Source organism: Stenotrophomonas sp. YAU14A_MKIMI4_1 (assembly GCF_003086855.1).
Taxonomy (GTDB): domain Bacteria; phylum Pseudomonadota; class Gammaproteobacteria; order Xanthomonadales; family Xanthomonadaceae; genus Stenotrophomonas.
The window spans coordinates 270,532-326,653 of the sequence record NZ_CP025998.1 but is presented as its reverse complement, the minus strand read 5'-3'; the positions used below and the strand labels follow the sequence as shown (position 1 = coordinate 326,653).

Sequence of the window (56,122 nt, the reverse complement as noted above, 5' to 3'; positions counted from 1 at the left end):
GGTTGCGCGGGCCGTCCAGGTTGCCCAGGTCGCGCACGTCCACGCCACGCGCAGCCAGCGCCTCGGGCAGGCCGGCCACGCGCAGGGCTTCCGGCCCCAGCCGCGCCCCGCGATGGCCCGCGCCCACGTCGGTCGGCACGCCAATCAGGGTGACGGAAATGGGATGGGCCATGGGTGCCTCCTGCGAACGAAAAAGAAGCACAGTCTAGCCAGAGGCGTGTGACACCACTCGCGGCGGTGCAGCAGCGGTCAGCGGTGGCGTACCGGGGTGAGGCTCTGCACCTGGCCGTTGTTGCGCAGCATGCACAGGAAGCGGCCATCGGCATAATCGATGATCAGTTCCTGGTAATCGCTGCCCACCGGCACCTGGGTGACCAGCGTGCCCTGGTCGCCCTTGCGCGCATTGCACGATCCCAGCGCGGTATCACCGGCGGGTGCGGCGCGGGGTGCGCTGGACGTGTTGCGGAACACCGCCCGGCAGCCGGCGTTCACCCATACCGAATGCCGCGACAGGCCCCAGTTCACGCCCTGCTCGCAGCGGGTGCGGCTGAGCTGACGGCTCACTTCCACGGCGCCACGGGTGTTCATGTCGCAGGACACCTGGCGCTGGTCGGTGGATTCGCAGGTGACCTCGTTGGGCAACGCGGCATCGCCGTCGTTGTCATGCCGGTGCGCGGGCGACGGCGGCGCTGCCGCGCTGTCGCTGACCTGGCAGATGCCGTTGGCCCCATTGCGGCCGGTGTAGCTGACCTGCGGCGTGCCATCGTCGCCGGTGCTGATGGACACCGTCAGCCCGCTCTGCGCATCGCGCGCTTCGGCGTAGCGGTCATTCACGTGCTTCAGGGTGGTCTGCCGCCCCTGCACATAGACCGGCCCGCCCGCGTCGGCGTGCACGTCGATGCCACCGGGGCAGCGGGCATTGAGGAAGGGCACGGCGGCCAGCGCCGGCGTCGTGAGCGCAACACCCAGCACAGCGACAACAACAGACAACGTCTTCAGGCGCATGGTCGGTTCCCGAGCGGGCCCGGAACGGGCAGATGGCCGGAGTATGCGGTGCAGGTGTCGGTGCGGATGTGAGGGCCCGCGTTTCGGCCTTCGGCGTCGGTCGCCGGATTCGACGTGTCGCGTCTGTTGGCGGGTCCAGCGTTCGTCATCGCTGCGGTGTAGGGGAAAGCTGATTCTTGTAGAGGAGAAGCGGCATTGTGCGACCCAATTCTCGTACATGTCGACTTTTCCTCTTACCGGCCTTGCACCGTCGCGTGATCGTCCCGCTCACGGCAGCTACGACCCACGCGAAAGGTGTCCGAGATGCCGTCATTTCTCCAGAGAAGGAAGACGCATCATGAAGAATTCGCTATTGCATCTACTGCTCGCAGGCGCGATGACAGCCTGTGGATTTTCCGCGCAGGCTACTGAGGCTTTTCACTGCGACGACTGCGACCTTGGAAAGCGCCAGACGATTTCAAGGGAGCGCGGCGAGGGTGACTACTACTTCTGGGATTTCAGGAATCGCCGCCTGTACCACATGAACGTCAAAGGCCAGGGCGGCGGACCACTCTCTGCAGCGGGCCTGCCCGTCGTCAAGGAAGTCATGTTGACGGCCGAGGAACACGCGATGTTCAACGCCGGCCTGCAGTTGTACGACGTCAATGGTGGCTCGCCAGTAGTAACCCACACCCTGCCTGTAATTGACATCCCGGTTCAGCTCGGGCGGGCAGGCAACTCGACACTGGCCGAGCCCGCAGCAGCCCCGGCCGATGACGGCCCAACAGTTCCGATGAATGCCATGGATGCGGTGACTACCCCACAACTCCGTCAGGAGGCGATCCAGAGAACATTCAGCTACTCGAATCTCGGTCCATTCTGGTACACCCTCGAATCTACGCGAGCATTCATCTCTGCGTTCTCGCAGGCCATTCAATCCACTCTTCTGCCCACGCCGATATCGATCATCAATCGTGTCCCGTTTCCCGACGGGTCGTACATCCTGGTGAACTACAACTGGAACGTTCGGGACTACAGCTACATCCCGGGCTCTGCACGGGATGCGGTGGGCAACATCATTCCTGACTCGCAAAAAGACGTTGCAAACCAGGACCAAGCCACACAGAACTACGAGTTCCCGAACTCCCCGGCAGGTTACGGGTCGGGCGAAGAGATGGTCAGACACCTTGATCGTTTGGGCGTGGGCTGGGATGGGCCAAACTCGCCGCCGATTCATCGGGGCTACCGGATCGGCTGTACCTACACGCCAACAGGCGTGCGGTGCCAGATCATTTCGTTGAATCCGTGAGAACTGCGGGCGACAGACCATGCACGGTAATCGGGTACTTCTAGCCACGCTACTGATCTTCGCGTGGTCCAGCGGCGTTTGGATGATGGCGGGGCTTCGCAGCCCCGTGCGATTGGAAGGCTGGGTGGCCGGTTCCTACCTGCTGCTGTCGCTGGCGTTCATCGCCGCCATTCTCTGCTACAGGTCACGGCTTCGCAGAGCACCGCCTTTCACCAACCAGTCCTATGCGACGCGGCTGCTCACGCTGTCCTGGATGGCCTGCGCGGTGGGCGGCGTGGCAGCCATCGTAGCCAAGTGACCCTGGCTTCTGAGAGCGGAGAAGAAGTCGGGTCGTCGATTACGGGCGCCCGCGCGTCCATCATTGGACGCGCGGGCCTGCATGTGGTGGGATGAAGACGCATCCACGCAGTTAAGTGGTCTTTACAGGGCGCATTGCTCGCGGCGCGCAATGCTCTGCAGACGGCACGCCATTCAACGCATTCCTGAGCAGCGCGCATTCTGTCGTTTTTGCCTTGAAATCAGTGCTTTGAGCCAAAAACGGCAATTCAACTTTCTGATCAGAAAGTGCGAATGCATCGCGAGAATCAATTGGCGCAGCCTCTTCCCGCGTGCCAATCATGAATCGCCACCGACAACGGGTGGCCGGGTTTCCAACCCCGAAGATCTTGATGTTGTTTACGCTTGCCAGCCGGCGTCGTCGTTCCGTGCGCGACGCCGGCTGGCAATCCGTCCGCGTCCATATGGCGGGCGGTGCGTGGGGGCCTCGTGCCCACCGGCTTCGTCAAGATCACCGGGATTGGAACCACGCATCGCCCGCCACCCGCAGCGGTGGCGCTCTGCCCCGCTTCGAGGATGCCCGCATGACCCGACCGCCGCACCCGTTCCTGACCGCCACCCTGGGCGACGCTGCCGCGCAGCTGCCGCCGGAACTGGCACGCCCGCTGGAAGCCGCCTTTGCCGCCGCCAACGAAGTGCTCGATCCGCTCACCCTGCCCGTCTGCCTGCAGCGGCTGCGCGCCGGTGAAGCGGCCGATGGCCAACCCTGGCGGCGGCCGGTCTGCTCGCCAGCACAGGGCCAGGCGCTGGCCCGCGCCGACCGCGCCAACGCCGGCCTGGGTACGCTGCTGGAACTGCTGCACGCCGCCGAACGCGTGCGCGTGGATGGGGCCGCCAAGGACGATATCGGCGACGCCACGCGCGAAGGCCTGCTGCTGGCCTGCCGCGGGCTGGCCGAATACGTGGGGCAGCAGCTGCAGGCCGCCTGAGCCGGATCACGCCGGCGGTGCGACCCCCTGCGGATCGTGCAGATTGCGCAGCTTCTTCTTGTTGATCTTGCCCACGCTGGTGCGTTCCAGCGCATCGACGAAGCGCACCCGCTGCGGAATGGCGTAGCGGGATATATCGCCGGTGCGGCTGCGTGCCGCCACCAGCTCGATGATCTCTGCTTCGCTCACTTCGCTGCCGGCCTGCCGCACCACCAGCGGCAGCGGCCGTTCGCCCCACTTGTCATCGGCAATGCCGATGACCGCCACCTCGCTCACCGCCGGGTGCAGCGCAATGATGTCTTCCAGTGCCAGCGACGAGATCCACTCGCCGCCGGTCTTGATCACATCCTTGATGCGGTCGGTCACCCGCAGGTAGCCGCCGCTGTCGATGTTGCCGATGTCGCCGGTATGCAGGTAGCCGCCTTCCCACAGCGCCGCCGATGCCTCGGGGTTGTGCAGGTAGCCCGGGGTCAGCCAGGGCGCGCGCACCACCACTTCGCCGGTGGCACTGCCGTCGTGGGCGACGTCCTGCATCTGCGCATCCACGATGCGCAGTTCGACCAGCGGCACCGGAATGCCGGCCTTGGTGCGCAGTGACAGTTCCTGTTCCGCATCGGCCACTGCGTCGGGGTCGATCTGCGCCAGGGTCAGCAGCGGGCAGGTTTCGGACATGCCATAGCCGCCGAAGACATCAATGCCGCGCGCCAGCGCCTGCTGGGCCAGCGCACGCGGCAGCGCCGCACCGCCGATGATCACCTTCCAGCCGCGCAGATCGGCCTGTGCGGCATCGGGGTGCTCCAGCAGCATGTGCAGGATGGTGGGCACGCAATGCGAGAACGTCACCTGTTCGCGGGCGATCAGCTGCAGCAGCCGTGCCGGCAGATAGCGCCCCGGGTAGACCTGCTTGATGCCCATCAAGGTGGCCACATAGGGCACGCCCCAGGCGTGCACATGGAACATGGGCGTGATCGGCATGTAGACATCGTCGCGATGCAGGCGCCCCTGGCTGGCAGCACTGCCCAGCGCGGCCATGGCCGCCAGCGAATGCAGCACCAGTTGCCGGTGGCTGAAGCACACCCCCTTGGGCAGGCCGGTGGTGCCGGTGGTGTAGAACACGGTGGCGCGCGTGTTCTCGTCGAAATCGGGGAAGCGGGTGACCGGCGTGGCCGCGCGCAGGCCGGCCTCGTATTCGCTGGCGAAGCCGGGCGGCAGCGGGCCGTCCTCATCGTCCAGCAGGATACGCGTCTGCAGGTCGGGCAGCTGCTCGTGCAGCGCGTCCAGCACCGGCAGGAAATCGCGGTTGGCCAGGATCACCCGAGCGCCGCTGTGGTTCAGCGTGTACGCAATCTGTTCCGGTGCCAGGCGGATGTTCACCATCATCAGCACCGCACCCAGCATCGGCACGGCGAAGTAGCTTTCCAGGTAGCGGTTGCTGTCCCAGTCCATCACCGCCACGGTATCGCCCTGCTTCACCCCCAGCGACGCCAGCAGGCCGGCCAGTTGGCCGATGCGTGCCTGCAGGGTGCGATAGTCGAAGCGCACGCGGTCGCCGTAGACGATTTCCTGCTGCGGCCGCGTCGCCAGCGGCGTATGCAGCAGCTGCTTGATCAGCAGCGGGTAGGCCGGCGCGGCGGCGTGTTCCGTTGGCATGGTGCGCTCCTTGTGGGCCGCATCGGGGCGGCCGGGTTCATCGGCCACACTAGCGATCCACGCAGGCCACGCCAGCGTACCTAGGTACCTGTGCCCGGCCGCAGCGGTTTTGCTAACCTCGCCAGAACATGCCCAGCCTGCTGATCGCCGACGACCACCCTTTGTTCCGCGCCGCCCTGCACCGCGCGGCCGAGGACGCCGTGGCCGACCTGCAGATCAGCGAGGCCGATTCGCTGGAAACCGTGCTGGAAGCGCTGGAAAGCCGGCCGATCGATCTGATGCTGCTGGACCTGCACATGCCTGGCAACCATGGCCTGGCCGGGCTGGCCACCATCCGTGCGCTGCAGCCGGGGCTGGCGATCATCATCGTGTCGGCCAACGAAGAGCCGCACGTGATCCGCCGCGCGATCGATCTGGGTGCGGCCGGCTACCTGCCCAAGAGTTCCGGCTTGAACGACCTGCAGCACGCGCTGCAGACCGTGCTGGAAGGCGAGCGCTGGATTCCGGCGTTGCTGCGCGAAGCGGTGGCGCGGGTCACGCCGTTCAACAAGGACGCCGACCTGGCCGCGCGCCTGTCCAGCCTGTCGGCGCACCAGTACAAGGTGCTGAGCCTGGTGGCCGAGGGCCTGTTGAACAAGCAGATTGCCGACCGCCTGGGCGTGCAGCTGCGCACGGTAAAAGCGCACATGACCCGCATCATGGAACGGCTTGGGGTGCGCAACCGCGCGCAGGCGATCCGCGTGCTGCACGAAATGGGCCTGACCGATCCCGCGCGACAGATTGAAGACACCCAGGACGCCTGAGGCCTCAGTCCGCCACGGTGGTGGGCGTGGCCAGCAGGTGGTTGATCGCCCAGCGCAGGGCCAACGGCTTGAAGGGTTTGTTGAGCAGTGACAGCCCCACCGCACGCACCGCCTCGCGCACCTCGCTGCCGGTATCGGCGCTGAGCACCACGGTCGGCCGCGGACCATGCGCGGCCACCAGCCGCTGCCACAGCGCCACCCCGGTATCGCCTGAGTCCAGGTGGTAGTCGAACAGCCACAGCGCGGCATCGGCCGCGGCGCTGCCCACGGCGCCCGCATCGGCAACGGCCACCACATCGCAGCCCCAGGCCAGCAGCATCTGCTGCATGGCGTGCAGGGCGTCCGGATCGTTGTCGACCACCAGCACACGGGTGCCCTTGATGGCACTGCTGCCGCCGCTGGTGGCCTGCGGGCGCTGGACCAGCGGCGGTGTGGCGCGCGCCACGCTGATGGAGAACGCCGAACCATGATCGAGCACGCTGTGCAACTGCAACGGTGCATGCAGCAGATGTGCGATTCGGTGGGCGATGGTCAGCCCCAGGCCCAGGCCCTGGCCGTTGCTGCGGTCGCCGCGGTGGAATTCCTCGAACACGATGGACTGCTGTTCCGGGGCGATGCCGGGGCCGCTGTCATGCACCCCGATCAGCAGCGCCGGGCCGCGACGGCGCACGCCCAGCAACACCCCGCCCTGGCGGGTGTAGCGGATCGCATTGGCCAGGAAGTTCTGCAGCACCCGCCGCAGCAGCAGCGGATCGCTGTGCACCCAGGCCGCCGTGCGCACGTAGCGGAACTGCAGGCCACGCGCGGCGGCCAGCACGGCGAATTCCTGCGCCAGCGGGTCCAGCACGGTGGCCAGCGCGAACGGGCGCGGGTCGGGTACCAGCCCACCGGCTTCCAGCCGCGAAATGTCCAGCAGGCCCGACAGCAGATCGTCGGTGGAATCGAGCGCCCCGCGGATCTGGCGCAGGAAGCTGCCGAGGAATTCCGAATCGATGTGCTGGGACATGGCGTCGGCCAGCAGCTGCGCCGCATGCAACGGTTGGATCAGGTCGTGGCCCACCGCGGTCAGGAAACGGGTCTTGGCCACGTTGGCCCGTTCGGCCTCGTGCACCGCCTGTTCCAGCCGCGCGGTGCGGTCCTGCACCCGCCGTTCCAGCGTTTCATTGCTGCGCTTGAGCGCATCCTCGGCGCGGCGGAAGGCGGTGACGTCGGTGAAGGTGGCCACGTAACCACCGCCGGGCATCGGGTTGCCACGGATTTCAACGATGGTGTTGTCCGGGAAGATGCGCTCGGACAGATGCGGGGTGCCGCGCCGCATGTGGGCCACGCGGCGCTGCAGCGCGTGGTCGGGGCTGTCGCCGGCCCGTTGGCCGATCTGCAGCTGGTCCAGCGCCCACGCGGTCAGGTCCACCACCGGCCGGCCCACCTGCAGCAGTTCCGGCGGGAAGCGGAACAGCGCGGCGTAGCGGCTGTTCCAGGCCACCAGCTGCAACTGTGCATCGACCACGCTGATGCCCTGGCTCATGTTTTCCAGCGCGGCTTCCAGCAGGCGCTGGTTGAAGCGCAGCGCCTGGGTCGCCTCGCCTACTGCACGGGTGACCGCATCCAGCGGCGCTGCGCCGCCATCGCGCGCTGCTTCCACCAGCAGGCGCGCCATGCCGGCCCCGACCACGGCGGTCAGTTCGCGCTCGATGGCGGTCACACGCTCGGCTTCCAGCATCTGCCCGGCATGCCCTTCCATCAGCTGCCGCGCGCGTTCCTGGCCCAGGAAACGCCCGGCGGTGCGGCGCATGGTGGCCGCAGCCACCGCATTGCGCTGGCGCGGCAGCGACGGGCGCACCGCCCGCGCCACCAGCACGATCGCCACCAGGTTCGCCGCCAGGCTGGCGCACATGCTGAAGGCGATATGCCCCGGTTGCAGCCGCACCGACAGCAGGGCCAGCCAGTGCAGGCCATCACCGCTGGCACCCGGCTGCGGCGCCGGCACCACCATCGGCAGCAGCACCAGCCACAGCCACACCAGCGAGCCCACCACGATGCCGGCCATGATGGCCGGCGCCGGCGTGCGCGGGCGGTACACCGCCAGCAGCACCGCCGGTGCCAGCTGCGAGAGCGCGGTGAAGGACATCAGGCCGAAATCGCTGAGCGCTTCGGTATCGCTCATCGCGCGGCTGTACAGCCAGGACATCAGGAACACCGCGACGATGCCGGCACGGCGCAGGGCCAGCACGCGCGGGCGCAGGTCGGCACCGGCGTCGCCGCCCTGCATGCCGCCCAGCAGGCGCGAGCCCACACCATGGTTGCCCAGCATGATCGACAGAGTCAGGCCGGACAGGATCATCATGCCGGTGGCCGCGCTCAGGCTGCCCAGGTAGGCCACCAGGGCCAGCAGATGGTGGCCACCGGCCAGTGGCAGGCCCAGCACGTACAGGTCTGGCGAGACCGACGGCGGCAACTGCGCCGCGCCATACAGCGCCATCGGCACCGACGGCAGGCCGATCAGCAGCAGATACAGCGGGAACAGCCAGCGCGCCGTCTTCAGGTCGGACGACTGGCGCAGCTCGACCACGCCTACGTGGAACTGGTGCGGCAGGGTGAACGCGGCCAGCGCGCCCAGCAGCACCATGGTCAGGAAATCGGGGATGACCGCTGGCGGTGGCAGGGTGACCATTTTCTGCAGCAGCGGCGTGCCGGACTGCTGCACCGACAGCGCGGCATACAGGCCGATGGCCAGCAGCGCCACCAGCTTCAACACCGATTCCAGCCCCAGCGCCACCACGATGCCGCGGTTGTGTTCGGTGGCCGAGGCCTTGCGCGCGCCGAACAGCAGGGTGAACGCGGCCATGGTCAGGGCGAACCAGAACGACATGTCCAGCCGCCAGCCATTGGCGGCGAAGTGATCGCCCAGCAAAGCGCCCAGGCCCTGGCTGACCGCTTTGAGCTGCAGCGCGATGTAGGGAATGATGCCGAACAGCGCCACCACGGTGATGGTGATGGCCAGCCCCTGGTCACTGCGCAGGCGCGCCACCACCAGGTCGGCCAGGGTGGCACTGTTGTGCTGCTTGGCCAACCGCCCCAGCCGCAGCAGGAACGGCAGGCCGAAGGCAAAGATCAGCGCCATGCCGATCAGCGTGGGCGGCACCGGGAAGCCCCACTGCACACCCTGCGATGCCGCGCCGTAATAGGTCCACGCGGTGCAGTGCACCGCCAGTGACAGGGCGTAGATGACCGGCCATGCACGCGCCAGGCGGTGCCCCTTGCGTTCGCCCCACAGCGCAACGCCGAACAGCAGCACGGTCCACGCGATGCAGGCCAACAGGACGATCGAGGGCGTCAACATCGCTCCAGTGTAGAGAGAACCCGTGGCGCCGTGCAGCGGCCCGCGCTAGGCGGCGACCACCACCAGCGACAGCTGTTCGGCCACCACGGCCACCTGCCCGCCCGGTACCACTTCCACGGTCTTGTGCTGGGTCAGCAGCCACTGCCCGGGCTGCCGCGGTTCCAGGCTGACCAGCTGCGAGCGCACCTGCACCTCGCTGGCGCTGGGCACCGGGGCCAGGAAGCGCACCTTGTTCAAGCCGTAGTTCAGCACGTGGGCGATGCCGGCAAAGCCGGCCAGCGCGGCCACGTCGTCTTCCACGGTCAGCGCCAGCAACAGGAAACCATGGGCGATGGTCTGCCCACCCGGCAGGTCGCTGCGGGCGCGCTGCGCATCGACGTGGATCCAGTTGTGGTCGCCGGTGGCATCGGCGAAGGCATCAATGCGGGCCTGGTCGATGCGCCTGCGTGGGCCCAGGCGCTCGCTGGCCGCCCAGCGCCAGAGATCCTGCAGGGCCACCGGCAAGGCCTCGGCATGGGCGGTGGTCACCGCACACGCTCCAGCAGGGCCAGGATCGCATCGCGCGCCTCGGGCTCGTTCAACATCGGTGCGTGGCCGACCGCCGGCACTTCCACCAGGCGGGCCTGGTCGGAAGTGGCCACCATCTGCCGCGCCACATCGGCCGGCAGGATGTCCGACAGCGCGCCGCGCACCACCAGCACCGGCACGCGCGATGTCAGCCCACGTACCGCCCGCCACAGCACCGGGCGCAGCAGCCACAGCAGCCACGGCCGGGTGGTACGGATCACCGCCGGGTCGTAGTCCAGTTCCAGCAGGCCGTCGTCACGCACGCGGAAGGTACGCTGCGCCATCGCCCGCCAATCGTCGCTGCCGTAGCGCGGGAACGCGGCCTTGCCGATCGATTCCACGTACGCGGTGGCCTGGGCCAGGTCCATCGCAGGCAGTGGCTTGCCGGCGTACTTGCCGATCCGCGCCAGCGCTTCGCGTGGCACCTTCGGGCCGGCATCGTTCAGTACCGCCGCTGCCACGCGCTCTGGTGCGCGCGAAGCCACGGTAAGGGTGACCAGCACGCCCAGCGAGGTGCCGATGAACACCGCCTTGTCGATGCCCTGCGTGCGCAGCAGCGCCACCATGTCGTCGGCGTAGGTGCGCGCGTTGTAGCTGGCCGGGTCGGCGGCGCGCTGCGAACCGGCGCGCCCGCGCAGGTCCACCGCCAGCACGCGCCAGCCGGCCGCCGACAACGAGGCGGCCAGCGCATCGAAGTCGGCCGCGTTGCGGGTCAGGCCTGGAATGCAGACCACGGTGCCGCGTGGCGCGGCTCCGGTTGCCGGTGCATGGTCGCGCGCGTGCAGGCGCAGGCCATCGTCACTGTTCCAGTACAGATCCTGGTAAGACGGCGTCATGCAGTTCACTCCTAGAAATCGTAACGGACGCTCAGACTGTACTGCCGCGGCGGGCCATAGAAGCCAATGAGCGTACCGACCGCCGGAATGTTGTAGCCGGTGGTGCGGTATTCCTTGTCGGTCAGGTTGGTGCCCTGCAGCGAGAACGTCCAGGCATCATCCAGCCGCCAGATGACACCGGCATTGACCAGCCCGTAGCCGTCCTGGCGGATCACCGGGCTCAGGTCGGTGGTCGGCCACACCTCGCTCTGGTAGCTGTAGGTCACCCGTGCGGACAGATTGCCGCCGTTGGCCAGATCGGTGCGGTATTCCACGTTCACCGCGCCGGAGAAATCCGGAGCGTTGGTGAACTTCATCTGGTCGGCGACGTTGACGCCGCGGTCCATGTATTCGTCGTACTTGGTGTCCAGCCAGGCCAGGTTGCCGGAAATCATCCAGTGCTGGGTGGGCAGGTACTGGTACTCGATCTCCAGGCCGTTCACCGTGCCCTTGCCGGCGTTGGTGAAGTCACCGAAGAAGCCATCAGCCACGCCATCGCCGTTGGTGTCGATGCCGGTGAATACCGAAAGCTGGATGTCCTTGTACTTGTTGTGGAACGCCGACAGGTTCAGGAACAGGCGCTGGTCGAAGAAGCCCATCTTGCTGCCGATCTCGAAGCTGTCCACGGTTTCATCGTCGAACGGCTCGGCCGAGCGCGGCACCGCCACCGCATTGGCGCGGATGTTGTAGCCGCCGGATTTGAAGCCACGCGTGGCCAGGCCATAGACCATCACGTCCGGGGTGATCTGGTAATCCAGCGAGACCTTGGGCGAGACGTTGCTGAAATTGGTCTTCTTGTCGAAGTCGGCGGTGACCGCCACCGGCCGGCTGAAGCCGGGGTCGGCATACAGGCGGTTGAGCACGATCGCGCGCTTGTCCTCGTCGGTGTAGCGCGCGCCCAGGTCAAGCTTCAGCTTGTTGGTCAGGTCGAAGGTCCAGTCGGCATACAGGGCGATGCTGTCGGTCAGCACCTTGCCCTGGTTGTCGGCGAACTGCGCACTGAAATAGTTGTTCTGGATCTGGCCACCAGCCTCGCCACTGAACTGGTACAGGCCGACCACGCCGCGCACGCGGCCGCCGGCATCGTAGTTCAACTGCAGTTCGTTGCTGATCTGGTCATCGTGGTAGGTACCGCTCACGTCGGCCAGCTTCACCGGCGTGGTATCGAAATCGACGTTGCCATCGCTGTCCGATTCGCGCTTGGCCACCACGTACTTCAGCGCAACGTCCTCGCTGGGCCGCCAGTTCACCGTGGCTGATGCACCCTTGCTTTCCACGTTGTTGAGGTTGCGCATGCCCGAGCGGATGTCGTAGCGGCTGTCCATCGGCTGGAACGCCGGCAGGAACGGGTTGGGCGCCAGCATCTTCGAACCGCGCATGCCGGATTTGTCGTCGATCCAGTCCAGCGCGAACTGCACATCGAAATCATCGCCGGCATAGGCACCCAGGTTGAAGCGCGCCGCGTTGATCTGCTTGTCGCTGACCGGCTGGCCGTTGAAGGTGTTTTCGCCGAAGCCATCCTGGTTCATGCTGGCCACCGCCACGCGCGCGCGCAGGCCGCTGTCGGCGCCGCCGATCGGGCCGCCGATGGCCGCCTTGGCGTCCAGCTGGCTGTAGTTGCCCACGGTGATCTGTGCGAAGCCTTCGGTCTGGGTGGGCAGGCCGCGCGAGATGTACTTGATCGCGCCGCCGATGGTGTTCTTGCCGTACAGCGTGCCCTGTGGGCCGCGCAGCACTTCGATGCGCGAAACGTCGAACACGTCCAGCAGCGCACCCTGCGGGCGCGCGATGTAGACATCGTCCAGGTAGATGCCCACGCCCGGGTCGGCGCCCCAGGTGGGATCGGACTGACCAACACCGCGGATGTAGGCAGTGACCGTGCTGCTGGCGCCGCGCGCCGCGTAGATGGTCAGGTTGGGCACCTGCGCGTCCAGATCGCTGATGTCCTGCACGTTCATCTTGTCCAGCGCTTCGGAAGTGAACGCGGTGACGGCCACCGGTACTTCCTGCAGGGTCTCTTCGCGCTTGCGCGCGGTGACCATGATGCTGTCCAGGTTGGTGGCCGTGGCCGCCTTGCCCGCGCTGGGCGCAGGCTCTGCCGCCTGCTGGGCCAGTACCGGCCCGGACACCACCAGCGCGCCGATCATCAGGCTCAAACAATTCCGTTTCATTCGCTCCTCCCCAGTGCCACGCGGGTGGCCCACGCCGCCCATCGTGCCAAGGCTAGCGGTGCGGCCGGGGCCCGGCGAGTGGACCTAGGTCCAGTCGGCAGCCCGGGCCGGATCGGGATACTGGGCGCGCCGTCACCGGCGGCCATCGCGCACGCACCAGGAGCTGGCATGAACGCTGTCATCGATTCGATCAGAGCGGCAGGGCGGGCGTTGTGCCTGTGCCTGGCCATGGGCGCAAGCGCTGCGGCGGCGGGCGCCGAAGGGCATTGGGATGCCGGTGTATACGGCAACCTGTTCGGCAGCCGCGAGTACCAGGTGTGGGTGCCAGCCGGCTACCAGGCCAGCCAGCCGCTGCCTTTGCTGCTGGTGCTGCACGGCTGCGTGACCGGGCCCAACCTGATGGGCGAGGCATCGGGCTTCAACGAGGTGGCCGACAGCGAGGGCTTCATCGTGGTGTACCCGCGGCAGAACGTGACCGCCAATGGCGGGCGCTGCTGGAACTGGCAGTTGCCGGTGAACCAGGCGCGCGGCAGCGGCGAGGCGTCGATCCTGGCCGGCATTGTGGGCGCGGTGAAATCAGCTTACAGCGTCGATCCGCGCCGGGTGTATGTGACCGGCATTTCCGCCGGCGGGGCGATGACCTCGATCATGCTGGCCTGCTATTCGGATGTGTTCGCCGCCGGTGCGGTGCATGCCGGTGGCATGTACAAGGGCGCGACCACGGTATCGGGCAGCGCCTATGCGCTGCTGGCCGGCAGCATCCATTCACCGGACAGCAACGGGCGGCTGGCGTGGCAGTGTTCGGGATCGCCGTCGCCGCGACCGCTGCCGGTGCTGGTATTCCATGGCAGCGCCGATACCACGGTGAACCCGGTGAACGGCCAGCAGGCGGTACGCCAGTTCCTGCAGACCAACGATCTGGCCGACGACGGCCTGGACAACGATTCGGTGGGCACCACGCCAACCAGCGTTTTCAACGGGCAGGTGCCGGGCGGGCATGCCTATACGGTCTACAGCTACCAATACGGCGGCCGCACCCTGGTGCAGCACTACGTGGTGCAGGGCATGGGGCATGCGTGGAGCGGCAGCACGTCGGGGCTGCCGTTCACCGATCCGCAGGGACCGGACGCGACGCTGATTACGTGGTTGTTCCTGAGGGATCAGCAGCGTTGATGAGGCTGGGTGTGGTGCCGCTTATCCGAATCGAACAGACCGCACACCCCACCAGAGCGGTGCGCATCAGCCGGACACACTGCTATCTTCAGGTTGACTGGGCGCGACGGTATCAATCAGTGATCGCCGCACAGGTACATGGATGGGCAGTACCGATTGATTGACTGGAGCGGGGGCGTCAGTCCCCGCTTTCATGCGGAGACGGAATGCACAGGATCGCAAGTTTGTTTCTCGGCATCTGCGCCATGGGTCTTGCAGGCTGCGCGACCACCACACTGCCCAAGGGCGTTGCGTCATCGGGTTACACCGAAGTTGTTTCGGTACCTATTGGTCCTCTTCGCTACTTCCACACAGCTTCCTTACTGCCTGGTCGAACCGACGTAGGCACCACCCATGTCCACCTCTGTGCAAACACTGAGCGGAGTATCAGCCTGCAGATCGCGGATGGGCTTGGGATCGCTGCGGAAGATGTCTGTTCACGGATCGATGCGGCGGCGGCCTTGGCCGAGTCATGGATACCGGCAGCCTCCAACAGCTATCGGGTCCTGCTCGTGCCAGAAGGCACTGCAGGGGCGATACGGACAAGATCGCTTGGCCGCTTTGCGACAGGCAGGACACTTGCACTTGCATCGCACGTCTACGGCGATCAACCACAAGCCTTCGCGAATCTGGTTGACCTGGTTGCGCATGAGAGCCTTCATGCATTGGGGCTCGCTACCAAGCATCCCCGAGCGCGCGACGAAAGAAGTGCCTATTACGCAGGGCTATGTGCCCAACTCAAGATCAACGGGCTCATCAAGGAAGAGAGCTTGCCCGGAGCCCCACTTGCTTCAGGTGATCGGGCAGTACGCATCTCGTCGCAGCAGGCCTATCGTTTGCGGCTTGAGACCTATCCGTTGCTGGTGAACGGTACCATCCGGATTGGAACGCCATCCGGCGAGACGATGCTGCAACGGTGTCAGCAGATTGGAAGCGAGCTGATTCGGCTGCAATAGGCCTGGACACGAAAAAGCCAGCGCACTGCGCTGGCTATTCCGGCTGCCCCCCCGTTTCCAGAGACGCATGGGCAATCCCAGATGGTGCCGCTTATCCGAATCGAACGGATGACCTACTGTTTACAAGACAGTTGCTCTACCAACTGAGCTAAAGCGGCATGGGGTGCTGGGTGCTGCGCCGGCGGCGCCTGGCGCGGCCGGGACCCGATTCTAGCGCAGTCGCGTGCAGTCCAGCGACCGTTGCTGTGCGGCGGCGCTGCGCTGCTGCACCTGGCCCGGCTCGCTGCCGTTGGCCAACTGCCCTTCCAGCCACCACTGCCCGGCTTCGCCGCTGGCGACCAGGCGCGGCTGGAAGCCGGCGGCCTGCACGGCGGCCATGCGCCGTTCGGCGCCTTCGCGGTTGCGGTACTGGCCCAGGGCAATGGCATTGGCCTCTTCGCCCTGGCCGATGATGTAGTAGTCGCTCAACCCGGCGGCAACGATGCGCTTGACCGTGGCCTGCGCGTCATCGCGGCTGGCCGCGGCAGGCAGCAGCACGCGGTAACGGGCACTGCCGCTGGCGGCCGGCTGTTCGCGCAGGCGGGCGGGCGTCAGCAGGGAGCCGGCGCGACCCTGCGCGGCCACGGCGGCGGCGCGATCGGCAAACGGCCCCAGCGCGATGCAGCGCGGCGGCGCGGCCGGCTTTTCAGGCGCAGGCTTTTCCGGCGCGGGGGTTTCAGCGACCGGCGGGGTCGGTGCGGCGGGGTTGGCCACGGCGGCCAGCGGCGCGGCGGCGGTGGGCTGCGGCTGCGGCGTGGCGGTGGGCGTGGGCGCAGCAGCCGGTGCGTCGGCAGGCGCCAGCGCAGCGCCCGGTGCGGCTTCGCGCGCTACCAGCGCTTCGGTCGGGGCGGCGGCAGTCTGTGCCACGGCCACGGCGTCGGTGCCGCCGGGCAGCCAGCGCAGTTCGGCCACGCCGCTGGGCGGCGTTGGCGCAGAAGCGCGCGTGGGTTCGGTTCGCAGCAGCCACCAGCTGGCGACCCCCAGGTTGAGGATGGCCAGTACGACAATCAGGGCACGGGTCAGCATGCGCCGATACTAGCCTGCTGCCGGGTGCACCGCCCAGCGGGCCAGGCCATCGAGCACCAGCGACGGGTGGTAATCAGCGCCCGGCAGCAACGGCATCAGTGCCGGTGCGCCGCCGCCATGCACCAGCAGCGCCGGCAGCGTGCCCAGCAGCGCCTGTGCCTGCTGCGCACTGCGTTCGATAAGCGCAACGGCTGCGCCATCGCAGCCCGACGCCAGCGCATCGGCGGTGTCGTTGGCGAATTCGCTGTAGTCGCCGCCCGCGGCCGGCAGCTGCACGGCCCGCGCATGCAGGGCTTCGCGCATGGTGGTGGGCGATGCGGAAATACGGCCACCGTGGTGCTGGCCGTTGCCATCCAGCAGGTCCAGGGTGAGCGCGGTACCTACGCCGACCACCAGCACCGGCCGTTGCGCGGTGGCCGCCGCCAGCAGGGCCAGGAAGCGGTCCACGCCGAACTTTTCCGGCTTCGCATAGGCGATGCGCACGCCCGCGCATTCGGCGCTGGTGCGCACCACGCGCACCTCATCGAAGCGGCGCTGCAACTGGTCCAGCATCGCAGCGGTGAGCGACGGTGCGGCCACGCTGGCAACGAAGGCGACGCGGCCGCTGGGCAGGCTGTGCTCGGGTTGCGCGGCCATGCCTTCGGCGCCGTGCGCCCAGGCCTGCACATCGCCGGCACGGTTGCCCTGCAGCGGCGCGAACTTGAAACGCGAATTGCCCAGATCGAACAACCAATCGCTCATGCCGCCCTCACGCTGACTTCGCCGGCGTGCAGCAGGCGCTCGCGGCCATCGATGCGCACGCGCAGGGCGCCATCGTCGGCCAGGCCCAGCGCGGTGCCGTGCTGCCATTGGCCATCCAGTTCCACACGCACCTCCTGGCCGGCCAGCATGTCCAGCGCGGCATAGCGCGGCAGGAACGGTGCCAGGCCATCACGGTCGAAGGTTTCCAGCGCCGGCAGCAGGCGCGCCAGTACGGCGGCCACCACCTGGTTGCGGTCCACCACGGTGCCGGCCAGCGTGTCCAGGTCCACCCACGGCTGGGTGATCTCCTCACCGAAGGCAGGCGGCATATGCACGTTGATGCCGATGCCGATGACCGCGCGCGCCGGGCCGGCGTACTCGCCACCGCCTTCGGCCAGCAGGCCGACCAGCTTGCGGCCGTCCACCAGCACGTCGTTGGGCCACTTCAGCTGCGCCTGGGTGAAGCCCAGATCGTGCAGCGCTTCAGCCACGGCCACGCCGGCCACCAGGCTCAATCCGGCCAGACGGCCCAGGCCGCCTTCGAACAGGCGCAGCACCGACAGGTAGACATGGGCGGCCAGCGGCGAAGCCCAACTGCGGCCACGACGGCCGCGGCCACCGGTCTGGCGCTCGGCCAGCAGCACGCTGACCCCGCGCAGTGGCGCGCTGCAGCGCAGCAATTCGGCGTTGGTGGAGTCCACCGTCCAGGCCACCTGCAGGTCGTGCAGCAGGGCCTGGGCGTCGGCAGGCAGGCGGCTGCGGATGGCCTGGGGGTCGAGCAGCTCCAGCGCCCGGGTCAGGCCGTAGCCCTCGCCCGCGCGCCCCTGGATATCCACACCAGCGGCCCTAAGTCCTTGAATCCGCTTCCAAATGGCGGCCCGGGTCTGGCCCAGCTCACGGGCCAGGGCATCGCCGGACAGGCGACCGGCAGCGAGTTTGGCCAGCAGTTGGCGATCGTCCACGGCAGTTTCCGTCAGGTCAGGCAGGAATTATGCGGGAAAGGCCGGGCAGGCGCCCGCCGGGGGGCTTCCACGGCGGGGCCGGGTTCGGGCTATGATCGGGAACTCACCTCCCCTTAACGTGGATGTCGTCAATGCGCCGTTATGCCCATTGCCTGATCCTGCTGACGATGCCGTTCGCGGCGTCTGCAACGGCAGCGCTCGATGACAGCCGGGGTGCCTGTGTGTATTCGGCGGGGGATGCCGCTTCGCAGCGCGCGCCCAGCGCCGCGCCCACCAGCGCGGCGGCCAAGCCGGCGCCGGTACGCCCTGCGGCCAGCACCACCACCGGCGGTGGCGGCGATGACGATGTGCTGCCGCGCATCCGCGCACCGAAGTGGCACAGCTACCTGCCGGGCATGTTCCGCTGATCAGGTCGTTGTTGCAGTGGCTGCGGCCGACGCCGCGGCCGATCGAAGATGCCCATTGGGATGATGCCTGCCAGCGCGCGGCATGGCTGCGCGGCCTGGATGATGCGCGGCGCGCGCGCCTGCGCGTACTGGCCACGCGCTTCCTGCACGAAAAGACCCTGACCCCGGTGGGCGGCCTGCAGCTGCAGGTGGCCGACGGCGTGCTGCTGGCGGCGCTGTGCTGCCTGCCGCTGCTGGAATTTGGCGACGTGGGGCTGCAGGGCTGGTCGCAGCTGATCATCTACCCCGATGCGTTCCGCGTGCACCGCAGCCACATGGATGCGGCCGGCGTGCTGCACGAATGGGATGACGAGCTGATTGGCGAAGCCTGGGACAGCGGTCCGCTGATCCTGTCGTGGGCCGATGTGCAGGCCGACCTGGCCGCGCCGCACGACGGCTTCTGCGTGGCCGTGCACGAGATGGTGCACAAGCTGGATGCGCTGGACGGGGCGATGGATGGCACCCCGCCACTGCCGCGCGACTGGCAACGCGAATGGGCAGCCACGTTCCAGCAGGCCTACGATGCCTTCTGCGCGCAGGTGGATGCGGGCGGGGAAACGTTGATCGACCCGTATGCGGCCGAGGCCCCGGAAGAGTTCTTCGCGGTGGCCAGTGAATACCATTTTTCCGCGCCGGATCTGTTGGCCGAGGCGTTGCCCGAGGTCGCCGCGCATCTGCGGCGGTTGTATGGCGCGCCGCCGGCGATGGTCGGGTGATTCATGTGTTCGCCGGGCAATGCCCGGCGGTGGGGATCACGGGCCCGGCGGCAGGCGTACTTCGAAGCGGGCGCCGCCCAGTTCGCTGGAACGGGCCACCAGCAGTTCGCCGCGGTAATCCTTGATCAGGTCCTGCACGATCGACAGACCGATGCCGTGGCCCTGCACGCGCTCGTCGCCGCGCACGCCACGCTGCAGCACCTTGCCGATGTCATCCGGGGCGATGCCCGGGCCATCGTCGTCCACCGCCAGCAGCAGGCCGGCGCGGCGCGCGTTCGGCGCCGGCAACGGCTGGGCGGTCAGCAGCACGCGGCGCTTTGCCCACTTGAAGGCGTTTTCCAGCAGATTGCCCAGCAGTTCCTGCAGGTCGCCCGGTTCGCCGTGGAAGCGCGCTGCCGGGTCGATGTCGAATTCGCACAGCACGCCCTTGGCGGCGTAGACCTTTTCCAGGCCACGCACGATTTCTTCGGCGTTGGGTTCGATCGGCAGCGGTGCAGAGAACAGCTTGTGGCCCGACGATGCCGCACGCGCAAGCTGGTAGGACACCAGGTTGTTCATGCGCTGCAGCTGTACGTCCAGTTCTTCGCGCAGCGCATTGTCGCCGGCACCACTGTCCATCTGCGTGCGCAGCACGGCAATGGGTGTCTTCAGGCTGTGCGCCAGGTCGGCCAGGGTATTGCGCTGGCGCTCCAGGTTCTCGCGCTCGCTTTCAATGAAGGCGTTGATGCTGTCGGTCAGCGGCTCCAGCTCGCGCGGGTGGCGCTCGCTCATGCGCTCGGTTTCGCCGCGCTGCACCTTGGTCAGCTCGGTGATCACCCGCCGCAGCGGGCGCAGGCTCCACTGCAGGATGACCGTCTGCAGCAGCAGCAGGATCAGGCCGATGCCGCCCAGGTAGAACCAGACGCGGCTGCGGAACACACGCAACTGCGCACCCAGCGCGCGCGAGTCTTCCATCACGTAGATGGTGTACGGGAATTCGGTGGCCGGGTCGGCGTCGGCGTCCCACACCAGGCCCAGGCCATAGCGGTACACCGAGCCCTGGCTGCCATCGATCTGGATCATCGGCAGCGGGCCTTCGAACACTTCCTGGCGCGGCGCCAGCAGGCCACCACCCACGGTGGGCAGCATGGGGCCTTCGGCGGACATGGAATTGCCCTTGCCGTCGGGCATCACCACCTGCAGGTACAGACCACTGCCGGGCACGTCGAAGCGCGGATCCGGCGGCTGTTCGCGGATGTACAGCGAACGGTCGCGGGTGAAGTCGATGCCGGCCGCATAGGCGGTGGCGTAGTTCTTCAGGCGCTCACGCAGGTTCGCCTTCGCCGTATCGGCGAAGGCGGCATCGAGCGCATAACCGGCCAGGGCCAGGAACGCGACCAGGCCCACGGACGCGGCAAACGTCTGGCGCGCCTGCAGTGAGCGCGGCCGCCAGCGTCGGAAGAACCACAGACGGCCGGACATCATGCTATCGCCAGGGTGAGCCGGCTCAGCCCTCGTTTCGCGGAATCGCGAAACGGTAGCCGCGGCCGCGCACGGTCTCGATCGGCTTCAGTTCGCCGTCCGGGTCCAGCTTCTTGCGCAGGCGGCCGATGAACACTTCCAGCACGTTGGAGTCGCGGTCGAAATCCTGCTGGTAGATGTGTTCGGTGAGGTCGGCCTTGGAGACCAGTTCACCGGCATGCATCATCAGGTATTCCAGCACCTTGTACTCGTAGCTGGTCAGGTCCACGTTGCTGCCGCTCACGCTGACCGTCTGTGCCGCCAGGTCCAGGGCCACCGGGCCACATTCCAGGGTGGGCTTGCTCCAGCCAGCGGCGCGGCGCAGCAGCGCGTTGACGCGGGCCAGCAGCTCTTCCACATGGAACGGCTTGACCAGGTAATCGTCGGCGCCCTGCTTCAGGCCTTCGACCTTGTCCTGCCAGCTGGAACGGGCGGTCAGGATCAGGACCGGGAACTTCTTGCCTTCATCGCGCAGGGCCTTGATCAGCTCCATGCCCGACATCTTGGGCAGGCCCAGGTCGATGATGCCGACGTCGAACGGCACTTCGCGGCCCATGTAGAGGCCTTCTTCGCCGTCCTGTGCTGCATCGACGGCAAAACCTTCGCGCTTGAGCCGGGCTGCCAGGGTCTCACGCAGCGGGGCTTCGTCTTCGACCAGAAGGATACGCATGAACTCTCCCTAGTGTGCTGGGTGTGGCCCGCAGGCCTGTGGGTACGGGGTGATGCGGCAACTATCCCTGTTCAGGGGTTATCGCCGCGTAGTGATGACATATCCGACCGCGGCGTGCGCGGCTGTGAACGTGCCGGGGCGGGGTCGTCCATGTAGCGGACCCGGCCCCGGTCGTCCATGTATTTCACCCGGTTGATGTCACGACCATCGAACGGAACCCGCTCGGCGCCCAGGATGTGGCCGCCGGTGGTGCGCTGCACCCGACGCACCGCGTCGGACAACGAGCGTTCGTCGCCACGGCCACCGCGGTCGCTGCGGTCCATCATCTCCGCCCGCCCCTGGTCGCCGCGCGGCGGCTGTTGTGCCAGCGCCGAAGACAGCGGCGCAGCAGCCAGCACCACGAAGGTGGCCAGGGCAAAACGGCGGTGGAAGGGAGCGGAAGACATCGAAGCGATCCTAGCCGAGCACGGCAATTTGTTCAAAAGTCGTAAATCCGGGGATCGGGCGCCAGGCCCGACCTTTACAAATCTTTTGCAAATTCTTGGTTTTGCGCAGTGAATCCGGTCTGAACTTTTCCGGGACCGCCTCCGCTTCGTTCATCTAAGTGAACATTCGGGACGAATCAACTGCGCTTGTCAAGTCAGGAATGTGACTGCAATCACGCTGCGGCGCGATCGGCCTCGCGCTCGGTCACCGCCAGCGCCTGCTCGACCAGCGCCCAGTCGGCGCCAGGGCGGTGGGCGCCCTCGCTCAGCACCTGGCGGAACGCGCGGCCACCGGGCTGGCCGTGGAACAGGCCCAGCAGGTGGCGGGTGATGTGCTTCAGCGCCAGGCCTTCATCCAGGCGTGCCTGCACGTAGGGGCGCAGCGCGCGCAGCAGTTCGCCGCGCGGGCGCAGCGGCGCGCCGGTGTGCAGCGCCTCCAGCTGATGCAGCAGGTAGGGGTCGTGGTAGGCCGCGCGGCCCAGCATCACGCCATCGACGTGTGCGGCCTGGGCCTGCACCGCGTCCACCGTTGCCAGGCCGCCGTTGATGACCACCGGCAGCGCCGGGCGCTCCTGCTTCAAGCGGTAGGCCCAGTCGTACTTCAGCGGCGGCACTTCGCGGTTTTCCTTCGGCGAAAGGCCCTTCAACCAGGCGTTGCGCGCATGTACCACCACCATGGCAGCACCGGCCTGCACCTGGCGATCGACGAACGCGGCGAACACCGCGTAATCGTTGTCCTCGTCCACGCCCAGCCGGCACTTCACCGTTACCGGAATGTCCACCGCCGCGACCATAGCCGCCACGCACTCGGCCACCAGCTCCGGTTCGCGCATCAGGCAGGCACCGAAACGGCCGGCCTGCACGCGGTCAGACGGGCAGCCGCAGTTGAGGTTCACTTCGTCGTAGCCCCAGTCGGCGGCGATGCGCGCGGCCTGCGCCAGCAGGGCCGGATCGCTGCCGCCCAACTGCAGGGCCAGCGGCTGTTCGCTGCCGTCGAAGCCGAGCAGGCGCTCGCGATCGCCGTGGATGACGGCGTTGGCGTGCACCATTTCCGTGTACAGCCGCGCGCCGGGCGCCAGCACGCGGTGGAACACGCGGCAATGGCGATCGGTCCAGTCCATCATGGGGGCGACGGACAGGCGCAGGGAATCGGCGTAACGGGCAGTAGCGGACGTCATCGGGGCATTGATCGTGGAGACTGGCATTGCCAGTGAGATCAATAGTTTACACCGGACGGCTGAATGGCGAGGGGCGGCCCGGGAGGTGCGTGGCGACCGTTGACGCATCTGCCAATTGAACCGTGTATCCTTCTGGATACGATCAGCCCATGGCATCCCTGCACGCAACAGCGGCACTACGCGACCATGAGCAAGCTCAAGACCCTCCCTTTCGATCCGGCTGACTACCTGCAGGACGATGTTGCGATTGCAGCCTACCTGACCGAAGCGCTGGCGGCCGGCGATGCCGGCCATTTCCAGGAAGCGCTTGGCACGGTTGCGCGGGCCCGGGGCATGGGCGGCATCGCGGAGACGTCGGGCCTGGGCCGCGAGAGCCTGTACAAGGCGCTGCGACCCAACGCACACCCTCGATTCGACACGGTGCAACGCGTGCTGCTGGCCCTGGGTGTCCATCTGACGGTACAAGCCGACGCGCGGTCTGCCGTACCGGATTGACTGCATGCGGCAGAGGCCGGCGCCGGCCGGCCGCCCCAGCATTCGCCGCGGGCCCTTCTGCCCTACTGCACGCGCCCCTTCACCTGCTCCTGCTGCTGGTCCTGTGCGCGCTGGTTGAACTGGCTGTCCAGTTCCGCGCTCTGCCGGGTGCTGGCTTCCAGCGACTGGGAAACGGCCTGCTGGCGGTCCACGAAGGCGCGCTGTGCAGCCGGGTCGCCCAATGCGCCCTGCACCGCGAACAGGCCGCTGCCATCGGGGCGCGCGACCACATGGTCGATCTGGCCCATGCCGGCCACCTTGCTCTCGTAGGCCAGCTGGCCGGCGGCACGTTCGGTTTCCTGTGCGCTGCCGAACAGCGGGCACAGTCCGGCCTGCGCGCGTTGCTGCTGCAGCGCCTGCAGCTTTTCCAGGGCCTGGCTGAAACGCGGGTTCTCGGCATGGCCAGCGTCGCGCATGCTGGGCGCGGCCGGCGCAGCGGCAGGTTCGGTACGTGCCGGTTCGTTGCGCGCCGGATCGGTGGCAGCATGCGCCCCCGCCTTCACCGCAGCCGGGTCGGCCAGGCGGGCCAGGGTCAGGCGCCCTGCTTTGCCGTCGTCGTCCAGGCCGTTGCTGGCCTGGAACTGCTTCACCGCCGCCAGGGTGTCCTTGCCGAAGATGCCATCCACGCCCAGTGCCGTGCCGTCGGCCGCGGTGTAACCCAGCGCCGCCAGCTTGCCCTGCAGCGCCTTGACCTCATCGCCGCGCTCGCCCTTCACCAGCATGCCGTCGGCCATCGGCGCCGGCGCTGCGCTGCGTGCGGCCTGCGCGGCGTCGGGGCCCTGCGCATGTACCTTGCCGCCCAACGTGATGCGGTCGTTGAGCATGTCGCCCAGGTAGCGGCGGAACTGCTCGGGTTCCACTTCGATGTGCGCGTGCACGGCCTTGGTGCCTGCGTTCGACTGCTTCACCAGCGGCGCGCCGTATTCGACGAAGTCGCCGTTCTTGTACGGCGAAGACCCCACCGCGCCGTGCAGCACTTGGCCAACCAGTTCGCGCCGCGGATCGCCGGCGGGGTGGCTGTAGATCGCGATGCCGTTGGTCGGGTCCTTCAGGAACTGCACGTAGCCGGCCACCGGGTTGGGGATCATCACGTCGCGGTTGGCCAGGCGGTCGGTCAGGATCAGGTCCTTGCGCACCAGCGGAATGCCGTTCCGGTCGCCGCTGGTGCGGATGTTCTCCATTTCGCCTTCCACCATGCCCGACTGGCGGTCGGCCTTGCTGGCATCGCCGGTACGCACGGCTTCGGCATTGGTGTTGGGATGGTGGATCTTCAGCAGGCGATAGGCCGCCTCCCCGCTCATGCCATGGTCCAGCGTGCGGTTGCTGGTGACGTTGCCGTACGGCTCGACCACCGTGATGCGGCCACCCCCAGGGGCAGCGGCGGCAGCTGGGGCCGGTGCCTGCGCGTGGCTGCGCTCGGCCGCCGGCGCACGCGTCTGCGTTCCCGCGCCAAGCGCGGCCAGCGTATCGCGGCCGGCCTTGCCATCTTCCTCAAGCCCGTGCGCCTTCTGGAACTGGCGCACCGCATGTTCGGTGTTGCCGCCGAAATCGCCATCGGGGTTCAGCGCCTTGCCGTCCTTGCCGGTGTAGCCGGCCTGCGCCAGCTTCTGCTGCAGGGCCTGCACTTCGGCACCGCGCTCACCCTGCACCAGCACGCCGTCGGCCATCGCGGCGCGTGCGGCATGGCCGCCGCGTGGGCGATGCAGTGGCTCGCCGAACGCCTGTTCGTAGGTCTTGCCCTGGTAGTCCTGCGGGTGGCGGTTGACCTGCTCGTACCGCGCCAGCCCGACCAGATCCGCCCTTTCATTGAGCGTGCGTTCGCGCAGCGCAGGCCATTGCGTGGGTGAGCTTTCAAAGTGCCTTTGCACGTTGTCGTGCTTGTAGTCCTGCACCGCGCGTACGATCTGTTCGTCGCTCAGCTCGGACAGCTTGTAATCGTCGCCGTAGGCCGCCTTCAGGCCGTTGACGAACACACCGCGGGTCATGTTGCGGTACTGCACCGAGGTGCTCCACAGCGCGTCCTGCACCGCCGGGCCACGCCCCTGCAGATCCACGCCCGCGTCCTTCAGGCGACCCAGCTGTTTGTCGTAGTACTGGTGCTGGATGAAGTCGTGCTGGTCATTGGCGAAGGCCCCCTTGTCGCGCTCGGCGACCTCTTTCCAGCGATCGTTGAAGGCCTGGGTGGCCGGCGTCAGGCCACGGAACTGGGCACCGTAGCGCGAGCCCGCCAGGTATTCGTCCACCCCGCCCACCGCGCTGGCGAACTGGTAGGTGCCATAGGACACGCCGCCGTGGTCGCCCCTGCCGGAGGAGATCCAGCCGGGCCCGCGATTGCTGGTTTCATAGCTGGCAGACGTCTGGCCGCGATGCCAGCCGTCCATCGCCTTCTTTGCGTCGGTCACCACGTCCATGCTGCAGGTCTCCTTACGGTAAGCGGTTCGATGGGATCAACTCAGGGCCGGTGGGTCTCAGCGTTCAGCTGGTCCACGCGGTTGGCCACGCGGTTGATGCGGCAGGACTGTGCATCCAGCATCTGGCCCTGGCCGTCGGTACGCGGGTCCCAGCTGCAGTGGCGATCGGTGTCGGACCACCAGGCAGCCTGCGCGTCCATCCAGTCGTCTTTTTCCTTGCTGTCCGGGCTGGCCACCTTCGTTGCGACGATCTGCGCCAACCGGTCTTCCTGGTAGCGCAGCTCTTCATCGCCGCAGGCCTGCAGGGCGGGCGTCACGCCGTCGGAGGCATCCACGCAGGCGGTGTACTGCGGACGCAGCGTGGCCTTGTTGTACGAGTCATCCGGGCGCGCGGCCGGGAAGTCATCATCATCGGCGTCGGCTGACGTGGTGCTGCCGGGTGCAGCGGGCGCTGACTGCGGGGCCGTGGCGAGTGCGCTGGTCGTGGCAGCTGCGGCCACGGGCGCAGCCGGCACGGCCGCGTCCGCACTTGTGTCCTTGCACGCTGCGAGCCCCGTGCCGACGGCCAGGGCGAGCACGAGCGCACCGGCATGGGCGGACAGCGCGCGACCGATGCACGGGAAAAGCGTCATTGCCTTCATTGCTCATTTCTCCTTGAAAACGGGATCACTGAAGACCCGGTGCCAGCGTGTGCGCCTGCAGCTCGACAGCACGGCTGGCGTAGCGATTGATGCGGCACGACTGCGCGTCCAGCAGCGCACCCACATGGTCACTAATGGGTGCGCAACGCTTGCCGGTGTCTATGGCCCAAAAGGCCTGCTCGTTCATCCAGCGGTCCTTGGCCGGGCTGTCCGGGCTGGCCATCAGGCGCGCCACCTGCACGTCCAGCTGCTGCTGTTGGTACGAAAACTCGGCGGCATCGCACGCCTCGAGCGTGTCATCCATGCCTCGGGCATGCTGCACACAGCGGGTGTACTGCGGGCGCAGCGAGGCCTGGGTGAAGGAGGCATCGCGTGGGCGGATGTGCGCCAGCAGGGCATCGGCGCGGTAGGCCACGCGGGACAGCCGGCACTCCTGCGCGGCCTGCAGCGCATCCACTGCGGCGTTGGCGGCCGCGGTGCAATAGTGGTCGGTATCGCGGCGCCACGCCGCTTCGGTGGCCGCGAAGGCCGCGCTGGCCTCGCCATTCAATCCCGCCACGAGGGTGCCGGTCGTCGCCTGCAGATGCTTCTGATGGTAGGCCAGTTCTTCCCTGCCACAGGCCTGCAGGGTGCCCGCGTGCTGCACGCCTTCCACGCAGCGGAAGTAGGCCGGCCGCAGGCGCCCGGCGCTGTAGGAGGCATCGGGATAACGGGCGGCGGCGGGCGCCTGCGCGGGGGGCGGCGCGGACGCTGCAGCCGACGCCGTGGGCGCTGCGGGCTGGCAGGCGGCCAGGGCCGTGCACAGCAGCAGCGATGCCACGCGTCGGCCCAGCAGCACCTGTTCGTAGCCCGTGCGGAGTGTCGTTGCCAGCATCACCTGCGTCTCCCTGCGAGTGGACGGCAGTTGCCGTACCAGGCTGGGCCGTCCGTCGGCCCCATCACCCAGCCATGCTAAGGCAGCCTCCGCAGCAGATGCCTGACTGGATTCATGTTGCGTGAGGGCGGTCGCAGATCCCCGTTACAGGGGCAGCCGTGGCGGCGGTCGTCCCGCGTTGACGACCCGCCCCCCGGCCAGCCGCTATAGTTCGGCGCTCGCCATGGACTGGATGCGTAGAACAGATGAAGCAGCACACACGGATGAGGATGCCCCTGACCGCCCTGATGGTGGCCGCCCTGGCCATCGGCACGGCCAGTGCGGCGCCGGCCACCAGCGGCCTCAGCCCCATGTTCACCACCTGCCGCGACAACGCGCAGGGCGCGATCGAACAGGCGGCGTGCCTGTCGGCGGAAAGCACCCGCCAGGACCAGCGCTTGAACCAGGCCTACACGCAGCTGCAGGCCCGCCTGAGCGGCGACAACCGCACCAAGCTGGTCAATGCACAGCGCGCATGGCTGCAGTCGCGCAGCCGCGACAACGAGCTGGATACCGCCCTGTATGACAACTCGCAGGTGGGCAACCTGCAGGGTGGGCTGGACGATGTGCTGCGCCTGAGCGCGCGTGCCGACCAGCTGCAGAAGTACCTGCAACTGCTGGACTGAGCCGGCAGGGGCCGGGCGCCCACTGCAACGCCCGGCCTTCAATCCCTCAGCGTGCCCGCGGAGGCCCGGACTCGCCCGCGCGCGCGCGGCCGTGCCACTCGTAGTGGGTCTGCTTCCAGCGGCCGCCTTCGGTCGCCACCCACTGCAGGGTCCAGGTTTCGACCTGGCCCCCCGGCCGTTCATCTGTCAGCGTGACCTGCTCGCCGGGCGCACCCGATGCGGGCAGCGGAAACGGCGCGCCTTCCACCCACCGTGCGGTGTAGGTCGCCCCGTCCTGGCGCTGGCGCAGGGTCAACGTTTCCGGGTCCATCATGCGGCGATTGGCGTCGGGCACACGGTCCAGCCAGTCAAGAATCGCCTTCGCTTCGGGCGTTCCCGCACGATGGTGGGACACGTGTTCGACGATGGTGGTCGGGGTGGCGGCGCCGGGCGCGGCGGCAACCGTGGCCGGCAGTGTGGCCAGGCCAAGGGCCAGCAGCAGCGGCAACGAACCAGCGTAGGCCCTGCGTGCAGTCATGGATCGTCCTTGAAGGTGTGCGTGATGGCACAGACCGATCATGGCCGCGGCGACGGCGGGTTTCAATCAGGGAGATTGCAGGTGCCCGCCGGCCGGGCCGCCGTCAGTGCGCGCCGCCGCGACCGCCCACCTGTTCGATCAGGGTCTGGCTGGCAGCGTTGAGGCCCACCACCGTTACCTGCGCGCCATGCGCGGCCAGCTTTTCCTGCGCGCGTTCCAGCGCCGCCACTGCGGTCAGATCCCACAGGTGGGCCTCGCGCAGGTCGATCTGCACCTTCGGCGCCACGTGCTGGTAATCGAAGGCCGCGCCCAGCTGCCCGGCCGAGGCGAAGAACACCTGGCCGCGCACCCGGTAGACCTGTTCGTCGCCCACGGTTTCGTGCTGCACATCCAGCATGCGGCCGACCTTGCGGGCGAAGAACAGCGCCGACAGCAGCACGCCGCTGAGCACGCCCTTGGCCAGATCATGCGTGGCCACGGTGACCACCACGGTCAGCAGCATCACCGCCGAAGAACTGCGCGGATGGGTGCGCAGATCGCGCAGCGAGCGCCAGCTGAAGGTGCCGATGCTGACCATGATCATCACCGCCACCAGCGCGGCCATCGGAATCTGCCGCACCAGATCGCTGCCGTACACCACCAGCAGCAGCAACAGCACGCCGGCCACCAGGCACGACAGACGGCCGCGTCCGCCGGAGGTCACGTTGATGACCGACTGGCCGATCATCGCGCAGCCGGCCATGCCGCCGAGGAAACCGGTGAGCGTGTTGGCCACGCCCTGGCCGACGCATTCGCGGTTGCGCTCGCTGGGCGTTTCGGTGATGTCCTCGACGATCTGCAGGGTCATCATCGATTCCAGCAGCCCGACCACGGCCAGGGTGGCCGACACCGGCAGCAGGATGCGCAGGGTTTCCCAGGTGAAGGGCACATCGGGCATGAGGAAGTGCGGCAGGCTGTCGGGCAGCTGGCCCATGTCGCCCACGCTGCGCACGTCGATGCCGAAGCCGATGACCGCGGCGGTCAGCACCACGATCGCCACCAGGGGCGAGGGCACCGCGCGGGTGATGCGCGGCAGCAGGTAGATGATGGCCAGCGCCGCGGCGCACAGCACGTACACGGTGGGGCCACGGCCGATCAGTTCGGGCATCTGCGCCAGGAAGATCAGGATGGCCAGTGCGTTGACGAAGCCGGTGATGACCGAGCGCGATACGAAGCGCATCAGCGAACCCAGTTTGAACACGCCGGCCAGCACCTGCAGCAGGCCGGCCAGGATGCTGGCGGCGAACAGGTACTGCAGGCCGTGGTCCTTCACCAGATCGACCATGACCAGGGCCATGGCGCCGGTGGCGGCGGAGATCATGCCCGGGCGACCACCGGCAATGGCGGTGACCACGGCGATGGAGAACGCCGCGTACAGGCCCACCTTGGGGTCGACGCCGGCAATGAGCGAGAAAGCGATGGCCTCGGGAATCAGGGCCAGGGCGACGACCATGCCGGACAGCAGGTCACCACGGATGTTGCCGAGCCATTGCTGGCGCAGGGGATAGGACGTTTGCATGGGAAAACTCCGCGCGCACGCGGGCGTGGCCACGTGGCGCTGTCAATCAGGAGCGGTCAATCACAACCAGTCAATCACTGGCAGTCGACCAACGGTCGACTCTACCCGGGGGTAGGTACGTGGGAGGGGCGCAGTCTACGGGAAGCGGCGCGGCGGGGATAGCGCAGGCATGGCCCGGCTCTACAATGGAAGCATGGCCGCCGACCGCCCACAGTTCTTCGATCCCAGCAGTGAACAGGGCGTGCTGCGCCTGTCCATCGCCGCCTCGCTGCTGCTGGCCGCCGCCGCCGTGGTGTTCGGGCTGCTGGCCAATTCCTCGCTGATCATCTTCGACGGCATCTACGGCCTGATCGACGTGGTGATGACCTGGCTGTCACTGCTGGTGACCCGGCTGATCGCCCTGTCCACCAATACCGATGCGCTGCAGTCGCGGTTGAACCAGCGCTTCACCATGGGCTTCTGGCACCTGGAGCCGATCGTGCTGGGGGTCAGTGGGACGCTGATGATCGGCGCGGCGCTGTACGCACTGGTCAATGCGGTGGATGCGCTGATGTCTGGTGGGCGGCATATCGCGCTGGGCCCGGCCATCATCTTCGCCGGCCTGTCCATCGTGGCCGAGGGCACGCTGGCGTGGTTCATCGTGCGCGCCAACCGTCGCATCGGTTCGGAATTCATTGCGCTGGACGCAAAGAACTGGGTGATCGCCGCCAGCATGTCGGCCTGCTACCTGGTCGCGTTCCTGGGCGGGGTGCTGGTACGCGGCACCTCGCTGGCCTGGGTGGGGCCGTATATCGACCCGGCCATCCTGGCCTTCGTCTGCGTGCTGGTGATGATCGCCCCGCTGGGCACGGTGCGCCGGGCGCTGGCCGGCATCCTGCTGGTCACCCCGCCGGAACTGCAGGCGCACGTGGATGCAGTGGCGCGCGACGTCGTGGCCCGGCATGGCTTCGTCGAACACCGCAGCTACGTGGCCCAGGTGGGGCGTGGCGAGCAGATCGAGCTGTTCTTCGTGGTGCGCGAGGACGACCCGCCGCGGGCGCTGCTGGAATGGGACCGGCTGCGTGACGAGATCGGCGATGCACTGGGCGATGCCTCGCCAGACCGCTGGCTGACCATCATGTTCACCACCGACCGCGAATGGACGATCTAGCACCACCGGACGATCCATCAATATTTGCGGACGATCTGTCACCCAGCGTCCATGAAAAGCGGGCAAAGTAGCTCCATCGAAACACCCACCCACTGACCAGGAGCATCCCATGTCCATCGAAAAGGTTCTGTACACCGCCCAGGCCACCTCCACCGGCGGCCGTGAAGGCCGTTCGGTCTCGTCCGACAACGTGCTGGACATCCAGCTGTCCACCCCGCGCGAGCTGGGCGGCGCCGGCGGCCCGGGCACCAACCCGGAGCAGCTGTTCGCAGCCGGCTACTCGGCCTGCTTCCTGGGCGCGCTGAAGTTCGTGGCCGGCCAGGCCAAGGTCGCCCTGCCCGCCGACACCACCGTGACCGGCAAGGTCGGCATCGGCCAGATCCCGACCGGTTTCGGCATTGAAGCCGAACTGACCATCAACGTGCCGGGCGTGCCGCGCGAGCAGGTGGAAGAACTGGTGCAGAAGGCCCACATCGTCTGCCCGTACTCCAACGCCACCCGCGGCAACATCGACGTGACCCTGATCGTTGCCTGATGCAGCCAAGGGTCGGCGGGGCCGGATCCCTTTGCCAACCGGCAAAGGGCTCTGACCCCACTGCCCCCCTGCGCAGGATCGGGGTCAGAGCCCTTTCGCGTTGCGAAAGGGATCCGACCCCGGTATCCGACCCCGCAATAAAAAATGGGCGGATGCCGGTCGAAACCGGGCATCCGCCCATCCCACCTCGGGTGGGCCCCGGCACAGGGCCGGGGACGCATTCGCTTATTTGTCGCTGGTAATGAGCTGCACCACGCTGGAGAAATCCAGCTTGCCGCGGCCGGCCTGGTGGTTCATCGAGTACAGGTTGCGGGCCACTTCGCCCAGCGGGATCGAGGCGCCAACGCTCATCGCCGCTTCCACGGCCAGCCCCATGTCCTTCAGCATCAGATCGCTGCCGAAGCCGCCGCTGTAGCCGCGCGAGGCCGGCGCGTTTTCCAGCACGCCCGGCCACGGGTTGCACACTTCGGTGGCCCAGCTGCGGCCGGTGCTGACCGCCATCATCTGCGACAGCACCTTCGGGTCCAGACCGTGCGCCACGCCCAGCGCGATGGCTTCGCCGGTGACGGCCATGATCACGCCCAGCGCCATGTTGTTGCACAGCTTGGCGACCTGGCCGGCACCGCTGGCGCCCACGTGGAAGATGTTCTTGCCCATTGCCTGCAGCACCGGGCGGGCGCGCTCCAGCGCGTCCTCTTCGCCACCGACGATGAAGGTAAGGGTGCCGGCCTGGGCACCGGCGGTACCGCCGGAAACCGGCGCATCGATCATCTGCAGGCCGCGTGCGGCGGCCGCTTCGGACACCTTCCGCGCACTGGCCGGGGCAATGGTGCTGCAGTCGATGACCAGCGCGCCGGCCGGAATGGCGGCCAGGAGGCCATCGTCACCCAGGTACACGCCTTCGACGTGGCGGCTGGCCGGCAGCATCGAGATCACGACCTCGGCATCGGCCAGGGTCTCGCGCGCCGACGCGGCAGCACTGGCGCCGGCATCGACCGCCGCCTGCACGGCGGCCGGCACCAGGTCGAACACGCGTACGCTGTGGCCGTTCTTGACCAGGTTGGCGGCCATCGGGCCACCCATGTTGCCCAACCCGATGAATGCAATGCGGCTCATGCAAGGCTCCTTTCAGCCATGGGGGTACCCAGGTCGGCCAGCGGATGCGCGGCGTCGGCCCAGGGGGATACAAAGAAGGTGTCGGCCCAGGCGGTGGTGGCCTCGGCCAGGGTGGCCGGGCTCCACTGCGGGTTGCGGTCCTTGTCGATCAGCAGCGCGCGGATGCCTTCGGCGAAATCGCCATGGGCCGCGCAGTGCAGTGCGGTGATGTACTCCAGGCGGTAGACGCTGGCCAGGTCCCGGCCGGCGTTGCGCCGCTGCAGTTCGAAGGCCAGCCGCGCCGAACCCGGTGCACCGGCGGCCAGCGTCTTCTGCGCGGTCTGCAACCAGGCATCGTCGGTCTGCAGCGTGCTGATGCGATCGATGATCGCGGGCAGGTCATCGCCTTCGCACAGCGCATCGACCGTCGCGGCATTGGCCAGCAGCGGGCCGGTGGCAGCATCGCTGGCATGCGACTGCAGCAGCTGGCTCAGGCGTTCGTGGTTGTGCGCGGCATCGGCGGACCATGCCACCTGCAGCAGCGCATCGAACACCGCGCTGCGACGTTCCTCGGCCACGTGCAGATCGGCCAGGCCGGCATAGATGGCATCGCCGGGGTTCAGCAGCGCACCGGTCAGGGCCAGGAACAGGCCGGCCCTGCCCGGCACGCGCGGCAGCAACCAGCTGCCACCCACATCGGGGAACAGGCCCACGGTGATTTCCGGGAAGGCCAGCTTGGAACGCTCGCTGACCACACGATAGCTGGCGCCGGACATCAGGCCGATGCCCCCGCCCATCACGATGCCATGGCCCCAGCACAGGATCGGCTTGGGATAGGTGTGGATGAGGTAATCGACGCGGTATTCAACGTCGAAGAATTCGGCGGCGTAGGCGTTGTCGCGGATATCGTGGTGGCCGGCGTCGCGGAAGGCAACCATGGCCTTGTGCAGGCTGTGCAGGTCACCACCGGCGCAGAATGCCTTTTCACCAGCGCCCTGCAGCACCACCATCGCGATACTGTCATCCTCGGCCCAGGCGTTGAGCTGCTTCAGCAGCAGGTGCGCCATCGGCAGCGAGAAGCCGTTGAGCGTGCGCGGCGCGTTCAGCGTGGCGATGCCGATGCGCGTGCCGTTGCCGGCCACGCGCGCTTCGAACAGCACCGGTGCTTCGTCGGCAACGGTGTCGGTGCTCATGCGTTCTTCCACTGCGCGGCGCGCTTTTCCAGGAAGGCGGTCACGCCCTCGACCTGGTCGGCCGTGTCGAACAGATCGACGAAGGCTTCGCGCTCGGCCACCAGTGCCGCGGCGTGGGTGCCGGTGCGGGTGGACTGCACCAGGGTCTTGCAGGCGGCGATGCTGGTCGGGCTCTGCTTGCCGGCCTTCTTCGCCCATTCCAGCGCCAATGCCTTGGATTCGCCCTTGCCGACCTTTTCTTCGGCCAGGCCAATGCGCAGTGCGGTGTCGGCATTGATGCGCTCACCCAGCAGGATCATGCGCTTGGCCCAGCCCTCGCCAACCAGGCGCGGCAGGTTCTGGGTGCCACCAGCGCACGGCAGCAGGCCGACGGTGGCCTCCGGCAGTGCGACCTGGGCGTGGTCTTCGATGATGCGCAGATCGCAGGCCAGCGCGCATTCCAGGCCGCCGCCCATGGCGTAGCCGTTGATGGCAGCGATCGACACGCCACGGAATGCGGACAGCGCTTCGAAGGCCTCACCGAAACGACGCGCGGCTTCGCGTGCAGCGGCCTTGTCGCCCGATGCGAACTGGTTGAGGTCGGCGCCGGCGGAGAAGAATTTCTCGCCGTCACCGGTGATCACCAGGGCGTAGATGTCGCGGTCTGCGTTGAGCGCGCCCACCAGGTCGCGCAATGCGGCCAGGCTGTGCACGGTCCAGGTGTGCGCCGGCGGGTTGTGCAGGGTGACCACCGCGGTGTGGCCATCGGCCTCGACCTTCAGGCCCACGTGTTCCTGGGTACGCCAATCCTTCATCGCAGTTCCTCTTCGGTGTTGAGCAGGTGGCGGGCCACGATCACCCGCATGATCTCGTTGGTGCCTTCCAGGATCTGGTGCACGCGGCTGTCGCGCAGCAGGCGCTCGATCGGGTATTCGCGGATGTAGCCGTAGCCGCCGTGGATCTGCAGCGCTTCGTTGCAGATCTTGAAACCGGCATCGGTGGCGAAGCGCTTGGCCATCGCACACCACACGTTGGCGTCGCTGGCGCCGGCGTCGAGCTTGCGCGCGGCCGAATGCACCATCTGCCGCGCGGCCACCAGTTCAATGGCCATGTCGGCCAGCTTGAACTGCAGGGCCTGGAAGTCGGCCAGCGCCTTGCCGAACTGGCGACGCTCGCCCATGTAGCGGCGTGCGGCATCCAGCGCGCCCTGCGCGGCACCCAGCGAACAGGCGGCGATGTTGATGCGGCCGCCGTCCAGCCCCTTCATCGCCAGCTTGAAGCCGCCGCCTTCCTCTCCCAGAAGGTGGCTGACCGGCACGCGCACGTTTTCGAAGGTGATGCCACGGGTGGGCTGGCTGTTCCAGCCCATCTTCTCTTCCTTGCGGCCATAGCTGATGCCCGGCAGGTCGGCCGGCACCGCGATGGCGCTGACGCCGCCGGCACCGGCACCGCCGGTACGCGCCATCACCACCAGCAGTTCGGTGGCACCGGCGCCGGAAATGAAGGCCTTGGAACCGTTCAGCACATAGTCGTCGCCATCGCGCACCGCCGTGGTCTTCAGCGAGGCGGCGTCGGAGCCGGCGCCCGGCTCGGTCAGGCAGTACGAGGCCAGCTTGCTGCCGGATGACAGATCGGCGCCCCACGCATCACGCAGCGCGGCCTGGCCCCACTTGGACACCATCCACGAGGCCATGTTGTGGATGCTGATGTACGCCGCGGTCGACGGATCGACGTTGGCGAGCTCCTCGATGACGACGGCGGCGTCCAGACGGCTCAGGCCGCTGCCGCCCACTTCCGGGTCCATGTACAGACCGCAGAAGCCCAGTTCACCGGCCTTGGCGATCGCCTCGCGCGGAAAGATGCCCTCCGCATCCCATCGCGCGGCGTGCGGCGCCAGTTCGGCCTGTGCGAAGTCACGCGCGGCTTCGCGGTACGCCTGCTGCGCTTCTTCCTGGTCCGTCGTCATCGAGTGGCTCATGGCTGCTCCCGCCCTTACTTCAGGCTGATGGTGGTGTTGACGCCGTGGCTCAGCGTCTCGTCATCGAACCAGCGTGCGGTGACGGTCTTGGTCTGGGTGTAGAACAGCACCACCTGCTTGCCGTACGGGCCCAGGTCGCCCAGCTTGGACGCGCGCGAACCGGTGAACGAGAACAGCGGCACCGGCACCGGAATCGGCACGTTGATGCCGACCTGGCCCACGTCGATGTCTTCCTGGAACTTGCGCGCGGCCGCGCCAGACTGGGTAAACAGTGCGGTGCCGTTGCCGTTGGGATTGCCGTTGACCATCGCGATGGCGTCTTCCAGCGTTTCCGCTTCCAGGATCACCAGCACCGGCCCAAAGATTTCTTCCTGGTAGATGCGCATGTCGGTGGTGACACCGGCAAAGATGGTCGGGCCGACGAAGTTGCCCTTCTCGAAGCCATCCACCTGCGGCTTGCGGCCATCGAGCACCAGCTTGGCACCCTGCTCCACGCCCGAGGCGATCAGGCCTTCCACGCGCTCGCGGGCGCTGCAGGAAATGACCGGGCCGACATCGGTGCCGGCCACGGTGCCGCCGCTGACCTTCAGGGTCTGCGCCTTGGCCACCAGGTCCTGCACCCAACCGCGTGCCTCACCCACCAGCACCAGGGTGGAGGCGGCCATGCAGCGCTGGCCGGCCGCACCGAAGGCGGCGCCGACCATCGCGTTGAGGGTCTGTTCCTTGTTGGCGTCCGGCAGCACCACGGCGTGGTTCTTGGCGCCCATCATGCACTGCACGCGCTTGCCAGCCAGCGAGGCGCGGTTGTAGACGTGGGTGCCGACGCGGGTGGAACCGACGAACGACACCGCCTTGATGTCCGGGTGGTCGCAGATCGCGTTGACCACTTCTTCGCCGCCGTGGACGACGTTCAGCACGCCCTTGGGAATGCCGGCTTCCAGCGCCAGTTCGACCAGGCGCATGGTCACCATCGGGTCCTGTTCGGACGGCTTGAGGATGAAGGTGTTGCCCGTTGCAATCGCCATCGGGAACATCCACAGCGGGATCATCGCCGGGAAGTTGAACGGGGTGATGCCGGCGCACACGCCCAGCGGCTGCATGATCGTGTAGGTATCCACGCCATTGGCCACGTTGTTCGCCAGCTCGCCCAACTGCAGGTTGCCGATGGCGGCGGCGTGCTCGACCACTTCCAGGCCGCGGAACACATCGCCTTCCGCATCGGGCAGGGTCTTGCCCTGTTCGGCGGTGAGGATGTGGGCCAGCTCGCTCATGTTTTCGCGGATCAGCTGCTGGTACTTCAGGAAGATGCGCGCGCGGGTACCGATCGGGGTCTTGCGCCAGGTCTTGAAGGCTTCCTTGGCGGCGGCGACGGCGGCATCCACTTCGCTGGTGGTGGCGAACGGCACCTGCGCCAGCACGTCCTGGGTGGCCGGGTTGACCACGTCCTGCCAGTGGGAGGTGGCCGATTCGATGAACTGGCCATCGATCAGCATGCGGATACGGGGCGCTGCAACAGTCATGACGACAATCCCACGGGCTCGAAAGATGCTTGGCATTATTCACAGCACCCACCTCGATTTCCGGGCTGAATCCGCTTAATCTGGCCAACACGCCAGACGATTCCTGTTAATTCTGTGAATTTCCAGCCTTCCCAGCGCCAGTTGGGCCTGCGCCTGCTGCGGCTGCGCGAGCAGCGCGGCTACAGCCAGGTTGATCTGGCGCGCGCCTTGGGCCTGTCGGCCAGCTACCTGAACCAGATCGAGCGCAACAAGCGCCCGCTGACACCGGCGGTACAGCAGAAGCTGGGCGAGGTGTTGGGCGATGTTTCCGCCCTGTTCGACGACGATGAGCCCGCTGCACTGCAGGAATCGTTGGGCGAGACCCTGCGCGACCTGGGCCTGGCCGATGTCAGTGCCACCGAACTGCGGGCCCTGGCTGGCAACCTGCCGCAGGTCAGCCGCGCCCTGCTGGACCTGCACCGCCGCCACCTGGCCCTGCGCGAGCATGCCGCGGCACTGGAATTCCAGCTGGGTGAGCCCGGCGCCGGCAGCACCCTGCCGGCCGGTGACCAGGTGCGCGAGTTCTTCAACCGCATGCACAACCACATTCCCGAACTGGATGAACTGGCCGAACGCCTGTTCGCCGAATGGGGGCTGGCACCGGGCCACGTGGCGCCGCGCCTGCGCCAGCTGCTGGCCGACCGCCACGGCGTGCTGGTGGAAGTGGCCGCGCTGCAGGCCGGGCGCGAGAAGCGCCAGTACGACGCTGGCAGTCGCACGCTGTGGTTGCCGGATTATCTGGAACCGGGCCAGCAGGCGTTCCAGATGGCGGCCGAGCTGGCCCTGCGCGGCTACCTGCCGCAGATCGATGCGGTGGTGGCGCGCGCGGGCTTCCACGATGACGCGCGTATCGCGCAGGCGCGGATCGGCCTTTCCAACTACTTTGCCGGTGCGCTGGTGATGCCGTACATGCGGTTCCTGCGCGCGGCAGAGGCCAGCAGTTACGACATTGAGCTGCTGGCACACCAGTTCGGCGTGGGCTTCGAAGCGGTCTGCCACCGGCTGAGCACGCTGGCGCGGCGCAGTGCGCCCGGGCTGCCGTTCTTCTTCATCCGCGTGGACCGTGCCGGCAATGTGTCCAAGCGCCATTCGGCCACCGATTTCCATTTCTCGCAGGTAGGCGGTTCGTGCCCCTTGTGGATCGTCTACGAGGCGTTCAACCAGCCCGGGCGCATCCTTACGCAGACCGCGCGCATGCCCGATGGGCGTCGCCATTTCTGGCTGGCGCGGCAGGTCAGCAGCGGGCCGGTGGGGCATGGCCAGCCGCGCAAGACCTTCGCGGTGGCGCTGGGCTGCGACCTGCAGCATGCCGAGCGACTGGTGTATTCCCTGGGGCTGGATGTGCAGAGCCCGGGCAATTCGGTGTCGATCGGGCCGGGTTGCCGGGTGTGCCCGCGCGAGGACTGCATGCAGCGCGCGTTCGTGCAGTTGCCGGGGAGGTAAAGCGGGCATTCCGTGTTTGGGCGGGGCGGCGTCGGATTGCGGGGACGCCGTCAACCCATCCATGGGGGCTTGGCCGCGGCATCCATGCCGCGGGCAGCACGGGGTCAGATCCCGTTGCGGCGCGACGGGCTCTGACCCCATCCGGATGTCGCCGTGGGTAGGTGCCCACCTTGGTGGGCACGCTCTGGCCGTGCGCGGAATGCATCCACGCATGGCGTGGATCTACTAATCCCAATACACGGTCAGCACGCGGTGGCCTTCCGAGGGTACGGGGGCGTCGATGTGCTGGCCGTAGGGCCAGCCTTCGCCCACACCGTCGCATTCCAGACCCTGCAGCCAACCTTCTACGGTCTCGACGTCGGCGCGGGTCAGCACATGCACGTTCTCGGCGGCAGGCCATTCGCTGTCGTCTTCCAATGCGCTGCCCCAGTCCTGGTGCAGGCCGACATACACGCCTTCCACTTCGGGCTTTTCGGCAATCGCGGCCAGGCGCGCGTACAGCTCGGCAATCGGCGGGCGGCCGAAACCCCATTGGTTGGGCGCGATGCATTCTTCGAAATCATTGCCTTCGAAGTACGCGGCCAGTGGCACCACCGGCAGGTGCTCCGGGTCGCGGGCATCAAGGCGTTCAAGCAGTTCCAGCAGTTCCTGGCGGGCAGACATCCAATGCTCCTTGCAGCATGAAGCACGATTGTATCGATCGCGCTCAGTAGATCGGTGTCACCTTCATCTGCGGCAGCGGACGCGGTGCGCCTTCGGTCAGGTCCGGGCCCAGGTCTTCCCAGGTGCGGCCCTGTTCCACCATCAGCCCCCACAACTGCTGCGACGCCTGGCGCTTGTCTTCCGACCCCAGCTTGTACGACGGCGGCACCGGCTCACCCACGGCAACGGTGGAATAGGCGGCACGGTAGGCCAATACCTGCTGCGCTGGGTCGTCGGTGCGCGCCACTTCCAGCGTGTAGCGCTGGTAGGCCGAGGCCAGGTTGCGCCAGCGGATCCAGTAGTGGTTCTCGAACGAGAATGCACAGAAGCGCGCGCCAGCCAGGCTGCCCTTGTCGGCAATGCGGGTCAGCACGTCCTGCGGCATGTCCAGGTTCATGCCGCCTTCGTCGCCCTGCAGGCTGACGTGCACGATGCGGTCGCGGTAGCCGGGCGCGCGCGCCTGCAGCAGGTCGCGCCAGTTCTGCATGGTGGCCACCACGGCGAACAGGAAGCGACCCAGTTCACCGGCAGCCAGCGGCGTGGCAATGGACTGGTAGTGGCGCTGCCAGCCATGGCGGTTGCCGGTGGGCAGGAACACTGACTTTTCCAGGGCCGCGCGCGTACTGCCGCCGTGGCTCACTTCTTCGGCGTGCTGCGGGTACACCAGGTTGATGGCGAACGTGGGCCAGCGCGGCATTGCCGCGTCGAACAGGTGGATGGGGAAGTTGCTGCTGATGCCGCCATCGGAGAACCAGCACACGCGGAAGGCGGTGATCACCGGGCCGCATGCCTGGCCGGCGCTGGTCAGCCCTTCCATGCTGTCGGCCACGCTGTGCTCCTGCGTGGCCGGCGCTGCCGCCGGTTCGCAGCGGCGCTCGCGGCGGGCCGGTTCGTGCAGCGGCACGGCGCTGATCAGCAGCGGGAAGCTGAGGCTCATGCGTGTGGCCACCAGCACCGGCAACTGCGCGCCCTGCGGCAGATGGTAGTACTGGCGCCCGTCCACCTGCAGCGGCGCACCGGCCTGCTGCACCAGCCAATCCACCACGCTGGCCGGGAACAACTGGGCGAATTCCTCGCGCAGGAACCAGAACTGCGCCCCGCCCAACGGCAGGGTGCGCGGTTCGTTGTGGGACACACAGGTGGTGATCATCTGCAGGCTGATGGCCTGCGGGCTGTGCGGTTCGCCGGCATAACGCGGTGCATCGTGCAGATCGGCGAAGGTGAGCGGAGCGTCCAGCGGCTTGCCCGCCAACTGCTGCAGGCGCGCGTGCAGCCAGTCGGTCAGCGCCGGGGTCTGCGGATCGCGCCCCAGCCCACTGCACAGGCCCAGCAGGTTGCGCCGCGCCACCCGCGCCACGCGCAGCGCTGCACCGGCCACACCGGCGCCATAGGCGCACAGCAGCGACGGCAGCAGGGTAGCCGCCACACCGCTCCAGCCGCCGCCCCAGCCGCCCAGCGCCAGCAGCAGGGCCAGCGACACCAGCACTTCCAGCGGCGCGATGGTGAACACGGCCACGGCCAGGCACAGCAGCTTGCGCGGCCAGCGCGCCTTGCCGGTCAGCACTACCAGCAACCGGTACGCCGAACGCGCGCCGCGCGCGGGCTGGAACAACCCGTAGATGAAGCCGCGCCGCGACAACTGCGTTGACACCGCCGACAGCCCACCGTAGCCCGCCTCACCGGGCAGCGTTTCGCCGGCCTGCTGGCGGCGGTCGCCATACGCGGCCGCTGCAGCCACCGCCGCGGCAATCGCCCCGGCCGAGGTGCCGCCGATGCTCTTGAAGCGGTACTGCTGGGCCAGCGCCAGCACCGCGTTGGGATACACGATGCCGCTGGTGATGCCGCCTTTCATGACCAGATCGCAATATTTGTCCGCCACTGCCCTGCCCCCGTGCATGCCGTCCACCGCGTGGGTTCCAGTATGGCGCAGGGGCTTCTCAGGGCCTGAGAACCGCTACGCAGTCAGCGCGATTCCCCCTTGGCCGGGCGCCGTGCCGCATGCACACTGCGGCCAGGAAGCGGACTGCAGGGACTGCCCATGACCACCCGACGCGCCTTCATTGCCGGCTGCGGCGCCGCTGCGGCGGCCACCGCCTGTTCACCCGGGCAGGCACTCACTGGCAACGACATCAGCCAGCTCGAGCCCACCGCCTTGGCGGGCATTACCCGCGTCGACGGACAGCGCTTACTGGTAGACGCCCTGCAGCGCCACCGTGGCCCGGTCTGCGTGGCCGGTGGCCGCTTCAGCAAGGGCGGGCAGACCAGCGCCGATGGCGCCCTGCAGCTGGACATGACCGGCCACAACCGGCTGCTGCGGCTGGATGTGCCGGGCAAAGTAGTGCGCGTGCAGGCCGGCATGCGCTGGCGGGAACTGCAGGCGCTGCTGGACCCGCACGACCTGTCGGTGAAGGTGATGCAGAGTTTCAGCAGCTTCACCGTGGGCGGCTCGGTCGGCGTGAACTGCCATGGCCGCTACGTCGGCAACGGCAGCCTGGCCGCGACGATCCGCGCATTGCAGGTGGTACTGCGTTCGGGCGAGGTACTGGAAACATCGCGCAGCCAGCACCCGGAGCTGTTCGCGGCGGTGATCGGCGGCTACGGGCTGCTGGCCGTGGTGAGCGAGGTGGAACTGGAACTGGCCGACAACACACGCATGGCGCGGCACATGCAACGCGTCGCGCTGGCCGACTACCCGCAGTGGTTCGCCGACCACGTGCAGTCGCGCGGCGATGCGCTGATGCACAACGCCGATCTACTGCCGCCGCGTTTCGATGCCCCGGTAACGGTGACCTGGCGCCGCAGCAGCGCCGCGTTGACCGACACCCGCCGGCTGGTGCCGGTGGGCGACCGCTATGCCTACGAACAGAACATGATCTGGGCGGTGTCCGAACTGCCAGGCGGCGCGCAGCTGCGCGACAGTTCGGTGGTGCAGAAGCAGCTGCAGCAGCCTCGGGTGATCCACCGCAACCTGGAAGCGAGCCTGGACGTGGCCTCGCTGGAGCCGCGCACGCGCGCCATGTCCACCTACCTGCTGCAGGAGTACTTCATTCCGGTGCGGCAGTTCCAGGCGTTCGCCACGCGCATGGCGGCGATCCTGCAGCACCACCACGTGGACGCACTGAACGTGTCGATCCGCCACGCGCCGGCCGATACCACTTCGCTGCTGGCGTGGGCGCGCCAGGAGGTGTTCTGCTTCGTGCTGTACCACAAGCAGCGACGCTTCCCCTGGAGCGACACCCTGGCCACCGGCTGGACGCGGGCACTGATCGATGCCGCGCTGGACTGCGGCGGCAGCTACTACCTGCCCTATCGCCCGCATGCCACCCGCGAACAGTTCCGCCGCGCCTACCCGCAGTGGCAGCGATTCGTTGAAGCCAAGCGCCAGTACGACCCGCAGATGCAGTTGGTGAACCATCTTTGGCAACGCTACCTGGCGACGCCGTAGCAATGGGGTCAGAGCCCGTTGCAGCGCAACGGGCTCTGACCCCAACCCCCTTGACCGGCGCGACCAACGCGTCCACCGTGGGCGCGCCGAAGGTATCCCTCCAGGCGCTCACGCGCAGGGAGGGATTTAAACGGGAATCCGGTGAAGGCGCCTGGCGCGCCCATTCCGGAGCTGCCCCGCAGCGGTGAATGGAAACGAAGCCTGCCAACAGCACTGGGCGCACGCCTGGGAAGCGGCAGGGAGTAGGTGGGCTGCGGCCCGTGTCCATCAGCCCGAATACCGGCCCCGGCCGGGGGACACGACCGTCCCCTGATTCGACCTGGACTCTCCGCGGGGAGGGTGCCGGGGCCATCGTCGTCCTGCGCGCGCGGGCGCTGTGGCCGCGTGCGTCCTGTTCACGGTGTCCGGCCCGATCCGTTCCCCACGCTGCCACGCACCCGACGATGACCGAGCTTCAACGCCCCACCCTGACCCTGCCCGCCGACGGCAAGCGCCTGCTGCTGCATTCCTGCTGTGCCCCGTGTTCGGGTGAAGTGATGGAGGCGATCACCGCCTCCGGGATCGATTACGCGATCTTCTTCTACAACCCCAACATCCACCCGGTGAAGGAATACGAGCTGCGCAAACAGGAAAACATCCGCTTCGCCGAGCAGCACGGCATTCCGTTCATCGACTGCGACTACGACACCGACAACTGGTTCAGCCGCGCGCGTGGCATGGAGAATGAGCCGGAGCGCGGTATCCGCTGCACCATGTGCTTCGATATGCGCTTCGAGCGCACCGCGCTGTACGCGCACGAGCACGGCTACGACACCATCAGTTCGTCGCTGGGTATCTCGCGCTGGAAGAACATGGCGCAGATCAATGACTGCGGCATCCGCGCCGCGTCGCGCTACGAAGGCCTGCAGTACTGGGACTACAACTGGCGCAAGGGCGGCGGCGCCAGCCGCATGGTGGAAATCAGCAAGCGCGAGCAGTTCTACCAGCAGGAATACTGCGGCTGCGTGTACTCGCTGCGCGATGCCAACCGCCACCGCCGCGAAACCGGCCGCGAGCGCATCAAGATCGGCCTGCTGTACTACGGGCAGGATGCGGAAGCGCCCAAGGGCGATTGACGCGCGCTTACGGGGCGGCCACGCTGGTCGCCCCCTTCTGTTGTAGTGGAACTGCCATGACCGTCCTGCCCGCCGATGTCGCCCTGCTGGTGATCGACCTGCAGCCGGACTTCATGCCCGGTGGTGCGCTGGCCTGCGCCGACGGCGATGCGCTGGTGGCACCGATTGCCGAGCTGCTGGCCCAGCGCCGCTATCGCACGGTGGTGGCCACCCAGGACTGGCACCCGGCCGGACATGCCTCGTTTGCCAGCCAGCACCCGGGCACGCGCCCGTTCGAGTCCATCCTGCTGCACGCGCAGCCGCAGACGCTGTGGCCCGACCACTGCGTGCAGGGCAGCGACGGCGCCGCGCTGCACCCGGGCGTGGACTGGAACGTGGCCGACCTGATCCTGCGCAAGGGCACCCGCTCGCAGGTGGATTCGTACAGCGCCTTCCGCGAAAACCACGGGCCCGATGGTGATCGCCCGGCCACCGGCCTGGCCGGCTGGCTGCATGAGCGGCGTATCCGCGAAGTGCACGTGTGCGGCCTGGCGCGCGACTACTGCGTACTGTGGAGCGCGCAGGACGCGGCCAAGGCCGGATTCCGGGTGAAGTTCCTGTGGGAGCTGACCAAGCCGGTGACCGATGCCAACGACGCGATGGTGCGCGAGGCCTTGGGCAAGGCAGGGATTGCGGTCATCTGAGGTGCGCCCGCCGGGCATGGCCCGGCGCTACCGCGCACGTCGCTTATGCCGCTTGCGCGCTCCTGCCCACGGCAACACAATGGATTCATCCCGCCCCCCAACTACGCCCCCCTACAGATCGCGGGACGGCCGAACCGGGGGCTTTTTCATTGGATGAAAGCGGGAAGGCAACGGATGACCGGTAGCGCCGGGCCATGCCCGGCGGCCACGCAGCCCGCTGTCAGCGGAACACCACCGTGCGGTGCCCGTTCAACAGGATGCGGTGTTCGACATGGCGGCGCACGGCACGCGCCAGCACCTGCGATTCGGTATCGCTGCCCAGCCGCACCAGATCGCGCGGGGTCATGGCGTGGTCCACGCGGGCCACGTCCTGTTCGATGATCGGGCCTTCGTCCAGGTCTTCGGTCACGTAGTGCGCGGTGGCGCCGATGATCTTGACCCCGCGCGCGTGCGCCTGGTGGTACGGCTGCGCGCCCTTGAAGCTGGGCAGGAAGCTGTGGTGGATGTTGATCGCACGGCCAGCCAGCGCGCGGCACAGGGTGGGCGACAGAATCTGCATGTAGCGCGCCAGCACCACCAGGTCGATGCGCTCACGCTCGACCAGATCGATGATCTGCTGTTCCTGCACCGCGCGCGTTTCCGCGTTCACCGGCAGGTGGTGGAACGGCACCTGGTAGGACGCGGCCAGCGGCGCGAAGTCGGCGTGGTTGGACGCCACCGCGGCGATATCCACCTTCAGCTGCCCACTGTGTGCGCGGAACAGCAGGTCGTTCAGGCAATGCCCCTGCTTGCTGACCAGCACCAGCAGGCGCGCGCGGCGGCGGCCGTCGTGCAGCTGCCAGTCCATGCCGAAATCGGCGGCGAGCGCGGCCATGGCGCCATGCACCGTGTCCAGCGGCAGGCCGGCGTCACGGTCGAAGTGCACCCGCAGGAAGAAACGGCCGCTCTCTTCATCGCCGAACTGCTGGGCGTCGAGGATGTTGCAGCCGTGGTCGAACAGCAGCCCCGACACGCGATAGACGATGCCGGTGCGGTCGGGACAGGACAGGGTAAGAATGGAATCGGGTCGCATGGCCCAAGTTTAGGGCAGCACCCTGCGGCGGTGCACAATGCTGTCAGATGCAACCGATCTTCAATGCGGATGCACCGTCAACGCCACCAGGCGCACCACCAGCGGGCGCACCAGCAGCACACCACAGAACGCCACCGGCATGGCCATCTGGTAGGCCGCCAGCACCCGCGCCAGGTAGCCGCTGCCCAGCCCGGCGTTGGCCGCGGTGATGACCAGGCACATCAGCAGCGCCATCAGGCTGGCCATGAAGAAGGCGAACACGAACGGCGTACTGCGGGCGTGCAGCTTCCAGCGGAAAGATCGGGGGTGGGCCATCGCACATCGCATCGGGTGAAGTGGGCCGGCAGGCTAGCGGTGCGGCGGCCTGTGCACAGCCCCGCCGCGCTTGGCGCAGACCCAAGCCACGCTTGCTGGTTTCCGTGGCAAGCTGGCCGGTCATGAACCTGTTGCAGCTCATCCGCAGCTTCACCCGCACCGCGCAGACCGGCAGCATTGCCGCGGCCGCGCGCAGCCTGGGTATCAGTGCCACCGCCGTGGGCCAGAACATCCAGCGCCTGGAAACCCACCTGGGCGTGCGCCTGCTCAACCGCAGCACGCGGCAACTGGCCCTGAGCGAGGCCGGGGCGCTGTACCTGGCCCAGGTGCAGCACATCGAGGCCGACCTGGCCCGTGCGCAGGCGCTGGTGACCGCCGACGACATCGTGCCCAGTGGGCCGCTGCGCATTGCCAGCAGCCGCGCCTTCGGCCGCCATGTGCTGGCGCCGCTGCTGCCGTCGCTGCAGCAGCGCTATCCGCAACTGCAGCTGGAACTGCGCCTGAGTGATCGCGCGGTACAGCACGGTCCGGAAACGGTGGATGTCAGCCTGCGCATCGGCGCGCAGCTGGAAGATGGGCTGGTGGCGCGGCCGCTGGCGCGCATTCCATTCCTGTTCTGCGCCGCCCCGGCCTACCTGGCCGCGCACGGCATGCCGCAGGAACCGGCCGAGCTGCAGCAGCATCGCGGCCTGCTGCACCGCTTCCCCACCGATGGCCGGCCGCTGCGCTGGGGCCTGCGGCGTGGCGATACGCGGGTGGACGCGGCGCTGCCGCCCAGCATGGTCTGCGATGACATCGACGCGCTGGCCGAGCTGGCCGCCGCCGGTGCCGGCATCACCCGGCTGGCCGCCTTCGTGGCCGACCCGTACCTGCGCGATGGCCGGCTGCAGACGGTGTTCGGCCCGGCCAGCGCGTGGCAGCCGGAGCCGATGGAGGTGTTCTTCTGTGTAAGCGACCGGCGCGACTTCACCGCGCGCATCCGCGCCCTGTTCGAGCACCTGCAGGCCGGCCTGCCGCCGGCCTGGCAGGTGTGACCGGCCTCAGCGCGGGCGGAACACGTTGCGCGCTTCGCGCGGTTCGCAGCGCAGGTACTGCGGCGCCGGCACCACGCTGTCGCCCAGCGCGGCAGCGGCATGCCACGGCCAACGCGGGTCGTACAGGATGCCGCGGGCCAGGGCGATGGCATCGGCCTGGTTGTGGCGCAGGATCGATTCGGCCTGTTCCGGCTCGGTGATCAGGCCCACCGCGATGACCGGCATGCGCAGCTTCTTGGCCTTGATGGCCGCGGCGAACGGCACCTGGTAGCCCGGGCCCACGCTGATCTTCTGGCGCTCGTCCAGGCCGCCGCTGGACACGTGCAGGAAGTTGCAGCCGCGCGCGTCCAGCACCTGTGCCAGGGCTTCGCTCTGCACCACGTCCCAGCCGCCTTCGACCCAGTCGTTGGCGGAAATGCGCACGCCCACCGACACCTTGTCCGACACCGCTTCACGCACCGCGTCGAACACTTCCACCAGCAGGCGCAGGCGGTTCGGCAGCGAGCCGCCGTAGCCGTCGGTGCGGCGGTTGCTGAGCGGCGACAGGAACTGGTGCAGCAGGTAGCCGTGGGCGGCGTGGATTTCGATCAGCTCGAAGCCCAGGCGCTCGGCGCGCACGGCGCTGGCGGCAAAGGCGGCCACCACCTCGGCAATGCCGGCTTCATCCAGCGCCTGCGGGGCCGGGTCGTTGGCATGGAACGGCAGCGGCGACGGCGCCACGGTGGGCCAGCCACGGGCATCGTCGGCCGGCAGCTGGCGGCCGCCGTCCCACGGGCGTGCGGTGGAGGCCTTGCGGCCGGCGTGGCCGAGCTGGATGCCCAGCGGCATCGGCGACCAGCGCCGCACGCTGGCCCGCACCTGCGCCAGCGCCGCTTCGGTACCGTCGTCCCACAGCCCCAGGTCGGCATAGCTGATGCGCCCGCGCGGTTCCACTGCGGTCGCTTCCAGGATCAGCAGGCCGGCGCCGGACTGCGCCAGGCTGCCCAGGTGCTGGGCATGCCAGTCGCTGGCGCGGCCGTCTTCGGCGGAGTACTGGCACATCGGCGCGATCACGATGCGGTTGGACAGGGTAAGCGGGCCGAGGGTGACCGGCGAGAACAACTGGCTCAAGGCGATAGCGACATGCGGAGGGGGTGCGTATTGCACCGCTGCACGGCCTGCGGATCAACCGTCTGGATGGATCGCTGTTTCGCAGGGGGCGTGATCGGTAGCGCCGGGCCATGCCCGGCGGGCAACGGCGGCCGCGCTGCGCGCTCGCCGGGCATGGCCCGGCGCTACCGGCTGACGAAGCCGGCCAGGGCCTCGGCGCAGTCGCGTTCATCCTTGAACTGCAGCAGGTCGTCGGCACGGGTGCGGCCGCGGTTCAGTGCGGCCACCGGCAGGCCGGCCTTGGCCGCGGCCTGCACGAAGCGGAAGCCGGAATAGACCATCAGCGAGGAGCCCACCACCAGCACCGCATCGGCCTGCTGCAGGTGCTCATGCACCGCCGCTACCCGTTCGCGCGGCACGTTTTCGCCGAAGAAGACGACATCTGGCTTCAGCAGGCCGCCGCAGTACGGGCAGTCCGGCACCACGAACGCGGAAAAATCGGTCTCCAGATCCGCATCGCCATCGGGCGCGATGCCGGCCTCCAGCGCGTCCCAGCCCGGGTTGGCGTCCAGCAGGCGCTGCTGGAAATCCTCGCGCCCGCTGCGGCGTTCGCAGCCCATGCAGCGCACCAGGTCCAGCCGCCCGTGCAGATCGATCACGTTCGTGCTGCCGGCGCGCTGGTGCAGGCCATCCACGTTCTGGGTCAGCAGCACCTGCAGGGTGCCGCGTGCTTCCAGCGCGGCCAGCGCCTGGTGGGTACCGTTGGGCAGGGCCAGGCCGAAGCGCGGCCAGCCCAGCAGGCTACGCGCCCAGTAGCGCTGGCGGGTGGCCGCCTCGCCCATGAAGGCCTGGTAGGTCACCGGCGGGGTGCGCTTCCACTGGCCGTCGGTATCCCGGTAATCGGGAATGCCCGAGGCAGTGCTGCAACCGGCGCCGGTGAGCACGAACAGGCGCTGGGCGCGGTCGATGAAATCGGTCAGCGGCGGGGTCATGCCGACCAGATGGGGGCGCGGCGGCGCCCCCGCAAGCGCCGGTTCAGACGGCCTCGGGCAGGCGCGGCACGGCGGTCGGCTGGCCGTCTTCGCCCAGCGCGATCATCACGAAGTGGCCGCGGGTGCACAGCTTGCGCTCGCCGCTGTGCAGGTCTTCGGCAATCAGCTCCACTTCCACCTTCATCGAACTGCGGCCCACTTCCACGATGCGACCGATGGTTTCCACCATCTGGCCGATGCGGATGGGCAGCTTGAAATCGACCTGGTCGCTGCGCGCGGTCACCACGGTGCGGCGCGAATAGCGGGCGGCGGCCAGGAAGGCAGCCTTGTCCATCCAGGCCAGCGCCTGGCCACCGAACAGGGTGCCCATGTGGTTGGTGTGGTTGGGGAAGACGATTTCGGCCATGCGCACTTCGATGGGCGGCACGGTTTCGACGATGGGGGTCATGGCGGTGGCCAGGGTGTGGGGGTGCGGCAATTTTAAGGCAGGCCCGAGCGGCCGGGGCTACACTGCGCCACGCCCACCGCACGGACCGCCCATGCCCGCCGCTTCCGACCTGCTCGCGTTCGCCCTGCTGTCGCTGGGCATGGTCCTCACCCCAGGCCCGAACATGGTCTATCTGGTCTCGCGCTCGATCTGCCAGGGCCGCCGTGCCGGGCTGGTGTCGCTGGGCGGCGTGGCGGCGGGCTTCGTCTTCTACATGCTATGCGCGGCGCTGAGCATCACTGCGCTGCTGATGACCATTCCGCTGGCGTATGACGCGCTGCGCCTGGGCGGTGCACTCTACCTGCTGTATCTGGCGTGGCAGGCGGTGAAGCCGGGCGGGCGCTCGCCGTTCGCGGTGCACGCGCTGCCCGCCGACAGCCCGCGCAGGCTGTTCACGATGGGCTTTCTGACCAATCTGCTGAACCCGAAGATCGCGGTAATGTACCTGTCCCTGCTGCCGCAGTTCCTGCACCCGGACGGCCACGGCAGCGTGCTGGCACAATCGCTGGTGCTGGGCTTTACCCAGATCTCGGTCAGCCTGGCGGTGAACACGGTGATCGTGCTGATGGCCGGCAGCATTGCCACGTTCCTGGCCGCACGGCCGAGCTGGCAGGCCGCGCAGCGCTGGCTGATGGGCACGGTGCTGGCCGGGCTGGCGGTGCGGATGGCGGTGGAAGGGCGGCGGTAACAAAAAACCCCGGCGTTGGCCGGGGTTCTTCGTTGCAACCGGGATGACTTCTTCGATCAGAAGTTCATGTCGAAGGCGACTTCGCCCTGCACGCCCACCTGGTAGGCCGAGACGCGGCGTTCGAAGAAGTTGGTCAGCTCCTGCACGTCCTGCAGTTCCATGAACGGCAGCGGGTTGCGCACGTTGTACTTCTTTTCCATGCCCAGCTTGGCGAAGTGCTGGTCGGCACAATGCTGCAGGTACTGGCGCATGTCGCGGGTGGAAATGCCCGCCACGCCGCCGGACAGCACGTCCTCGGCGAACTGCACTTCGCATTCGATGGCTTCGGCCAGCATGTCGTAGACCTGCTGCTTCATTTCCTCGTCGAACAGGTCCGGTTCTTCCTCACGCACCACGCGCACCGATTCGAACGCGAAGTCCATGTGCGCGCTCTCGTCGCGGAACACCCAGTTGGTGCCCGAGGCCAGGCCCGGCAGCAGGCCGCGCGAACGGAAGTAGTACACGTAGGCGAAGGCGGCGAAGAAGAACAGGCCTTCGATGCACGCGGCAAAGCAGATCTGGTTCAGCAGGAACTGGCGGCGCTCGGCACGGGTCTCGATGCGCTTGAGGTCCTGGATCGAGTCGATCCACTTGAAGCAGAAGTCGGCCTTCTTCTTGATCGAGTCGATGTTTTCCACCGCGGCGAAGGCTTTGACGCGCTCTTCCGGGTCCGGCAGATAGTTGTCGAGCAGGGTCAGGTAGAACTGCACGTGCAGCGCTTCTTCGTACAGCTGGCGCGACAGGTACATGCGCGCTTCGGGCGCGTTCAAGTGCTGGTACAGGTTCAGCACCAGGTTGTTGGACACGATCGAATCGCCGGTGGCGAAGAACGCAACCAAGCGGTGGATCAGGTGGCGCTCACCCGGCGACATCTTGCTGTGCAGGTCGGTGATGTCGATCTGGAAGTTGATCTCTTCCACCGTCCAGGTGTTCTTGATCGCGTTCCGGTACATGTCATAGAACTGCGGGTAGCGCATCGGGCGCAGGGTCAGTTCAAAACCGGGATCGAGCAGCATCTGCTTGGGCTTGTCGGCCATGGGTGTTTCCTTGAATTCTCGGGTCAAAACGCCGGGCATGGCCCGGCGCTACCTTGGTGTTTCCGTGGTGCAGCCGAGCATGAGTGCCGACCAACGGTCGGCACCTACGGCGCGGTGTGTTATTGGCACGCCTCGCAGGCTTCCGGGTTTTCCAGCGAGCAGGCCACCGCTTCGGTCGGGGTGTAGGTGCTGACCGTGGTCTTGGCGATCTTGGTGGCCGGACGCGAGCGCAGGTAGTAGGTGGTCTTGACGCCCTGCTTCCACGCGTACATGTACATGGACGACATCGCACCGATGTTCGGGCTTTCCATGAACAGGTTGAGCGAGGCCGACTGGTCGATGAAGGCGCCACGCTCGGCGGCCATGTCGATCAGCGAACGCATCGGCAGTTCCCATGCGGTGCGGTAGACCTGGCGCAGGGCTTCGGGAATCTGCGCAACGCCGGCGATGGAACCTTCGGCCAGCTTGATGGCATCGCGCATGTCGGCGGTCCACAGGCCCAGCTTCTTCAGTTCGTTCACCAGGTAGCGGTTGACCTGCAGGAAGTCACCGGACAGGGTTTCGCGCTTGAACAGGTTGGACACCTGCGGTTCCACGCACTCGTAGCAACCGGCGATCGAGGCAATGGTGGCGGTCGGGGCAATCGCGATCATCAGCGAGTTGCGCAGGCCGTGTTCCTTGATGCGCTCGCGCAGGGCATCCCAGCGCGCGGTGTCTTCGGGCACCACGTTCCAGGCGTCGAACTGCAGTTCGCCGCTGGCGGCACGGGTGTCGTTGAACGACGGGTGCTTGCCGCGTTCCTGGGCCAGCTCCGAGGAGGTTTCCAGGGCGTGGAAGTAGATCGTTTCGGCGATCTTCTTCGACAGGGCGCGGGCTTCGGCGCTGTCGAACGGCAGGCGCTTGCGGAAGAACACGTCCTGCAGGCCCATGCAGCCCAGGCCGACCGGACGCCAGCGCAGGTTGGCGCGGCGGGCGGTTTCGATCGGGTAGAAGTTCAGGTCGATCACGCGGTCGAGCTGGCGCACGGCCAGGCGCACGGTCTCGGCCAGCTTCTCGAAGTCGAACTCGTTGTGCTCGTCGAAGTGGTTGCCCAGGTTGATCGAACCCAGGTTGCACACCGCGGTTTCATCGTTGGACGTGACTTCCAGGATTTCCGTGCACAGGTTGGACAGGTGGATCACGTTGCCCGGGCGCAGCGTCTGGTTGCTGGCGCGGTTGCACTTGTCCTTGAAGGTCATCCAGCCGTTGCCGGTCTCGGCCAGGGTACGCATCATGCGGGCGTACAGCTTGCGCGCCGAGATGGTGCGGTTGGCCTTGCCCTGCGCTTCGGCCTGCACGTAGGCCTGTTCGAAGGCTTCGCCGAACAGGTCGGTGAACTCCGGCACGACGCGCGGATCGAACAGCGACCATTCCTGGTCGGCCTCGACGCGCTTCATGAACAGGTCCGGCACCCAGTTGGCCAGGTTCAGGTTGTGGGTACGGCGGGCTTCGTCACCGGTGTTGTCACGCAGCTCCAGGAAGTCCTCGATGTCGGCGTGCCAGGTTTCCAGGTACACGCAGGCCGCGCCCTTGCGCTTGCCGCCCTGGTTCACTGCGGCCACGGACGAATCCATGGTCTTCAGCCACGGCACGATGCCGTTGGAATGGCCGTTGGTGGACTTGATGAGCGAACCACGCGAACGCACGCGGGTGTAGCTGACGCCGATGCCGCCGGAGAACTTGGACAGCTGGGCGATGTCGCCGTACTTGGAATAGATCGATTCCAGCGAATCCTGCGGCGAATCCAGCAGGAAGCACGAGGACAGCTGCTCGTGGGTGGTGCCGGAATTGAACAGGGTCGGGCTGGACGGCAGGTAGTCCAGGTTGCCCATGCGCTTGTACAGCGCCAGGGTCTCGGACACGTCCTCGCTCAGCGCGCTGGCGATGCGCAGGAAGAACTGCTGCGGGGTCTCGATCACCTTGCGGGTGTGCGGGTGGCGCAGCAGGTAGCGGTCGTACAGCGTACGCAGGCCGAAGTAATCGAAGTTCAGGTCCAGCGAGATGTCGATGGCATCGTTGAGCTTGCGCGCGTTGGTCTGCACGAAGTTCAGCAGGCGGTCGTTGATCAGGCCCACTTCGTGGCCACGGCTGACCGACTGCGAGAAGGCGTAGATTTCTTGGCCCGACACTTCCTTGGCGATGTAGTTGGCCAGCAGGCGCGCCGCAAGGCGGCCGTACTCGGGCTCTTCACCGATCAGCAGGGCGGCGGTGCGGATGGACAGTTCGTCCAGTTCGCGGGTGGTGGCGCCGTTGTACAGGCCGGAGATGGTGCGGGTGGCCACGCGCATCGGATCGACCGCGTGCAGGCCTTCGGAGGAACGCTGCACCGCGCGCACGATCTTGTTCAGATCCACCAGCTCGGTCGTGCCGTTGCGCTTGGTCACGCTCATCGCGTTGGACGTCGGCGGCGACGTCAACAGGAATTCGCTTTCCTTTTCGATGGTGGCGCTGGATTCGGTGGTCACGGCGTATGTCCTCTTGGCGTGATTGGGGGTGCTCGATGCATCGGGGTGACGCGACCTGGGACCTGACGCCCCAGAGTGGCAGGAGGGCGTCGCAGGGATTGAGACCCTGCGCCTGCCACTGCCGGTGACGGTCGCGGAACGCTACTGCCGGGGACCCCGGCACTTGGGGTCGCTGCGACCGACGGCCACAAGATAGTGGGGGTAGAGGGGGCCGTCAACGCCAAATGTAGTGAAATCGGGTAATCCCTTGCGGCGCAAGGATCATGCCATCGGCGGCGCGTTTGGACGCTTCAGACCTGCTGGAACCGGCTGCGCAGTCAATACCGAAAGGCGTCACAAGGGCGGTACAACGTGCTGCGGAAACGGAACAATGACAGCTTCACATGACAGTGATGAAGCTGGCTAGGGACAACCCTGTGGATAGGTGGTGGGCAGTCGGTGGGAAAGCCTGTATGGCCGGATGGATGGCTATCGGGCAATGACTTCCGGCCGGTGACGTCGCCTTCTGTGCACGGGATGCTGGGACCCTGCACTGACCGGAAAGGATTCCACCATGCGCCTGACCCTGCCCGCCCTGGCCCTGCTGGGCTGTCTGGCCACCGCCCCGGTGATGGCCGGCGACGCCCCGCAGCTGCGCTCGGACCAGTGCGGCATGCGCACCGACTACGACGTGCTGGTGGACAGCGGTGGCATCTGGCTGCGGCATGGCCCACAGGCGCCGCACGAGGTGGTGTTCCACGATGGCGTGCTGAGCCTGGACGACACGGTCGTGCCGGTCAGCGAGGCCGACGCCGCCCGCCTGCGGCAGATGGAGGCCGGGGCGCGGCAGCTGATGCCGGCGGCCACGGCGCTGGCCCATGAAGTGAGCGGACTGAGCTTCGATGTGCTCGACGGGGTCTATGAGGGCCTCACCGGCACCGCCAACAGCCGCAAGGTGCGGCGCCTGCGCCGGCAGGCCGATGACTGGATCGGCGGCACGCTGGGCAAGGGCTACTGGGAACAGGCGGTGTTCGGGCCGGGCTTCGAGGCCAGGGTGCAGGACATGGCCGAATCGCTGTCCGCGTCCATCGCCCGCAGCATGCTCTGGCAGATGGTCACCGGCCGCAGCGAGGCGATGGAGGAGCGCGCCGACCGCCTGGACGCGCAGATGGAACAGCAGCTGGAAGGCCGCGCCGAGCGCATCGAGGCCAGCGCCCAGGCGCTGTGCCCGCTGGTGGCCGCCGTGGCCGATGCCCACGATGCTCTGGAGGTGCGCTACCAGGGGCAGCCGCTGCGGCTGATCGAACGCAGCGAGGGCGTGCAGGTGGCCGGCGATCCGTAGCGTCGAGCTTGCTCGACCCTCGTTGGCACCGCGCGGAAAGCAGTCGAGCAAGCTTGTATGTTCCCGCCGGCTCCTACGAGGTATGTAGGAGCCAGGGTGGAGGGACCGTCAAGCAAGCATCTGCGGAGTCGAGCCGACAGACGAGTCGAGCGATCCCCATCCCGCGCATCCACGCATGGCGTGGATCTACCGGGGTCGGATCCCTTTCGCGTGCGAAAGGGCCCTGACCCCATCACGTGGATCGCAGACAGCATCCACGCATGGCGTGGATCTACCGGGGTCGGATCCCTTTCGCGTGCGAAAGGGCTCTGACCCCACCACATGGGTCGCAGACAGCATCCACGCATGGCGTGGATCTACCGGGGTCGGATCCCTTTCGCGTGCGAAAGGGCCCTGACCCCATCACGTGGATCGCAGACAGCATCCACGCATGGCGTGGATCTACCGGGGTCGGATCCCTTTCGCACGCGAAAGGGCTCTGACCCCATCACGCGGATCGCGGACAGCATCCACGCATGGCGTGGATCTACCGGGGTCGGATCCCTTTCGCGTGCGAAAGGGCTCTGACCCCA

Annotated in this window: 52 protein-coding genes, 1 tRNA gene and 1 riboswitch (1 of these 54 cut by a window edge); of the genes, 19 read left to right on the top strand and 34 right to left on the bottom strand. The window is 67.6% G+C overall.

Features of this window, described 5'->3' with window-relative positions; translation table 11 throughout:
- Together rocF and C1931_RS01390 are read right to left on the bottom strand one after the other, a co-directional pair.
- Positions 1-172: the beginning of an arginase gene (gene rocF, locus C1931_RS01395; protein WP_108748164.1), read on the bottom strand. It extends 749 nt beyond the left edge of the window; the window shows 172 of its 921 coding nt (coding positions 1-172); it begins with the start codon at positions 170-172; the stop codon falls past the left edge of the window.
- A gap of 77 nt (positions 173-249) precedes the next feature.
- Positions 250-1,005, bottom strand: a complete 756-nt coding sequence (locus C1931_RS01390) for a DUF3011 domain-containing protein (RefSeq protein WP_108755148.1) — start codon at positions 1,003-1,005, stop codon at positions 250-252.
- A gap of 337 nt (positions 1,006-1,342) precedes the next feature.
- On the opposite strand from C1931_RS01390, the gene C1931_RS01385 reads away from it, so the two are divergent.
- From C1931_RS01385 to C1931_RS01375, 3 genes are all read left to right on the top strand, one after another.
- Entirely contained in the window at positions 1,343-2,293 is a 951-nt protein-coding gene (locus C1931_RS01385) for a hypothetical protein (RefSeq protein WP_159095428.1), read from the top strand.
- 124 nt (positions 2,294-2,417) lie between these two features.
- Positions 2,418-2,591, top strand: a complete 174-nt coding sequence (locus tag C1931_RS20200; protein ID WP_159095427.1) for a hypothetical protein — start codon at positions 2,418-2,420, stop codon at positions 2,589-2,591.
- A gap of 562 nt (positions 2,592-3,153) precedes the next feature.
- Positions 3,154-3,558 (top strand): hypothetical protein, encoded by a 405-nt coding sequence (locus C1931_RS01375; protein ID WP_108755145.1) that lies wholly within the window; start codon positions 3,154-3,156, stop codon positions 3,556-3,558.
- Positions 3,559-3,564: 6 nt separating this feature from the next.
- Here the strand turns inward: C1931_RS01375 and C1931_RS01370 are convergent, their stop codons facing one another.
- Entirely contained in the window at positions 3,565-5,208 is a 1,644-nt protein-coding gene (locus C1931_RS01370) for a fatty acid--CoA ligase (protein ID WP_108757613.1), read from the bottom strand.
- A gap of 128 nt (positions 5,209-5,336) precedes the next feature.
- On the opposite strand from C1931_RS01370, the gene C1931_RS01365 reads away from it, so the two are divergent.
- Positions 5,337-6,011, top strand: a complete 675-nt coding sequence (locus C1931_RS01365) for a response regulator transcription factor (protein WP_108755144.1) — start codon at positions 5,337-5,339, stop codon at positions 6,009-6,011.
- Between the two features lie 4 nt (positions 6,012-6,015).
- Here the strand turns inward: C1931_RS01365 and C1931_RS01360 are convergent, their stop codons facing one another.
- The 4 genes from C1931_RS01360 to C1931_RS01345 are packed head-to-tail and all read right to left on the bottom strand — an operon-like array spanning position 6,016 to position 12,940.
- Positions 6,016-9,351 (bottom strand): PAS-domain containing protein, encoded by a 3,336-nt coding sequence (locus tag C1931_RS01360; protein WP_108755143.1) that lies wholly within the window; start codon positions 9,349-9,351, stop codon positions 6,016-6,018.
- A gap of 45 nt (positions 9,352-9,396) precedes the next feature.
- On the bottom strand, positions 9,397-9,879 hold the full coding sequence (locus C1931_RS01355; RefSeq protein WP_108755142.1) for a MaoC/PaaZ C-terminal domain-containing protein: 483 nt from the start codon (positions 9,877-9,879) through the stop codon (positions 9,397-9,399).
- Positions 9,876-10,754, bottom strand: coding sequence for an alpha/beta hydrolase (locus C1931_RS01350; RefSeq protein ID WP_108751877.1), 879 nt, complete (start codon positions 10,752-10,754; stop codon positions 9,876-9,878). Before C1931_RS01350 ends, C1931_RS01355 begins: the two co-directional genes overlap by 4 nt.
- Before the next feature lie 11 nt (positions 10,755-10,765).
- Positions 10,766-12,940, bottom strand: a complete 2,175-nt coding sequence (locus C1931_RS01345) for a TonB-dependent receptor (RefSeq protein WP_108755141.1) — start codon at positions 12,938-12,940, stop codon at positions 10,766-10,768.
- Positions 12,941-13,132: 192 nt separating this feature from the next.
- On the opposite strand from C1931_RS01345, the gene C1931_RS01340 reads away from it, so the two are divergent.
- Positions 13,133-14,137 (top strand): PHB depolymerase family esterase, encoded by a 1,005-nt coding sequence (locus tag C1931_RS01340; RefSeq protein ID WP_108755140.1) that lies wholly within the window; start codon positions 13,133-13,135, stop codon positions 14,135-14,137.
- A gap of 206 nt (positions 14,138-14,343) precedes the next feature.
- A complete protein-coding gene (locus C1931_RS20195) occupies positions 14,344-15,132 on the top strand; it encodes a hypothetical protein (protein ID WP_159095426.1) in 789 nt (262 codons plus the stop codon).
- Between the two features lie 82 nt (positions 15,133-15,214).
- Here the strand turns inward: C1931_RS20195 and C1931_RS01335 are convergent.
- From C1931_RS01335 to birA, 4 genes are all read right to left on the bottom strand, one after another.
- Positions 15,215-15,290: transfer RNA gene (locus C1931_RS01335), tRNA-Thr, on the bottom strand.
- Positions 15,291-15,342: 52 nt separating this feature from the next.
- On the bottom strand, positions 15,343-16,197 hold the full coding sequence (locus C1931_RS01330; RefSeq protein ID WP_108755139.1) for an SPOR domain-containing protein: 855 nt from the start codon (positions 16,195-16,197) through the stop codon (positions 15,343-15,345).
- A 9-nt stretch (positions 16,198-16,206) separates the two neighbouring features.
- Entirely contained in the window at positions 16,207-16,938 is a 732-nt protein-coding gene (locus C1931_RS01325) for a type III pantothenate kinase (RefSeq protein WP_108755138.1), read from the bottom strand.
- Entirely contained in the window at positions 16,935-17,900 is a 966-nt protein-coding gene (gene birA, locus C1931_RS01320; protein ID WP_108755137.1) for a bifunctional biotin--[acetyl-CoA-carboxylase] ligase/biotin operon repressor BirA, read from the bottom strand. The genes C1931_RS01325 and birA overlap by 4 nt, the downstream gene beginning before the upstream one ends.
- Before the next feature lie 131 nt (positions 17,901-18,031).
- Here birA and C1931_RS01315 point away from each other — a divergent pair, with 131 nt between their 5' ends.
- Both C1931_RS01315 and C1931_RS01310 read left to right on the top strand, forming a co-directional pair.
- Positions 18,032-18,307, top strand: coding sequence for a hypothetical protein (locus tag C1931_RS01315; RefSeq protein WP_108748150.1), 276 nt, complete (start codon positions 18,032-18,034; stop codon positions 18,305-18,307).
- Positions 18,308-18,315: 8 nt separating this feature from the next.
- The gene (locus C1931_RS01310) at positions 18,316-19,062 is read left to right on the top strand and encodes a M90 family metallopeptidase (protein ID WP_108755136.1); all 747 of its coding nucleotides are present in this window, start codon (positions 18,316-18,318) and stop codon (positions 19,060-19,062) included.
- 36 nt (positions 19,063-19,098) lie between these two features.
- On the opposite strand, the gene C1931_RS01305 is transcribed toward C1931_RS01310, so the two are convergent.
- The 4 genes from C1931_RS01305 to dusA form a co-directional block, all read right to left on the bottom strand.
- On the bottom strand, positions 19,099-20,523 hold the full coding sequence (locus tag C1931_RS01305; RefSeq protein WP_108755135.1) for a sensor histidine kinase: 1,425 nt from the start codon (positions 20,521-20,523) through the stop codon (positions 19,099-19,101).
- Positions 20,524-20,548: 25 nt separating this feature from the next.
- A complete protein-coding gene (locus C1931_RS01300) occupies positions 20,549-21,232 on the bottom strand; it encodes a response regulator transcription factor (protein ID WP_053520384.1) in 684 nt (227 codons plus the stop codon).
- Positions 21,233-21,303: 71 nt separating this feature from the next.
- A complete protein-coding gene (locus tag C1931_RS01295; protein WP_108748148.1) occupies positions 21,304-21,678 on the bottom strand; it encodes a hypothetical protein in 375 nt (124 codons plus the stop codon).
- Between the two features lie 212 nt (positions 21,679-21,890).
- On the bottom strand, positions 21,891-22,922 hold the full coding sequence (gene dusA / locus C1931_RS01290) for a tRNA dihydrouridine(20/20a) synthase DusA (RefSeq protein WP_108755134.1): 1,032 nt from the start codon (positions 22,920-22,922) through the stop codon (positions 21,891-21,893).
- A 159-nt stretch (positions 22,923-23,081) separates the two neighbouring features.
- On the opposite strand from dusA, the gene C1931_RS01285 reads away from it, so the two are divergent.
- Entirely contained in the window at positions 23,082-23,390 is a 309-nt protein-coding gene (locus C1931_RS01285) for an addiction module antidote protein (protein ID WP_108755133.1), read from the top strand.
- A gap of 62 nt (positions 23,391-23,452) precedes the next feature.
- Here the strand turns inward: C1931_RS01285 and C1931_RS01280 are convergent, their stop codons facing one another.
- The 3 genes from C1931_RS01280 to C1931_RS01270 all read right to left on the bottom strand — a co-directional run bounded on the left by C1931_RS01280 (position 23,453) and on the right by C1931_RS01270 (position 27,355).
- Complete coding sequence (locus C1931_RS01280; RefSeq protein ID WP_108755132.1) at positions 23,453-25,840, bottom strand: peptidoglycan-binding domain-containing protein; 2,388 nt, start codon at positions 25,838-25,840, stop codon at positions 23,453-23,455.
- A 41-nt stretch (positions 25,841-25,881) separates the two neighbouring features.
- The gene (locus tag C1931_RS01275) at positions 25,882-26,355 is read right to left on the bottom strand and encodes a lysozyme inhibitor LprI family protein (protein ID WP_234412719.1); all 474 of its coding nucleotides are present in this window, start codon (positions 26,353-26,355) and stop codon (positions 25,882-25,884) included.
- A 151-nt stretch (positions 26,356-26,506) separates the two neighbouring features.
- A complete protein-coding gene (locus C1931_RS01270) occupies positions 26,507-27,355 on the bottom strand; it encodes a hypothetical protein (protein WP_108755130.1) in 849 nt (282 codons plus the stop codon).
- 269 nt (positions 27,356-27,624) lie between these two features.
- On the opposite strand from C1931_RS01270, the gene C1931_RS01265 reads away from it, so the two are divergent.
- A complete protein-coding gene (locus C1931_RS01265; protein WP_234412860.1) occupies positions 27,625-28,020 on the top strand; it encodes a lysozyme inhibitor LprI family protein in 396 nt (131 codons plus the stop codon).
- Between the two features lie 46 nt (positions 28,021-28,066).
- Here C1931_RS01265 and C1931_RS01260 read toward each other — a convergent pair whose 3' ends face one another.
- Both C1931_RS01260 and C1931_RS01255 read right to left on the bottom strand, forming a co-directional pair.
- Complete coding sequence (locus C1931_RS01260; protein ID WP_108755128.1) at positions 28,067-28,537, bottom strand: hypothetical protein; 471 nt, start codon at positions 28,535-28,537, stop codon at positions 28,067-28,069.
- A 103-nt stretch (positions 28,538-28,640) separates the two neighbouring features.
- Positions 28,641-30,095, bottom strand: a complete 1,455-nt coding sequence (locus tag C1931_RS01255) for a SulP family inorganic anion transporter (protein WP_108755127.1) — start codon at positions 30,093-30,095, stop codon at positions 28,641-28,643.
- Positions 30,096-30,264: 169 nt separating this feature from the next.
- Between C1931_RS01255 and C1931_RS01250 the strand changes: the two genes are divergently transcribed.
- Together C1931_RS01250 and C1931_RS01245 are read left to right on the top strand one after the other, a co-directional pair.
- Complete coding sequence (locus C1931_RS01250; protein ID WP_108755126.1) at positions 30,265-31,245, top strand: cation transporter; 981 nt, start codon at positions 30,265-30,267, stop codon at positions 31,243-31,245.
- Between the two features lie 109 nt (positions 31,246-31,354).
- Complete coding sequence (locus tag C1931_RS01245; RefSeq protein ID WP_004153735.1) at positions 31,355-31,780, top strand: organic hydroperoxide resistance protein; 426 nt, start codon at positions 31,355-31,357, stop codon at positions 31,778-31,780.
- Between the two features lie 225 nt (positions 31,781-32,005).
- Here the strand turns inward: C1931_RS01245 and mmsB are convergent, their stop codons facing one another.
- The 5 genes from mmsB to C1931_RS01220 are packed head-to-tail and all read right to left on the bottom strand — an operon-like array spanning position 32,006 to position 37,545.
- Positions 32,006-32,896 (bottom strand): 3-hydroxyisobutyrate dehydrogenase, encoded by an 891-nt coding sequence (gene mmsB, locus C1931_RS01240; protein WP_108755125.1) that lies wholly within the window; start codon positions 32,894-32,896, stop codon positions 32,006-32,008.
- Complete coding sequence (locus C1931_RS01235) at positions 32,893-34,068, bottom strand: enoyl-CoA hydratase/isomerase family protein (protein WP_108755124.1); 1,176 nt, start codon at positions 34,066-34,068, stop codon at positions 32,893-32,895. The genes mmsB and C1931_RS01235 overlap by 4 nt, the downstream gene beginning before the upstream one ends.
- Positions 34,065-34,862 (bottom strand): enoyl-CoA hydratase, encoded by a 798-nt coding sequence (locus C1931_RS01230; RefSeq protein WP_108755123.1) that lies wholly within the window; start codon positions 34,860-34,862, stop codon positions 34,065-34,067. Before C1931_RS01230 ends, C1931_RS01235 begins: the two co-directional genes overlap by 4 nt.
- The gene (locus tag C1931_RS01225; RefSeq protein ID WP_108755122.1) at positions 34,859-36,025 is read right to left on the bottom strand and encodes an acyl-CoA dehydrogenase family protein; all 1,167 of its coding nucleotides are present in this window, start codon (positions 36,023-36,025) and stop codon (positions 34,859-34,861) included. The genes C1931_RS01230 and C1931_RS01225 overlap by 4 nt, the downstream gene beginning before the upstream one ends.
- 14 nt (positions 36,026-36,039) lie before the next feature.
- The gene (locus C1931_RS01220; protein WP_108751851.1) at positions 36,040-37,545 is read right to left on the bottom strand and encodes a CoA-acylating methylmalonate-semialdehyde dehydrogenase; all 1,506 of its coding nucleotides are present in this window, start codon (positions 37,543-37,545) and stop codon (positions 36,040-36,042) included.
- A gap of 114 nt (positions 37,546-37,659) precedes the next feature.
- Between C1931_RS01220 and C1931_RS01215 the strand changes: the two genes are divergently transcribed.
- Entirely contained in the window at positions 37,660-39,027 is a 1,368-nt protein-coding gene (locus tag C1931_RS01215; protein WP_108755121.1) for a short-chain fatty acyl-CoA regulator family protein, read from the top strand.
- A 225-nt stretch (positions 39,028-39,252) separates the two neighbouring features.
- On the opposite strand, the gene C1931_RS01210 is transcribed toward C1931_RS01215, so the two are convergent.
- Both C1931_RS01210 and C1931_RS01205 read right to left on the bottom strand, forming a co-directional pair.
- The gene (locus tag C1931_RS01210; protein ID WP_108755120.1) at positions 39,253-39,690 is read right to left on the bottom strand and encodes a hypothetical protein; all 438 of its coding nucleotides are present in this window, start codon (positions 39,688-39,690) and stop codon (positions 39,253-39,255) included.
- Positions 39,691-39,733: 43 nt separating this feature from the next.
- Positions 39,734-41,626, bottom strand: a complete 1,893-nt coding sequence (locus C1931_RS01205; protein WP_108755119.1) for a patatin-like phospholipase family protein — start codon at positions 41,624-41,626, stop codon at positions 39,734-39,736.
- Positions 41,627-41,767: 141 nt separating this feature from the next.
- Here C1931_RS01205 and C1931_RS01200 point away from each other — a divergent pair, with 141 nt between their 5' ends.
- The 3 genes from C1931_RS01200 to pncA all read left to right on the top strand — a co-directional run bounded on the left by C1931_RS01200 (position 41,768) and on the right by pncA (position 44,972).
- On the top strand, positions 41,768-43,174 hold the full coding sequence (locus tag C1931_RS01200; RefSeq protein ID WP_108755118.1) for an FAD-binding oxidoreductase: 1,407 nt from the start codon (positions 41,768-41,770) through the stop codon (positions 43,172-43,174).
- Between the two features lie 85 nt (positions 43,175-43,259).
- A riboswitch (cobalamin riboswitch) is annotated at positions 43,260-43,477 on the top strand.
- Between the two features lie 140 nt (positions 43,478-43,617).
- Entirely contained in the window at positions 43,618-44,289 is a 672-nt protein-coding gene (locus tag C1931_RS01195) for an epoxyqueuosine reductase QueH (protein ID WP_108751847.1), read from the top strand.
- Positions 44,290-44,345: 56 nt separating this feature from the next.
- A complete protein-coding gene (gene pncA / locus C1931_RS01190) occupies positions 44,346-44,972 on the top strand; it encodes a bifunctional nicotinamidase/pyrazinamidase (RefSeq protein WP_108755117.1) in 627 nt (208 codons plus the stop codon).
- Positions 44,973-45,192: 220 nt separating this feature from the next.
- Here pncA and purU read toward each other — a convergent pair whose 3' ends face one another.
- Both purU and C1931_RS01180 read right to left on the bottom strand, forming a co-directional pair.
- Positions 45,193-46,044 (bottom strand): formyltetrahydrofolate deformylase, encoded by an 852-nt coding sequence (gene purU / locus C1931_RS01185; RefSeq protein WP_108748124.1) that lies wholly within the window; start codon positions 46,042-46,044, stop codon positions 45,193-45,195.
- Between the two features lie 60 nt (positions 46,045-46,104).
- Positions 46,105-46,359 (bottom strand): DUF2798 domain-containing protein, encoded by a 255-nt coding sequence (locus C1931_RS01180; RefSeq protein WP_199912211.1) that lies wholly within the window; start codon positions 46,357-46,359, stop codon positions 46,105-46,107.
- 122 nt (positions 46,360-46,481) lie between these two features.
- Between C1931_RS01180 and C1931_RS01175 the strand changes: the two genes are divergently transcribed.
- Positions 46,482-47,393: a LysR family transcriptional regulator gene (locus C1931_RS01175; protein ID WP_108755116.1), complete on the top strand. Its 912-nt coding sequence runs from the start codon at positions 46,482-46,484 to the stop codon at positions 47,391-47,393.
- 6 nt (positions 47,394-47,399) lie between these two features.
- Here C1931_RS01175 and C1931_RS01170 read toward each other — a convergent pair whose 3' ends face one another.
- From C1931_RS01170 to C1931_RS01160, 3 genes are all read right to left on the bottom strand, one after another.
- On the bottom strand, positions 47,400-48,503 hold the full coding sequence (locus tag C1931_RS01170) for an NADH:flavin oxidoreductase/NADH oxidase (RefSeq protein ID WP_108755115.1): 1,104 nt from the start codon (positions 48,501-48,503) through the stop codon (positions 47,400-47,402).
- A 164-nt stretch (positions 48,504-48,667) separates the two neighbouring features.
- The gene (locus C1931_RS01165) at positions 48,668-49,474 is read right to left on the bottom strand and encodes an NAD-dependent protein deacetylase (protein WP_108755114.1); all 807 of its coding nucleotides are present in this window, start codon (positions 49,472-49,474) and stop codon (positions 48,668-48,670) included.
- Between the two features lie 43 nt (positions 49,475-49,517).
- The gene (locus C1931_RS01160; protein ID WP_049433141.1) at positions 49,518-49,922 is read right to left on the bottom strand and encodes an acyl-CoA thioesterase; all 405 of its coding nucleotides are present in this window, start codon (positions 49,920-49,922) and stop codon (positions 49,518-49,520) included.
- Between the two features lie 91 nt (positions 49,923-50,013).
- Between C1931_RS01160 and C1931_RS01155 the strand changes: the two genes are divergently transcribed.
- Positions 50,014-50,649: a LysE family translocator gene (locus C1931_RS01155; protein WP_108755113.1), complete on the top strand. Its 636-nt coding sequence runs from the start codon at positions 50,014-50,016 to the stop codon at positions 50,647-50,649.
- Positions 50,650-50,705: 56 nt separating this feature from the next.
- On the opposite strand, the gene C1931_RS01150 is transcribed toward C1931_RS01155, so the two are convergent.
- Positions 50,706-51,725: a ribonucleotide-diphosphate reductase subunit beta gene (locus C1931_RS01150; protein WP_049433139.1), complete on the bottom strand. Its 1,020-nt coding sequence runs from the start codon at positions 51,723-51,725 to the stop codon at positions 50,706-50,708.
- Positions 51,726-51,844: 119 nt separating this feature from the next.
- Positions 51,845-54,229: a ribonucleoside-diphosphate reductase subunit alpha gene (locus tag C1931_RS01145; protein WP_108751839.1), complete on the bottom strand. Its 2,385-nt coding sequence runs from the start codon at positions 54,227-54,229 to the stop codon at positions 51,845-51,847.
- A gap of 553 nt (positions 54,230-54,782) precedes the next feature.
- On the opposite strand from C1931_RS01145, the gene C1931_RS01140 reads away from it, so the two are divergent.
- On the top strand, positions 54,783-55,550 hold the full coding sequence (locus tag C1931_RS01140; protein WP_108755112.1) for a DUF2884 family protein: 768 nt from the start codon (positions 54,783-54,785) through the stop codon (positions 55,548-55,550).
- Positions 55,551-56,122 lie beyond the last annotated feature (572 nt).

Coding starts and splice junctions, on each gene's coding strand:
- C1931_RS01260 (WP_108755128.1), bottom strand. CDS start 28,537: ATGACTGCACGCAGGGCCTACGCTGGTTCGTTGCCGCTGCTGCTGGCC.
- C1931_RS20195 (WP_159095426.1), top strand. CDS start 14,344: ATGCACAGGATCGCAAGTTTGTTTCTCGGCATCTGCGCCATGGGTCTT.
- C1931_RS01375 (WP_108755145.1), top strand. CDS start 3,154: ATGACCCGACCGCCGCACCCGTTCCTGACCGCCACCCTGGGCGACGCT.
- C1931_RS01205 (WP_108755119.1), bottom strand. CDS start 41,626: ATGCACGGGGGCAGGGCAGTGGCGGACAAATATTGCGATCTGGTCATG.
- C1931_RS01365 (WP_108755144.1), top strand. CDS start 5,337: ATGCCCAGCCTGCTGATCGCCGACGACCACCCTTTGTTCCGCGCCGCC.
- C1931_RS01305 (WP_108755135.1), bottom strand. CDS start 20,523: ATGTCCGGCCGTCTGTGGTTCTTCCGACGCTGGCGGCCGCGCTCACTG.
- C1931_RS01280 (WP_108755132.1), bottom strand. CDS start 25,840: ATGGACGTGGTGACCGACGCAAAGAAGGCGATGGACGGCTGGCATCGC.
- C1931_RS01165 (WP_108755114.1), bottom strand. CDS start 49,474: ATGACCCCGCCGCTGACCGATTTCATCGACCGCGCCCAGCGCCTGTTC.
- C1931_RS01175 (WP_108755116.1), top strand. CDS start 46,482: ATGAACCTGTTGCAGCTCATCCGCAGCTTCACCCGCACCGCGCAGACC.
- C1931_RS01140 (WP_108755112.1), top strand. CDS start 54,783: ATGCGCCTGACCCTGCCCGCCCTGGCCCTGCTGGGCTGTCTGGCCACC.
- C1931_RS01180 (WP_199912211.1), bottom strand. CDS start 46,359: ATGGCCCACCCCCGATCTTTCCGCTGGAAGCTGCACGCCCGCAGTACG.
- C1931_RS01255 (WP_108755127.1), bottom strand. CDS start 30,095: ATGCAAACGTCCTATCCCCTGCGCCAGCAATGGCTCGGCAACATCCGT.
- C1931_RS01340 (WP_108755140.1), top strand. CDS start 13,133: ATGAACGCTGTCATCGATTCGATCAGAGCGGCAGGGCGGGCGTTGTGC.
- C1931_RS01200 (WP_108755118.1), top strand. CDS start 41,768: ATGACCACCCGACGCGCCTTCATTGCCGGCTGCGGCGCCGCTGCGGCG.
- mmsB (WP_108755125.1), bottom strand. CDS start 32,896: ATGAGCCGCATTGCATTCATCGGGTTGGGCAACATGGGTGGCCCGATG.
- C1931_RS01370 (WP_108757613.1), bottom strand. CDS start 5,208: ATGCCAACGGAACACGCCGCCGCGCCGGCCTACCCGCTGCTGATCAAG.
- C1931_RS01295 (WP_108748148.1), bottom strand. CDS start 21,678: ATGTCTTCCGCTCCCTTCCACCGCCGTTTTGCCCTGGCCACCTTCGTG.
- C1931_RS01235 (WP_108755124.1), bottom strand. CDS start 34,068: ATGAGCACCGACACCGTTGCCGACGAAGCACCGGTGCTGTTCGAAGCG.
- C1931_RS01160 (WP_049433141.1), bottom strand. CDS start 49,922: ATGACCCCCATCGTCGAAACCGTGCCGCCCATCGAAGTGCGCATGGCC.
- C1931_RS01210 (WP_108755120.1), bottom strand. CDS start 39,690: ATGTCTGCCCGCCAGGAACTGCTGGAACTGCTTGAACGCCTTGATGCC.
- C1931_RS01330 (WP_108755139.1), bottom strand. CDS start 16,197: ATGCTGACCCGTGCCCTGATTGTCGTACTGGCCATCCTCAACCTGGGG.
- C1931_RS01345 (WP_108755141.1), bottom strand. CDS start 12,940: ATGATCGGCGCGCTGGTGGTGTCCGGGCCGGTACTGGCCCAGCAGGCG.
- C1931_RS01155 (WP_108755113.1), top strand. CDS start 50,014: ATGCCCGCCGCTTCCGACCTGCTCGCGTTCGCCCTGCTGTCGCTGGGC.
- C1931_RS01150 (WP_049433139.1), bottom strand. CDS start 51,725: ATGGCCGACAAGCCCAAGCAGATGCTGCTCGATCCCGGTTTTGAACTG.
- C1931_RS01270 (WP_108755130.1), bottom strand. CDS start 27,355: ATGCTGGCAACGACACTCCGCACGGGCTACGAACAGGTGCTGCTGGGC.
- C1931_RS01285 (WP_108755133.1), top strand. CDS start 23,082: ATGAGCAAGCTCAAGACCCTCCCTTTCGATCCGGCTGACTACCTGCAG.
- C1931_RS01245 (WP_004153735.1), top strand. CDS start 31,355: ATGTCCATCGAAAAGGTTCTGTACACCGCCCAGGCCACCTCCACCGGC.
- pncA (WP_108755117.1), top strand. CDS start 44,346: ATGACCGTCCTGCCCGCCGATGTCGCCCTGCTGGTGATCGACCTGCAG.
- C1931_RS01315 (WP_108748150.1), top strand. CDS start 18,032: ATGCGCCGTTATGCCCATTGCCTGATCCTGCTGACGATGCCGTTCGCG.
- C1931_RS01350 (WP_108751877.1), bottom strand. CDS start 10,754: ATGACGCCGTCTTACCAGGATCTGTACTGGAACAGTGACGATGGCCTG.
- C1931_RS01385 (WP_159095428.1), top strand. CDS start 1,343: ATGAAGAATTCGCTATTGCATCTACTGCTCGCAGGCGCGATGACAGCC.
- dusA (WP_108755134.1), bottom strand. CDS start 22,922: ATGCCAGTCTCCACGATCAATGCCCCGATGACGTCCGCTACTGCCCGT.
- C1931_RS01230 (WP_108755123.1), bottom strand. CDS start 34,862: ATGAAGGATTGGCGTACCCAGGAACACGTGGGCCTGAAGGTCGAGGCC.
- C1931_RS01325 (WP_108755138.1), bottom strand. CDS start 16,938: ATGAGCGATTGGTTGTTCGATCTGGGCAATTCGCGTTTCAAGTTCGCG.
- C1931_RS01300 (WP_053520384.1), bottom strand. CDS start 21,232: ATGCGTATCCTTCTGGTCGAAGACGAAGCCCCGCTGCGTGAGACCCTG.
- C1931_RS01390 (WP_108755148.1), bottom strand. CDS start 1,005: ATGCGCCTGAAGACGTTGTCTGTTGTTGTCGCTGTGCTGGGTGTTGCG.
- C1931_RS01225 (WP_108755122.1), bottom strand. CDS start 36,025: ATGAGCCACTCGATGACGACGGACCAGGAAGAAGCGCAGCAGGCGTAC.
- purU (WP_108748124.1), bottom strand. CDS start 46,044: ATGCGACCCGATTCCATTCTTACCCTGTCCTGTCCCGACCGCACCGGC.
- C1931_RS01195 (WP_108751847.1), top strand. CDS start 43,618: ATGACCGAGCTTCAACGCCCCACCCTGACCCTGCCCGCCGACGGCAAG.
- C1931_RS01360 (WP_108755143.1), bottom strand. CDS start 9,351: ATGTTGACGCCCTCGATCGTCCTGTTGGCCTGCATCGCGTGGACCGTG.
- C1931_RS01220 (WP_108751851.1), bottom strand. CDS start 37,545: ATGACTGTTGCAGCGCCCCGTATCCGCATGCTGATCGATGGCCAGTTC.
- C1931_RS01250 (WP_108755126.1), top strand. CDS start 30,265: ATGGCCCGGCTCTACAATGGAAGCATGGCCGCCGACCGCCCACAGTTC.
- C1931_RS01265 (WP_234412860.1), top strand. CDS start 27,625: ATGCCCCTGACCGCCCTGATGGTGGCCGCCCTGGCCATCGGCACGGCC.